The 54098-nt window shown below is 65.2% G+C and carries 59 protein-coding genes and 1 pseudogene (2 of these 60 cut by a window edge); 28 read left to right on the top strand and 32 right to left on the bottom strand.

Annotated features, from left to right (window positions below; all coding sequences use genetic code 11):
* The 4 genes and pseudogenes from I6F16_RS02740 to I6F16_RS02725 all read right to left on the bottom strand — a co-directional run.
* Positions 1 to 569, bottom strand: the 5' portion of a protein-coding gene (locus I6F16_RS02740) for an amino acid ABC transporter permease (protein WP_225112252.1). It extends 100 nt beyond the left edge of the window; 569 of the gene's 669 nt are visible here — the first part of the coding sequence; it begins with the start codon at positions 567 to 569; its stop codon lies beyond the left edge, outside the window.
* Positions 570 to 576: 7 nt separating this feature from the next.
* Positions 577 to 1260 carry an amino acid ABC transporter permease gene (locus I6F16_RS02735; protein ID WP_036034066.1) on the bottom strand — a complete coding sequence of 228 codons (684 nt, stop codon included), beginning with the start codon at positions 1258 to 1260 and terminating at the stop codon, positions 577 to 579.
* Between the two features lie 10 nt (positions 1261 to 1270).
* Positions 1271 to 2176: pseudogene (locus tag I6F16_RS02730) on the bottom strand (NAD(P)-dependent oxidoreductase); the annotation flags it as partial.
* 48 nt (positions 2177 to 2224) lie between these two features.
* A complete protein-coding gene (locus tag I6F16_RS02725) occupies positions 2225 to 2965 on the bottom strand; it encodes a FadR/GntR family transcriptional regulator (protein ID WP_036000760.1) in 741 nt (246 codons plus the stop codon).
* Positions 2966 to 3467: 502 nt separating this feature from the next.
* On the opposite strand from I6F16_RS02725, the gene I6F16_RS02720 reads away from it, so the two are divergent.
* Complete coding sequence (locus I6F16_RS02720) at positions 3468 to 4244, top strand: potassium channel family protein (protein WP_036000861.1); 777 nt, start codon at positions 3468 to 3470, stop codon at positions 4242 to 4244.
* Positions 4245 to 4419: 175 nt separating this feature from the next.
* Here I6F16_RS02720 and I6F16_RS02715 read toward each other — a convergent pair whose 3' ends face one another.
* Positions 4420 to 5190, bottom strand: coding sequence for an exodeoxyribonuclease III (locus tag I6F16_RS02715; RefSeq protein WP_057028956.1), 771 nt, complete (start codon positions 5188 to 5190; stop codon positions 4420 to 4422).
* 39 nt (positions 5191 to 5229) lie between these two features.
* On the opposite strand from I6F16_RS02715, the gene I6F16_RS02710 reads away from it, so the two are divergent.
* Positions 5230 to 5445, top strand: a complete 216-nt coding sequence (locus tag I6F16_RS02710) for a cysteine rich repeat-containing protein (protein ID WP_225112254.1) — start codon at positions 5230 to 5232, stop codon at positions 5443 to 5445.
* 11 nt (positions 5446 to 5456) lie between these two features.
* On the opposite strand, the gene alr is transcribed toward I6F16_RS02710, so the two are convergent.
* Together alr and I6F16_RS02700 are read right to left on the bottom strand one after the other, a co-directional pair.
* Positions 5457 to 6734, bottom strand: coding sequence for an alanine racemase (alr, locus tag I6F16_RS02705; RefSeq protein WP_036034052.1), 1278 nt, complete (start codon positions 6732 to 6734; stop codon positions 5457 to 5459).
* Between the two features lie 54 nt (positions 6735 to 6788).
* Positions 6789 to 8294, bottom strand: coding sequence for a replicative DNA helicase (locus I6F16_RS02700; RefSeq protein WP_036000744.1), 1506 nt, complete (start codon positions 8292 to 8294; stop codon positions 6789 to 6791).
* 445 nt (positions 8295 to 8739) lie between these two features.
* Between I6F16_RS02700 and I6F16_RS02695 the strand changes: the two genes are divergently transcribed.
* On the top strand, positions 8740 to 9051 hold the full coding sequence (locus tag I6F16_RS02695; protein ID WP_225112255.1) for a hypothetical protein: 312 nt from the start codon (positions 8740 to 8742) through the stop codon (positions 9049 to 9051).
* A gap of 9 nt (positions 9052 to 9060) precedes the next feature.
* On the opposite strand, the gene I6F16_RS02690 is transcribed toward I6F16_RS02695, so the two are convergent.
* Positions 9061 to 10311 carry a cyclopropane-fatty-acyl-phospholipid synthase family protein gene (locus I6F16_RS02690; RefSeq protein ID WP_225112256.1) on the bottom strand — a complete coding sequence of 417 codons (1251 nt, stop codon included), beginning with the start codon at positions 10309 to 10311 and terminating at the stop codon, positions 9061 to 9063.
* A 274-nt stretch (positions 10312 to 10585) separates the two neighbouring features.
* Here I6F16_RS02690 and I6F16_RS02685 point away from each other — a divergent pair, with 274 nt between their 5' ends.
* From I6F16_RS02685 to I6F16_RS02675, 3 genes are all read left to right on the top strand, one after another.
* Entirely contained in the window at positions 10586 to 11434 is an 849-nt protein-coding gene (locus I6F16_RS02685) for a hypothetical protein (RefSeq protein ID WP_225112257.1), read from the top strand.
* Between the two features lie 110 nt (positions 11435 to 11544).
* Positions 11545 to 12141, top strand: coding sequence for a TetR/AcrR family transcriptional regulator (locus I6F16_RS02680; protein ID WP_225112258.1), 597 nt, complete (start codon positions 11545 to 11547; stop codon positions 12139 to 12141).
* 11 nt (positions 12142 to 12152) lie between these two features.
* Positions 12153 to 12620 (top strand): PaaI family thioesterase, encoded by a 468-nt coding sequence (locus I6F16_RS02675; protein WP_225112259.1) that lies wholly within the window; start codon positions 12153 to 12155, stop codon positions 12618 to 12620.
* Between the two features lie 75 nt (positions 12621 to 12695).
* On the opposite strand, the gene rplI is transcribed toward I6F16_RS02675, so the two are convergent.
* The 4 genes from rplI to rpsF all read right to left on the bottom strand — a co-directional run bounded on the left by rplI (position 12696) and on the right by rpsF (position 15171).
* Positions 12696 to 13295 carry a 50S ribosomal protein L9 gene (gene rplI, locus I6F16_RS02670; RefSeq protein WP_036000730.1) on the bottom strand — a complete coding sequence of 200 codons (600 nt, stop codon included), beginning with the start codon at positions 13293 to 13295 and terminating at the stop codon, positions 12696 to 12698.
* A 51-nt stretch (positions 13296 to 13346) separates the two neighbouring features.
* The gene (locus tag I6F16_RS02665) at positions 13347 to 14324 is read right to left on the bottom strand and encodes a DUF2232 domain-containing protein (RefSeq protein WP_225112260.1); all 978 of its coding nucleotides are present in this window, start codon (positions 14322 to 14324) and stop codon (positions 13347 to 13349) included.
* A gap of 134 nt (positions 14325 to 14458) precedes the next feature.
* The gene (gene rpsR, locus I6F16_RS02660; RefSeq protein WP_007592020.1) at positions 14459 to 14698 is read right to left on the bottom strand and encodes a 30S ribosomal protein S18; all 240 of its coding nucleotides are present in this window, start codon (positions 14696 to 14698) and stop codon (positions 14459 to 14461) included.
* A 5-nt stretch (positions 14699 to 14703) separates the two neighbouring features.
* Positions 14704 to 15171, bottom strand: coding sequence for a 30S ribosomal protein S6 (rpsF, locus tag I6F16_RS02655; RefSeq protein WP_025035823.1), 468 nt, complete (start codon positions 15169 to 15171; stop codon positions 14704 to 14706).
* 336 nt (positions 15172 to 15507) lie between these two features.
* On the opposite strand from rpsF, the gene I6F16_RS02650 reads away from it, so the two are divergent.
* From I6F16_RS02650 to gmk, 9 genes are all read left to right on the top strand, one after another.
* The gene (locus tag I6F16_RS02650; RefSeq protein WP_225112261.1) at positions 15508 to 16212 is read left to right on the top strand and encodes a TetR/AcrR family transcriptional regulator C-terminal domain-containing protein; all 705 of its coding nucleotides are present in this window, start codon (positions 15508 to 15510) and stop codon (positions 16210 to 16212) included.
* Between the two features lie 3 nt (positions 16213 to 16215).
* Complete coding sequence (locus tag I6F16_RS02645) at positions 16216 to 17241, top strand: fatty acid desaturase family protein (protein ID WP_225112262.1); 1026 nt, start codon at positions 16216 to 16218, stop codon at positions 17239 to 17241.
* Positions 17242 to 17429: 188 nt separating this feature from the next.
* Positions 17430 to 18389 carry an ACP S-malonyltransferase gene (gene fabD / locus I6F16_RS02640; RefSeq protein WP_109144010.1) on the top strand — a complete coding sequence of 320 codons (960 nt, stop codon included), beginning with the start codon at positions 17430 to 17432 and terminating at the stop codon, positions 18387 to 18389.
* Between the two features lie 12 nt (positions 18390 to 18401).
* Entirely contained in the window at positions 18402 to 19139 is a 738-nt protein-coding gene (gene fabG / locus I6F16_RS02635; protein ID WP_025035827.1) for a 3-oxoacyl-[acyl-carrier-protein] reductase, read from the top strand.
* Positions 19140 to 19451: 312 nt separating this feature from the next.
* Positions 19452 to 19691, top strand: coding sequence for an acyl carrier protein (locus tag I6F16_RS02630; RefSeq protein ID WP_008551805.1), 240 nt, complete (start codon positions 19452 to 19454; stop codon positions 19689 to 19691).
* Between the two features lie 108 nt (positions 19692 to 19799).
* Entirely contained in the window at positions 19800 to 21065 is a 1266-nt protein-coding gene (gene fabF, locus I6F16_RS02625; RefSeq protein ID WP_109144009.1) for a beta-ketoacyl-ACP synthase II, read from the top strand.
* 127 nt (positions 21066 to 21192) lie between these two features.
* Positions 21193 to 22476: an endolytic transglycosylase MltG gene (gene mltG / locus I6F16_RS02620; RefSeq protein ID WP_036000702.1), complete on the top strand. Its 1284-nt coding sequence runs from the start codon at positions 21193 to 21195 to the stop codon at positions 22474 to 22476.
* A gap of 117 nt (positions 22477 to 22593) precedes the next feature.
* Entirely contained in the window at positions 22594 to 23481 is an 888-nt protein-coding gene (locus I6F16_RS02615; protein WP_109144007.1) for a YicC/YloC family endoribonuclease, read from the top strand.
* Between the two features lie 3 nt (positions 23482 to 23484).
* Positions 23485 to 24144: a guanylate kinase gene (gmk, locus tag I6F16_RS02610; RefSeq protein ID WP_036000695.1), complete on the top strand. Its 660-nt coding sequence runs from the start codon at positions 23485 to 23487 to the stop codon at positions 24142 to 24144.
* Here gmk and I6F16_RS02605 read toward each other — a convergent pair.
* Positions 24077 to 25279 carry a hypothetical protein gene (locus tag I6F16_RS02605; protein WP_225173421.1) on the bottom strand — a complete coding sequence of 401 codons (1203 nt, stop codon included), beginning with the start codon at positions 25277 to 25279 and terminating at the stop codon, positions 24077 to 24079. The genes gmk and I6F16_RS02605 overlap by 68 nt on opposite strands.
* 268 nt (positions 25280 to 25547) lie before the next feature.
* Here I6F16_RS02605 and I6F16_RS02600 point away from each other — a divergent pair, with 268 nt between their 5' ends.
* The 3 genes from I6F16_RS02600 (at position 25548) to I6F16_RS02590 (ending at position 27074) form a co-directional block, all read left to right on the top strand.
* Positions 25548 to 25865, top strand: coding sequence for a metalloregulator ArsR/SmtB family transcription factor (locus tag I6F16_RS02600; RefSeq protein ID WP_036000689.1), 318 nt, complete (start codon positions 25548 to 25550; stop codon positions 25863 to 25865).
* Positions 25862 to 26347, top strand: a complete 486-nt coding sequence (locus tag I6F16_RS02595) for an SRPBCC family protein (protein ID WP_036022711.1) — start codon at positions 25862 to 25864, stop codon at positions 26345 to 26347. The genes I6F16_RS02600 and I6F16_RS02595 overlap by 4 nt, the downstream gene beginning before the upstream one ends.
* A 115-nt stretch (positions 26348 to 26462) precedes the next feature.
* Positions 26463 to 27074 (top strand): cupin, encoded by a 612-nt coding sequence (locus I6F16_RS02590; RefSeq protein WP_036000681.1) that lies wholly within the window; start codon positions 26463 to 26465, stop codon positions 27072 to 27074.
* On the opposite strand, the gene I6F16_RS02585 is transcribed toward I6F16_RS02590, so the two are convergent.
* The gene (locus tag I6F16_RS02585) at positions 27062 to 27763 is read right to left on the bottom strand and encodes a Crp/Fnr family transcriptional regulator (RefSeq protein WP_225173420.1); all 702 of its coding nucleotides are present in this window, start codon (positions 27761 to 27763) and stop codon (positions 27062 to 27064) included. The genes I6F16_RS02590 and I6F16_RS02585 overlap by 13 nt on opposite strands.
* Positions 27764 to 27780: 17 nt before the next feature.
* A complete protein-coding gene (locus tag I6F16_RS02580) occupies positions 27781 to 28020 on the bottom strand; it encodes a hypothetical protein (protein ID WP_036000675.1) in 240 nt (79 codons plus the stop codon).
* A gap of 155 nt (positions 28021 to 28175) precedes the next feature.
* On the opposite strand from I6F16_RS02580, the gene I6F16_RS02575 reads away from it, so the two are divergent.
* Positions 28176 to 28913: a Crp/Fnr family transcriptional regulator gene (locus I6F16_RS02575; RefSeq protein ID WP_225173419.1), complete on the top strand. Its 738-nt coding sequence runs from the start codon at positions 28176 to 28178 to the stop codon at positions 28911 to 28913.
* 10 nt (positions 28914 to 28923) lie between these two features.
* On the opposite strand, the gene I6F16_RS02570 is transcribed toward I6F16_RS02575, so the two are convergent.
* The 9 genes from I6F16_RS02570 to lptF all read right to left on the bottom strand — a co-directional run bounded on the left by I6F16_RS02570 (position 28924) and on the right by lptF (position 38880).
* Complete coding sequence (locus I6F16_RS02570) at positions 28924 to 29643, bottom strand: Crp/Fnr family transcriptional regulator (RefSeq protein WP_225112265.1); 720 nt, start codon at positions 29641 to 29643, stop codon at positions 28924 to 28926.
* A gap of 158 nt (positions 29644 to 29801) precedes the next feature.
* Complete coding sequence (locus I6F16_RS02565; protein WP_225173418.1) at positions 29802 to 30038, bottom strand: hypothetical protein; 237 nt, start codon at positions 30036 to 30038, stop codon at positions 29802 to 29804.
* Positions 30039 to 30112: 74 nt separating this feature from the next.
* Complete coding sequence (locus tag I6F16_RS02560) at positions 30113 to 31171, bottom strand: alcohol dehydrogenase (protein WP_225173417.1); 1059 nt, start codon at positions 31169 to 31171, stop codon at positions 30113 to 30115.
* Between the two features lie 23 nt (positions 31172 to 31194).
* Positions 31195 to 32052 carry a 16S rRNA (adenine(1518)-N(6)/adenine(1519)-N(6))-dimethyltransferase RsmA gene (gene rsmA / locus I6F16_RS02555; RefSeq protein WP_036034006.1) on the bottom strand — a complete coding sequence of 286 codons (858 nt, stop codon included), beginning with the start codon at positions 32050 to 32052 and terminating at the stop codon, positions 31195 to 31197.
* Positions 32052 to 33134 carry a 4-hydroxythreonine-4-phosphate dehydrogenase PdxA gene (gene pdxA / locus I6F16_RS02550; protein ID WP_225173416.1) on the bottom strand — a complete coding sequence of 361 codons (1083 nt, stop codon included), beginning with the start codon at positions 33132 to 33134 and terminating at the stop codon, positions 32052 to 32054. Before pdxA ends, rsmA begins: the two co-directional genes overlap by 1 nt.
* Entirely contained in the window at positions 33134 to 34069 is a 936-nt protein-coding gene (locus tag I6F16_RS02545) for a SurA N-terminal domain-containing protein (protein ID WP_036000650.1), read from the bottom strand. Before I6F16_RS02545 ends, pdxA begins: the two co-directional genes overlap by 1 nt.
* 61 nt (positions 34070 to 34130) lie before the next feature.
* Positions 34131 to 36620, bottom strand: coding sequence for an LPS-assembly protein LptD (locus tag I6F16_RS02540; protein WP_225112268.1), 2490 nt, complete (start codon positions 36618 to 36620; stop codon positions 34131 to 34133).
* Positions 36620 to 37717, bottom strand: coding sequence for an LPS export ABC transporter permease LptG (gene lptG / locus I6F16_RS02535; RefSeq protein ID WP_036000645.1), 1098 nt, complete (start codon positions 37715 to 37717; stop codon positions 36620 to 36622). The genes I6F16_RS02540 and lptG overlap by 1 nt, the downstream gene beginning before the upstream one ends.
* Positions 37714 to 38880 carry an LPS export ABC transporter permease LptF gene (gene lptF / locus I6F16_RS02530; protein WP_109143997.1) on the bottom strand — a complete coding sequence of 389 codons (1167 nt, stop codon included), beginning with the start codon at positions 38878 to 38880 and terminating at the stop codon, positions 37714 to 37716. The genes lptG and lptF overlap by 4 nt, the downstream gene beginning before the upstream one ends.
* Positions 38881 to 39219: 339 nt before the next feature.
* Here lptF and I6F16_RS02525 point away from each other — a divergent pair, with 339 nt between their 5' ends.
* The 3 genes from I6F16_RS02525 to I6F16_RS02515 all read left to right on the top strand — a co-directional run bounded on the left by I6F16_RS02525 (position 39220) and on the right by I6F16_RS02515 (position 41819).
* On the top strand, positions 39220 to 40719 hold the full coding sequence (locus I6F16_RS02525; RefSeq protein WP_057028975.1) for a leucyl aminopeptidase: 1500 nt from the start codon (positions 39220 to 39222) through the stop codon (positions 40717 to 40719).
* Between the two features lie 6 nt (positions 40720 to 40725).
* Entirely contained in the window at positions 40726 to 41178 is a 453-nt protein-coding gene (locus I6F16_RS02520; RefSeq protein WP_036000609.1) for a DNA polymerase III subunit chi, read from the top strand.
* Between the two features lie 158 nt (positions 41179 to 41336).
* Positions 41337 to 41819 carry a hypothetical protein gene (locus I6F16_RS02515; RefSeq protein WP_081494469.1) on the top strand — a complete coding sequence of 161 codons (483 nt, stop codon included), beginning with the start codon at positions 41337 to 41339 and terminating at the stop codon, positions 41817 to 41819.
* Between the two features lie 39 nt (positions 41820 to 41858).
* On the opposite strand, the gene I6F16_RS02510 is transcribed toward I6F16_RS02515, so the two are convergent.
* Together I6F16_RS02510 and I6F16_RS02505 are read right to left on the bottom strand one after the other, a co-directional pair.
* Positions 41859 to 42332 carry a hypothetical protein gene (locus I6F16_RS02510; RefSeq protein WP_036022723.1) on the bottom strand — a complete coding sequence of 158 codons (474 nt, stop codon included), beginning with the start codon at positions 42330 to 42332 and terminating at the stop codon, positions 41859 to 41861.
* A gap of 23 nt (positions 42333 to 42355) precedes the next feature.
* Positions 42356 to 42724, bottom strand: a complete 369-nt coding sequence (locus I6F16_RS02505; RefSeq protein WP_036000602.1) for an antibiotic biosynthesis monooxygenase family protein — start codon at positions 42722 to 42724, stop codon at positions 42356 to 42358.
* A 97-nt stretch (positions 42725 to 42821) separates the two neighbouring features.
* On the opposite strand from I6F16_RS02505, the gene I6F16_RS02500 reads away from it, so the two are divergent.
* Entirely contained in the window at positions 42822 to 43292 is a 471-nt protein-coding gene (locus I6F16_RS02500) for a MarR family winged helix-turn-helix transcriptional regulator (RefSeq protein ID WP_225112269.1), read from the top strand.
* Positions 43293 to 43408: 116 nt separating this feature from the next.
* Here the strand turns inward: I6F16_RS02500 and I6F16_RS02495 are convergent, their stop codons facing one another.
* Complete coding sequence (locus tag I6F16_RS02495) at positions 43409 to 43570, bottom strand: hypothetical protein (RefSeq protein ID WP_225112270.1); 162 nt, start codon at positions 43568 to 43570, stop codon at positions 43409 to 43411.
* Positions 43567 to 44385 (bottom strand): hypothetical protein, encoded by an 819-nt coding sequence (locus I6F16_RS02490; protein ID WP_225112271.1) that lies wholly within the window; start codon positions 44383 to 44385, stop codon positions 43567 to 43569. The genes I6F16_RS02495 and I6F16_RS02490 overlap by 4 nt, the downstream gene beginning before the upstream one ends.
* A 325-nt stretch (positions 44386 to 44710) precedes the next feature.
* Between I6F16_RS02490 and I6F16_RS02485 the strand changes: the two genes are divergently transcribed.
* Complete coding sequence (locus I6F16_RS02485) at positions 44711 to 45676, top strand: tripartite tricarboxylate transporter substrate-binding protein (protein WP_057028977.1); 966 nt, start codon at positions 44711 to 44713, stop codon at positions 45674 to 45676.
* Between the two features lie 134 nt (positions 45677 to 45810).
* Here the strand turns inward: I6F16_RS02485 and I6F16_RS02480 are convergent, their stop codons facing one another.
* The 3 genes from I6F16_RS02480 to I6F16_RS02470 all read right to left on the bottom strand — a co-directional run bounded on the left by I6F16_RS02480 (position 45811) and on the right by I6F16_RS02470 (position 48384).
* Positions 45811 to 47670 (bottom strand): ABC-F family ATP-binding cassette domain-containing protein, encoded by a 1860-nt coding sequence (locus tag I6F16_RS02480; protein WP_225112272.1) that lies wholly within the window; start codon positions 47668 to 47670, stop codon positions 45811 to 45813.
* A 46-nt stretch (positions 47671 to 47716) separates the two neighbouring features.
* A complete protein-coding gene (locus tag I6F16_RS02475) occupies positions 47717 to 47890 on the bottom strand; it encodes a hypothetical protein (RefSeq protein ID WP_225112273.1) in 174 nt (57 codons plus the stop codon).
* Positions 47891 to 48102: 212 nt separating this feature from the next.
* Positions 48103 to 48384: a sulfur globule protein precursor gene (locus I6F16_RS02470; protein WP_074447892.1), complete on the bottom strand. Its 282-nt coding sequence runs from the start codon at positions 48382 to 48384 to the stop codon at positions 48103 to 48105.
* Between the two features lie 305 nt (positions 48385 to 48689).
* Here I6F16_RS02470 and ndk point away from each other — a divergent pair, with 305 nt between their 5' ends.
* The 4 genes from ndk to I6F16_RS02450 all read left to right on the top strand — a co-directional run bounded on the left by ndk (position 48690) and on the right by I6F16_RS02450 (position 53935).
* Positions 48690 to 49112, top strand: coding sequence for a nucleoside-diphosphate kinase (gene ndk, locus I6F16_RS02465; protein WP_036000620.1), 423 nt, complete (start codon positions 48690 to 48692; stop codon positions 49110 to 49112).
* 41 nt (positions 49113 to 49153) lie between these two features.
* Complete coding sequence (locus tag I6F16_RS02460) at positions 49154 to 50014, top strand: TerC family protein (RefSeq protein ID WP_225114156.1); 861 nt, start codon at positions 49154 to 49156, stop codon at positions 50012 to 50014.
* A 750-nt stretch (positions 50015 to 50764) separates the two neighbouring features.
* Positions 50765 to 52696, top strand: coding sequence for a TonB-dependent siderophore receptor (locus I6F16_RS02455; protein ID WP_225114161.1), 1932 nt, complete (start codon positions 50765 to 50767; stop codon positions 52694 to 52696).
* Between the two features lie 117 nt (positions 52697 to 52813).
* On the top strand, positions 52814 to 53935 hold the full coding sequence (locus I6F16_RS02450; RefSeq protein WP_225114155.1) for a PepSY-associated TM helix domain-containing protein: 1122 nt from the start codon (positions 52814 to 52816) through the stop codon (positions 53933 to 53935).
* Positions 53936 to 53939: 4 nt separating this feature from the next.
* Here I6F16_RS02450 and ppx read toward each other — a convergent pair whose 3' ends face one another.
* A protein-coding gene (ppx, locus tag I6F16_RS02445) for an exopolyphosphatase (RefSeq protein ID WP_225114154.1) crosses the window boundary here: on the bottom strand, positions 53940 to 54098 show its final stretch. It continues 1344 nt past the right edge of the window; only the last 159 of its 1503 coding nucleotides appear in the window; its start codon lies beyond the right edge, outside the window; it ends in the stop codon at positions 53940 to 53942.

Below are 54098 nucleotides of genomic sequence, written 5' to 3'. Positions count from 1 at the left end.
ATGATGGCGTAGATGGCGAACGGTTCGAACAGCGAGTTGTTGACGATCTGGCCCGAGCGCATCAGCTCGACGAAGCCGACCACGGACGCGAGCGAGGTGTTCTTGATGATCTGCACCATGAAGCCGACGGTCGGCGGCGTCGCGATGCGGATCGCCTGCGGCAGGATCACCTTGACCATGCGCTGGGTGCGGCTCAGCGCCAGGCCTTCGGCGGCCTCCCATTGCGGCTTCGGCACAGACTGGATGCACCCGCGCCAGATCTCGCCGAGATAGGCGGCGACGTAGAGCGTCAGCGAGGCACCGGCCGCGACCAGCGGCGAGACCTTCAGGCCGATCGCGGCAAGACCGAAATAGCCGAGGAACAGGATGACGAGCAGCGGCGTGCCCTGGATCAACTGGACATAGATCGCACTGGCGAGCCGCACCGATTTCAGCGGCGAGATGCGCGCCAGTGCGATCACGAAGCCGACGATGCCGCCGCCGATCAGCGCGATCAGCGACAGACCAATGGTCCACAGCGCGCCCTGGCCGAGGAACATCAGGTGATTGACGTTGAGATGTCCGCCCATGGTCATCTCACAACGGCGTGCCGAGCCGGCGCCGGCGCGGAAACAGGAGGAGGCCGAGGCCCCAGAAGCCGGCACGCATCACCAGCGACAGGATGACGTAGAGCACGGCGACGATGATGTAGGTCTCGAACGCGCGATAGGTGTCCGACTGGATGTAGTTGGCGATCGCGGTGAGCTCCTCGGCCGAGATCTGCGAGCAGACCGAGGAGGCCAGCATCAGGAGCACGAACTGGCTCGTGAGCGCAGGATAGACCTTCTCGACCGCCGGCAGCAGGATGATGTGCCAGTAGATCTGGAAGCGCGACAGCGCCAGCCCCTCGGCGGCCTCGATCTGCCCGCGCGGGATCGCCTCGAAGCCGGCCCGCATGATCTCAGCGGTATAGGCGCCGACATTGATGGTCAGCGCCGCCACCGCCACCGTGAAGGCGGAGTATTTCAAGCCGAGGCTGGCGAGGCCGAAATAGACCAGGAAGATCTGCACCAGCAGCGGGGTGTTGCGGATGGTCTCGACATAGACTTTGCAGGCACCTGCAATCAGCGAATTGTGTGTGCCGCGTCCGACCGCCGCGAGCGTGCCGAGCAAAGCGCCTAGCACGGTCGCGAAGAATGCCAACTCGAGCGTGAGGACGGCGCCGGCCAGAAAGCTCGGCCAACGCTCCAGCACTGCGGGAAAGTCGAGTTGGAGGCTCATCGTTCCAGGGTCAGCCGGTGGTCTGGTTGGTCATGCGGTCATAGACGCGGAACAGCGCCTGGTTGCCGTTGCTGCCTTCGCCATGGGCGCGCGCATCGACATATTGGCTGGTGACGAGCGCGGTGCCGGCTAGGGGCACGTTCAGGGCCTGTGCGTGCTCCTGCACCAGGCGAAGGTCTTTGAGCTGCAGATCGATCCGGAAGCCCGCGGAGACGTCGCCGGCGATCATCGCGGGGCCGAGCTTGTCGAGCATCCAGGAAGCGGCGGAGCCGCCGAGCAGCACCCGGCGCAGCAGGTTGAGATCGAGGCCCGAAGCGCGGCCGAGTGCGAGCGCCTCGCAGATCGCCTGGATGTTGATGCCGCAGATCAGCTGATTGCAGAGCTTGACGGTCTGGCCGGCGCCGGATGCGCCGACATGGGTGATGGTCGTGCCCATCGCGCGGAAGAACGGCTCGGCCTTGGCGAACGTGTCCGCATCGCCGCCGGCCATGATCGAGAGCGCGGCGTTCCTGGCGCCCACCGGCCCGCCGGAGACCGGCGCGTCGATGAAGCCGACGCCTGTCTTCTGCAGGTCCGAATGGATGCGGCGGACGGCAACCGGCGAGATCGTGCTCATGTCGACGATCAGCTTGCCCGGCGGCGGGAAATTCAGCAGGCCCTGCTCGCCGTAGATCGTCGCCTCGACGTGCGGCGTGTCGGGCAGCATGGTGATGACGATATCGGTGCCTTGCGCGGCATCGGCAGGGCTTTTGGCACGCGTCGCGCCTTCCTTGACGCTGTCGGCCAGCGCGGCTTCGTTCAGATCGAAGACGCGGACCGCGTGGCCCGCCGCCTGCAGGTTGCGCACCATCTCCCGCCCCATCGTGCCGATGCCGATGAAGCCGACCTTGCCCTTGTCGTTCCGTCCCATGTCGTCAGTCCGTTTCTTGTTTGATTGGCGTCTTGATTGAAGGGCTGTGCGCGATCAGCCCGAGGCACTGGTCTTGTCGATGTCGCCGACGACGGCGCGTCTGCGGTATTCGTCGCCGATGGCGAAATGCTTGCGCAGCGTCGCATCCGCGCGCTCGGGATCGCGCGCAATGAGGGCTTCGAAGATGCGGCGGTGATCGTCGACAAGGTAGGTCTTCATCGACGGGAAGGCCTGCACCAGCTCGCGGCGGCTGCGATGCGAATGTGTCAACAGGCCCGCCATGGAGGCGTGCAGCACGCTCAGCGTCTCCGAATGTGAGGCGACGACGATCGCGCGGTGGAAGTCGAAATCGGCCATGCCGCCGGCATCGGCTTCGTCGATGGTCTCGCCGATCTTCGTCAGCGCGCGCTGCAGCCGTTCGAAATCGGCGATGTTGGCGCGCTCGCAGGCGAGCCGGATCGCCTGGCATTCGATCGCGACGCGCGCCTGCATGACGTCCTCGAGCATGTCGGCCTGCTGGGCGAGGGCGAAGGTGAAGAAGTCGTTCAGCACCGAGACATCTGGCCGCGTCACGACGGTGCCGATGCGGTCGCGGATCTCGACGATCCCGAGGACGGTGAGGGCGCGCAGCGCCTCGCGGACGATTGGCCGGCTGACGCCGAGCAGAGTGGCGAGCTCGCGCTCCGAAATCAGGCGGTCGCCCGGCCTGAGCGAGCCGGTAAGCAGGCGCTCGCGCAGGAAGGCAAACACCTTCTCGAACCCCTTTTCGCCGTCGGCGGCTCGCTTGAACTCCATCCCCGTCTCTTGGTCTGATCGTGGTCAGACCAGTATGCTTACCAGGCCGCGGAGGTCAAGAGGCTTCCCTCCGAGGGATCAGCGGGGCGAACTCGATCGCGGGGCACCGCAATGAGGAGGTTTCATGGCGCCGCCGCCGGCTCGGTTTGCATCTTTCGTCTGACGGCTCAGCCTTGAACGTTCCGACCGGCTCTCCTCGCGTGCTCCTGATGTTCGACGCAAGGAGCTCCAGTTGGCTCGCCAGAGCGAGATAGGCGTTGGAAACGCTCATAAGCACATTGGCGAGGCGCTTCGCCGATGTGGCATCATTCGCGCGCGCTCGATATTGCTCCGCAAGCTTGCGACAATCGTCGGGTTTGAGCATTCAGCCCCCAAAGAGAGCTGAACACCGCGTCGCGGTCCGGGTTCCTAATCGCGAGGCCCACTCTAGCTATACAGACGTCGTCGGTTGCGGCATACGCTCCGAGTTGCCATCATCCGTGCAAACCGCGATCATGGTGCAGTGACCCTCACGTCTCTCAAAAGCAACGTCCGACTCCTTTACGAGGGCGCAACGCCGGACGGCGTGCGCTTCCGTTATGCGCTGCTCATCTTCGATATCGTGACGGTGCTGTTCATTATTGCGACCTCGTTCCTGCCGCCCAGTGACATCGTCGAGACGCTCGACGTCCTGTTCGGCGTTATTCTGCTGGCCGACTTCTCCGCCCGGCTCCTGGTCGATCGGCATCCGTTTCAAAAATTCACCCAGCTCGCGACCTGGGCTGACATGGTCGCGATCGTATCCTTCCTGGCGCCGCTTGCCGGCGAGGCGGGCGGTTTTCTCCGGATCCTGCGAACGCTGGGGCTGCTTCGCGACTACCAGATGCTGGTGAGGCTGCGCATCGATTCCCCGTTCTTTCGTCGCAACGAAGAGGTCATCTTCGCCGTCACGAACCTCGCCGTTTTCATCTTCGTCATGACCGGGATCGTGTACGAGACCCAGAAGTTTCGCAACGACGAGATCCGGAACTATGCCGATGCCCTGTATTTCACCGTCACGGCGCTGACGACGACCGGCTTCGGCGACATCACGCTGGCGGGTACGTTCGGTCGTCTGATCACCGTCGTGATCATGATTTTCGGCGTGACGCTGTTCTTCAATCTCGCCCGCGCGCTCCTCAGTCCCCACAAGGTGCGGTTTCCATGCCCGACGTGCGGGCTCCAGAGGCACGATGCCGATGCGGTGCATTGCAAGGCTTGCGGCACCGTCCTCAACATTCCCGATGAAGGGGCGATCTGAAGAGCCCTCGGCGCCACGTGGACGCCTTCGATGGTGACATCATGCCAGTGTTTTGCCCGACGGATCAACTTTGATTTCGGTTTACCCGCAAGTCATTGAGCGGACTGGGGCCAGCTACTGTGCATGGGGTTGTTTTCAGGTTTTATCGGGCGGCCCGCTGCTGACTGCGTTTGGGTCACCGCAACACCACCCACGCCGGCGCGTGATCGCTAGCGCCGTCCTCGCCGCGGATCTTCTTGTCGACGCCGGCTTTGGCGAGGCGCGGGGCGAGGGCAGGGCTGAGCAGGAGATGGTCGAGCCGCAGGCCCGCATCGCGTGGCCAGCGGTTCCGCTTGTAGTCCCAGAACGTGTAGATGCGCTCGTCCGGATGCAGCTCGCGGATCGCGTCGCACCAGCCTTGCTCGACCAGCGCGGCAAAGGCTGCGCGGCTCTTCGGCTGGATCAGCGCATCCTTGTCCCATGAGCGCGTCGGATAGATGTCGATCTCGGTGGGCGCAACATTGTAGTCGCCGGCGAGCACCACCGGCAGGTCCTGCTTGATGAAGGTGTTGGCGTGCCGCCGCAGCCGCGCGAACCAGTCGAGCTTGTAGTCGAATTTCGGTCCCGGCTGCGGATTGCCGTTGGGCAGATAGATGCTGGTGACGATGACGCCGCGCACCGCGGCCTCGATGTAGCGCGCTTCGAGATCCGCAGGCTTTCCCGGCAAGCGGTCGCGCGTCAGCACGGGCTCGGCATTGCGGGCGAGGATGGCGACGCCGTTCCAGGTCTTTTGTCCACGCCACACCGCGCCATAGCCGGCCCTTTCGATGGCGGCCGCCGGAAATTCGCCATCACTAGCCTTCAACTCCTGAAGCGCGACGACATCGGGCTTCGCCATTCGCAGCCATGCCAACAGATTGGGCAGGCGGCGGTTGATGTTGTTGATGTTGAATGTCGCGATCTTCATCTAGAGCTACCGGCTCTGCCTTTCGTCCCCGGAGATACAATGTCCAAACTGAGCTTTGCCGCTACCGCCTTCGTCGTCGCGCTCTCCGGGGCCACGGCACAGTCAGCCGAAACGCGCGGCGCGTGCAAGGCTGACTACGACAAATTCTGCGCCGGCATCGCGCCGGGTGGCGGCATCGTCGCCTGTCTCAACGCCAAGCGCGACCAGCTCAGCGCCACCTGCAAGACGGCGCTGGACAGCAGAAAGAAGAAGTAGGTGCGGATGGTTTAACTTGGCAGCGGCGGCAACGCCGACGGCTGTTCGATCGACGGTGGGGAAGGCGGCTGCCCCGCGTTCGAGGCGGGCTCCGGCTTCGTCAGCGGCTCCTCGACATTGCCACCCTTGTAGACGCGGGCATAGCGGCGGCCGAGGCTGGTCAGCACTTCATAGCCGATCGTGCCGAAATGGTGCGCGAGCTCGTCGACGGTGATGCCTTCGCCGAGCAGCGTCACCATGTGGCCGCGCCGCACCGCGTTCGGCGGCAGATCGGTGATGTCGATCGCGATCAGGTCCATGGAGATGCGGCCCGCGACAGGGCAGCGCTTGCCGGCCACGATGACATCGGCGCCGCGGGTGCCGTCATTGGAGCTGGCGGCGCGGAAATAGCCGTCGGCATAGCCGACCGCGATGATCGCCAGTTTCGTCGGCCGCCGCGCGGTCCAGGTGCCGCCATAGCCGACGGTCTCGCCGCGCTCGATGCTGCGGATCTGCACGATGCGCGCCTTGAGGTCGACGACCTGCTGCATGGGATTGTCGGCCTCCGGCGTCGGGTTGACGCCGTAGAGCGCAGCTCCCGGGCGCACCAGGTCGAACTGGAAGGGCGCGCCGAGGAAGATGCCGGAGGAGTTGGCGAGCGCCGCCGGCACGCCTGTGAACTCGCTGGCGATGCTGCGGAAGGTCGCGAGCTGTCTGGCATTGATCGGGCTGTTGAGCTGCTCGGCCGAGACCAGATGGCTCATCACCAGCGTGATGCCGTGATCGCCGGCGTTGATGCGGGGGATGATGGCCTGCGCCTCCGAAAGCGTCAGCCCGAGCCGGTTCATGCCGGTGTCGATGTGAACAGCGGCGCCCCCGTTCCAGCCGGTGCGGCGGCAGAACACGTCCCATTCGGCGAGCTCGTTGAGATCGCCGATCACCGGACGGCAATTGATCTTGGCGTAGTGCTCGCCGGTGTTCTGGAAATAGCCGCCGAGCACGTAGATCGTGGGCTCCGGAACGGCGGCGCGCACCTTGCGGGCTTCCTCGATGGTGGCGACGAAGAAGGTCTTGCAACCGGCTTTGCTCAGGGCGCGCGACACCTGCTCGGCGCCGCAGCCATAGGCGTCGGCCTTGATCACCGCCGAACATTCGGCCGGCACCGCGGTCTTCTCGAGCTTGCGCCAATTGGCGATGATCGCATCGAGATCGACGGTCAGCACGCCGCCGAAGGCGGCGAGCGCGGCAGCCTGGTTGGCCTCCGGGGAGAGTGGGCCGGATTGCGGGATCGATTTCGGGGCGGACGCCATTGTCATGGCGTCGTTTTACGCAAGAGACGGGCCCCGTTCAACCCGGGGAACAATCTAGTAGTCGCTGCGGTCCGGCAGTTGGCCGTCATGCGCGAGGTCGCCGAAGCGCGTGACCGAGGCATCGAAGTGCAGCTCGACGGTGCCGGTCGGACCGTGGCGCTGCTTGCCGATGATGACTTCGGCGCGGCCCACGGTGCGTTCCATGTCGGCCTGCCATTTGGCATGCTCTTCGGTGCCGGGGCGCGGCTCCTTCATGGCGAGGTAATATTCCTCGCGGAACACGAACAGCACGACGTCGGCGTCCTGCTCGATCGAGCCGGATTCACGCAAGTCCGACAGCTGCGGCCGCTTGTCGTCGCGCGATTCCACCTGACGCGAGAGCTGCGACAGCGCGATCACGGGAACGTTGAGCTCCTTGGCCAGCGCCTTCAGGCTGGTCGTGATCTCCGTGATTTCCTGCACGCGGCTGTCGCTGGCGCGCTTGCCCGAGCCCGACAGCAGCTGGATGTAGTCGATCACCAGGAGATCGAGGCCCTTCTGGCGCTTGAGCCGGCGCGCGCGCGCCATCAGCTGCGCGATGGAGAGGCCGCCGGTGGCGTCGACGTAGAACGGCAGCGACTGCAGCTCGATCGAGACCTGCCGGATCTTCTCGAAATCGGCTTCCGTGATGCCGCCGCGGCGGATGTGGGAGGAGGGAATGCCGGTGCGCTCGGCCACGATACGCGTGGCGAGCTGGTCGGCCGACATTTCGCAGGAGAAGAAGCCGATCACGCCGCCATTGGCGGCCTTCATGGTGCCGTCGGCCTGAAGCTCCGGCACGTAGGCCTGCGCGACGTTGTAGGCGATGTTGGTCGCCAGCGACGTCTTGCCCATGCCGGGGCGTCCCGCGACGATGATGAGGTCGGAATGCTGCAGGCCGCCCATCTTGGTGTCGAGGTCGCGCAGGCCCGTCGAAATGCCCGACAGCTTGCCGTCGCGCTGGAATGCCTTGGCCGCGAGATCGACCGCGACCGTGAGCGCCTGCGAGAATTTCTGGAAGCCGCCGTCATAGCGGCCGGACTCGGCGAGCTCGTACAGCTTGCGCTCGGCGTCCTCGATCTGCGCCCGCGGTTGGAAGTCGACCGGGGCGTCATAGGCGACGTTGACCATGTCCTCGCCGATGCCGATCAGGTCGCGGCGCAACGACAGATCGTAGATGGTGCGGCCATAGTCCTGGGCGTTGATGATGGTGGTGGCTTCGGCCGCAAGCCGCGCCAGGTATTGTCCGATGGTCATGCCGCCGACATCGGTATCGGCCGGCAGGAACGTCTTCAGCGTGACCGGGGTGGCGATCTTGCCCATCCGGATCAGGCTGCCGGCGGTCTCGAAGATGGTCTGGTGCAGCGGCTCGAAGAAGTGCTTGGCCTCCAGGAAGTCGGAGACGCGGTAGAAGGCGTCGTTGTTGACCAGGATTGCGCCCAGAAGGCTCTGTTCCGCCTCGATATTGTGCGGTGCGCTCCGATAGGCGGGAGTTCCGGCATCGGGCGCGAGTTTGAGAACGTTCGAATCAGTCAGTGCCATGGTCGGACGTGCTTAGCAATTTTCTTGGGCGGATGCGGGGCCGGGATAAAGCGCCGCCGCAGGTCAAAGCGGAAGCAAAAGCTGACCGCTATCAACCGCTCAGTTAAAATGGTGGATGATTAGCAGTCGCAGCACGCGCCGCGCTTGACTGGATTTTGGCGGAGCTCGCTCGGCGCAGAGGGCTGTGATCGCGCCGCGGAAAAATCCTGAAACCCGTGAACCCTGGGGGCTGACGCGCAGACCTACCGAGAGGCGCGCAAAATGACGCACGCTGACCGATTCGGCTCGGCTTCAGACCAGCAGGAGGTAGACCAGCGCAACCAGAGCCGCCCCAACGCCGGTGACGATCAGGGCGTAATCGGTGCGGAGGTCGTCCTGCACGTCGAATGAGGTTTGGGTCTCTTTGCTCATGGCGACGGTCTAAGCCAGGCCCGACCAGACTTCTGTGAACCAGATCACATCTCCCCGGATTCTTTCGGGTGTCATGTCGGAACAGGCGGATGGGCAGGGGATTATCTCATTCCCCGCCAACAGGGATACGAGGCGAGCGATGCAGCCAGAACGGCAGCACCAGAACTGGCGAAGCGAGGCAGGCAGCCGGCTTTGGCTGTCGGGGCTGATCGCGGCTATGAAGCACGCGGAGCGGCCCGAGGTACGTCGCCAGCCGGTCGCCCCCGAAATCCTGCTGGAATTGCGGGCGCAATTGGCGTTAACGGCGTCTTTCCGGACGTCCGGGATTTCGACCCTGCGTCACTAGGATCCGGACCTATTCACCAGCCAGCTTGAGCTTCGGCATGGCCGCGCCCTCCCGGGCCCGCAGCCGGGCTTCTTCCTGCGGGATATAGTCGCGGGTCATCGGCACCACGCCCTGGCGACGGGTGATCTGGATCTGGAAGTTCATCATGGCTTGCTTGCGGAACGTCATCTCGCAGGCCGCGAGGTAAAATTCCCACATCAAGGCGAAGCGCTCGTCGTAGAGCTGCACGGCTTCCTCGCGCCGCGCCATGAACCGCTCGCGCCAGGCCTTCAGCGTCTCGGCGTAGTGCAGGCGCAGAATCTCGATGTCGCAGACCAGCAGGCCCGCGCGCTCGATCGCCGGCAGCACCTCCGAGAGCGCGGGAATGTAGCCGCCGGGGAAGATGTATTTGGCGATCCACGGATTGGTCGAATCCGGGCCCTGCGAACGGCCGATCGAATGCAGCAGCATGACGCCGTCTTCCTTCAGCAGCTCGGCGCAGCGCTGGAAGTAGGCGTCGTAGAACCTCGCCCCGACATGCTCGAACATGCCGACGGAGACGATGCGGTCGAACGTACCTTCGACGTCGCGATAATCCTGGAGCTGGAATCTGGCCGAGCCCGTCAGGCCCTTTTCGGCGGCGCGCGCATTGGCGACCTCCAGCTGCTCGGTCGACAGCGTGATGCCGGTGACGTCGGCGCCCGCGATCTCGGCGAGATAGAGCCCGAGGCCACCCCAGCCGGAGCCGATGTCGAGCACGCGCTGGCCATTGCTGACGAGAAGCTTCGCCGCGATGTGCCGCTTCTTGGCAAGCTGCGCGTCGTCCAGCGACATCTCGGGCGTCTCGAAATAGGCGCAGCTATATTGCTTGTCGGCATCGAGAAACAGCGAATAGAGCCGGCCGTCGAGATCGTAATGATGAGCGACGTTTTGACGGGAGCGCGGGCGGGGATTGAACTGCTTGAGGTGCCGCGTCAGGTAGCGCAGGTGCCACCACGGCTTTGCCCACTGCGGCAATGGGTCGGGTTGATCGAGCAGGATCGCGAGGGCATCAGCTATGGTGCCGCGCTCGACCACGAACTCGCCGTTCATGTAGGCCTCGCCCAGCCCCAGCTCGGGATTGACGAGGACCCTCCGCTCGGAGTCGGCGGTGACGAAGCGGACCGCGACCGGCTCGCCGGAGCCGTCGCCGACGGTGAACTTCGACCCGCTCGCGCTGGTCACCGTCAACGACCCGCGGCGGATGAATTGGGACAGAAATCGACGCAACAATCGGTCCATCGGCAATCCTCTCGAGCGAACCCGAAAGATGCGACTACCCGGCCTTTATAACTGACGCCCAGGCGCCGCAGCGGTTCCTATGCGTTTGCATTCAAATCTAGCGAGCCGGTTCCGGCTGCGCTATTGCACTGTGTTCAAAGTAGATATTCGAAAACCGCTTAATCACATCCTTGCGCGCGGACCTGCTTCCATTCGCGGCTCAATCGGTTAAAAGGTGACCGCCGCCGCGCCGGATGCCGGCTGCATTTGCGGAAATTCAACGGAGATGATGGGAATGTCGAGCCGAGCGCTCAGCCTCGCGACGGTGTTGCTTCTGATTGGCTTCGGTGCGGCTAATTCCGTTCTTGCGCAGGCGACGAACCTCGAGGCTGGCAAGACCCCGTCGCAGCTGTTCTCGCAGACCTGCAATGTCTGCCACAAGAGCCCGCGCGGGCTGCTGAAGTCCGTGTCGCCCGGCTCGCTGCCGGGATTCCTGCGCCAGCACTACACGACGAGTTCGGATATGGCGGGCGTCCTCTCCGCCTATCTGATCTCGAACGGTGCCACCGACACGCGCTATCAGGCCAAGGACGCCAAGAAGGACGGCGCCGCGCCTGAACAACAGGGTCGACGCCAGCGCGCGCAGGATGCCGCGAGGCCGGAAGGCGAGGGCGCTGCTCCTGCCGCCGAGGGTACGCGCCAGAAGCGTGCGGCGCGGCCGGCCGAGGAGGGTGCCAAGCCGGAGGGAGAGGCTGCGCCCGAGGCACGCAAAGGCAAGCGGCGCGCCAAGCCCGGCACGGAGGAAGCCCCGAAGGTCGATGCCGCGGCGCCGGCGACCGACGACAAGAAGAGCGAGCCGAAGCCGGAGTCCGTCAAGCCTGACAGCGCCAAGGTCGAGCCGCGCAGCGAGACGCCGGCGCTGCGGCCCGATCCGGTCCCGCAGGTGACGCCGGCCGCTCCAGCCGCCGCCAAGCCCGCTGAGCCGGCCGCGCCCAAGCCGGTGGAAGAGGCTGCTCCGAAACCTGCCGAGCCGGCTCCCGCGGCCAAGCCGCAGGAACAGGCGCCGCCCGCGACCGCTGCAGCCCCGCCGCCGCCGGCGGCGCCTGCGTCCTCCGGTCCGCCGGTGCCGCCGATCTCGCGCTAAGTCACCCGGATCTTTCGATCGACGATGCGAAGGCCGCGCCCATCCGCGGCCTTCGCATCGACTTGACCGCCATTAGAGTAGTACTCTAGAGTATTGCTCTAGGAGGCGCCATGACGGCGAGCGTACGAGACGATCTGTTGGCGGCCGGCCTTGCCGTGTTCGACCGCGTCGGCTTCGAAGCCGCGACGGTGGCCGCGATCCGCACCCGCGCGCGGGCTTCCAACGGCAGCTTCTTCCACGTCTTCGGTTCGAAGAAAGAACTTGCCGGTGCGTTGTTTCTGGAGGTCCTGCGGCACTATCACGCCGCGATACTGGCCGCGCTCGATCCCGGCCCCGATGCCGAGCAGGGCATCGATCGCCTGATCCGGGCGCATCTCGACTGGGTCGTCACCAGCCGGCGCGAGGCGCGCTACCTCTTCGAGATCTCGCGCAGCGAGTGGGGCGAAGACGTGCGCGACGCCCAGCGGGCGCAGAATGCGCGGCTTGCCGAAGGCATTGAGCGCTGGCGCGCGCCGCTGGTGGCAAGCGGCGAACTTCTGCCGATGACGCCGGTGATGTTCGTCAGCCAGCTGATCGGTCCGGCGCAGATCTTCTGCCGCGCCTTCCTGTCGGGTCGCGAGCGCACCGATCCGCGCATCGAGGCGGACACGCTGATCGCCTGCGCCAATCGTGCGCTGAGGCCGTTCGATCGCATCAACAAGCAATAAGGGGAGATCGCATGCGGGCCGAAGCTGATCCGGAATTTGCGCCGATTGCCGAGCGCATCCACGCCAATATCGGCCGGCAGGGTTTCATGAACCTGGTCGGCGCCGAGCTCTCCGAATTGTCGCGCGGCACCTGCACCATCGCCGTGGAGCGCCGGCCGGAGCTGTTACAGCAGCACGGCTTCTTCCATGGCGGCGTCACCGCCTTCCTGGTCGACAACGCCACTACGATCGCAGCCGCCACGTCGCGCGGCCAGCCGGCGCTGACGGCGGAATACAAGCTCAATCTGTTGTCGCCCGCGGTCGGCGAGAAGCTGATCTGCCGCGCCCGGGTGATCAAGCCGGGCCGCCAGGTCGCGGTGGTCGCCGCCGACGTGTTCTGCGTCAGCGATGGCGTCGAGAAGCATACGGCCACCGCGCTGGCCTCGATCGCGATGCTGAGCGAGGACGTCGCTGCCAATACGAAAAGCCCGGCCGCGTGAGGCAGCCGGGCTTTGATCGGGATCGTCATCCGGGTCTGGTCTTGCGGACCGTCCCGGAATGACGAGTTGAGCTGCTTACTTCTCTTCCGCAGCCGGCGCCGGCGCGACCTCGTCGTGCTGGGCTTCCGGATCGAAGAACTCGCCGGCGGCGGCGATCGCCTCGGCGGCCGCATCGCGATCCTCATTGCGGGTCGAGATGTCCTCGCCGCGGTTGATGCGCTCGGCCTCGTCCTGGCTGCGGGCAACCGTGACGGTGATCTCGACCTCGACTTCGGGATGAACGGCAACGGTGATCGAGTGCTTGCCGATGGTCTTGATCGGCGCGTCGAGCTGGATCTGCGGACGGGCGAGCGAAACGCCGTCGGCTTCGAACGCGAGCACGATGTCACGCACGTTGACCGAGCCGAACAGCTGGCCGGCTTCCGAGGCCTGGCGGATCACGATGATGTTCTTGCCCTCGATCTTCTCGGCGACCTTGGACGCCTCGGCCTTCGAGGCGAGGTTGCGCGCTTCGAGCTCGGCCTTCATGCCGTCATACTTGGCCCGGTTGTCGGCGGTGGCGCGCAGCGCCTTGCCGCGCTTGAGCAGGAAATTGCGAGCGTAGCCGTCGCGAACCTTCACGACTTCGCCCATCTGGCCGAGCTTGTTGACGCGTTCCAGCAAAATGACTTCCATATTCGTTCTCCTTTTGAAGTGCTCTCGAAGGTTTCAGTTTCGGGGTTGAACTCAAGGTGTAGGCAGTGGCGGCGGCTGCCGGCTGCGCAGGAAGCGTTCGCGCAAGCCAAACAAGGCATCCGCAAGCCCAAGGATTACCATCGCGACCACGGGCCATCCGAACACGACCACGGCGGCGTAGGTCGAGCCGAGCCAGAACGTGCGGCCGTTCAGCGCGAGCGTCAGCGTATGCAATACGGCGAAACCGGCCAGCGCATAACTCATCATCAGCGCGGCGGTGGCGATCTGCGCCACGATGCCAAGCAGCCCCCCGGTGAAGCAGAAGGCGAGGGAGATGCACAGCACCACCAGCGTCATCTGCGGCAGCTCGGTGGTCTTGAGGTCCGGCCAGGGACGGCGCAGCCGGCCCGACGTCGCGGTCACCTTGGCGCTGAGCCAGAGGTTGAGAGTGAGCGTCATCGTCGCGGCAATCGTGGCGGCGGCGGGTGCGATGCGCACCAGCGCGTCGACGAACTGGCTGGCTTCGCCCGAAGTTTGCGGGTCGGTGGCGCGCAGGAGGCGCGTCAGGCCACGGCGCAACGTGCCGGTGATGGTCTCCGCGTCGGTCCCGAGAGTGAGCAACGCGGCCATCGTGGTCAGCGTCGCGAAGCCTGCAATCCAGAGCAGGATGCGGCCGACCGGGTACCACTCGACGTCCGGCTCCGCGGAGGGCGCTGTGCCGGTGGCAGGCGCGGCGCTTCCCACCTGACGTCCGAGCAGGACGAGATGGCCGAGCCACCACGCCGGCAACGCGACGGTGACGGCGAAGGCGATGCAGTAGGGCAGGCCGAACAGGGCGCCGAGGCCGATCGCGGCGGCGATGCCACCAATGCTCGCGCAAAGCGGGCCCCAGCCGATCGCGGCGACCATCAGGGGGAGCGGAGCGAGATAGAACAGGACAAGCGCGATCAGCGCCCCCGAGATGATCGAGGCGAACATCAGGGCCGACGCAGCGCCGGCGATCAGGGCTATCAGTCCAAAGGCCATCATCAGCTGTCCCGCTCCCTTCGAGCGGTTAGAGGCGTCGCTTGCCCCAACCATCGGCGACCGGACGACCCGGAAGCCTTATGAGTTCGAAAAGTCGCGACCGGCGGCGCTAGCCGCCGCCGGTCGAATTGGTCGTATCAGCGAATGACGTAGGGCAGGAGGCCCAGGAAGCGCGCGCGCTTGATGGCGCGGGCGAGCTCACGCTGCTTCTTCGCGGACACCGCGGTGATGCGGCTCGGCACGATCTTGCCGCGCTCGGAGACGTAACGCATCAGCAGCTTGGAGTCCTTGTAGTCGATCTTCGGAGCATTGGCGCCCGTGAACGGGCAGCTCTTGCGACGACGGAAAAACGGGCGGCGTGCACCAGCTTCAGCCATGATTCTTACTCCCCATCCGTGGTTTCAGCTTCATCGCGCGGACGGCGCGGACCGCGATCACCGCGGAAACCGCCCTCGCGGTCGCCACGGAAGCCGCCTTCGCGCTCGCCGCGGAAGCCACCGCCGCGATCGTCACGCTCGCGATCACGGTCGGCCTTGCGCATCATCGCGGACGGGCCTTCCTCGAGCTCCTCGACGCGGACGCTGAGATAGCGGATCACGTCCTCGCTGATGCGCTCCTGGCGCTCGATCTCGGCGATCGCCGCGGACGGCGCGTCGATGTTGAGCAGCACGAAGTGCGCCTTGCGGTTCTTGTTCATCCGGTAGGTGAGGGAGCGCACGCCCCAATTCTCGGTCTTGGTGATCTTGCCGCCGAGACCTTCGACGATACCGGTCATCTGCGCAGTCAGCTCTTCGACCTGCTGCGGGCTCGCGTCCTGACGCGCGAGAAAAACATGCTCGTAAAGAGGCATGGTCGTCCTTTCCTCATGTTGGCGCATCGCCCGGCGTCAAACCCTTAAGAGGCCTTCGGAAAGGACTCTGGGATCAAGCTCAGAAGGCGGAAACACGGGACGACGGGCCGACTGGCCCTGCCACACCAAAATCACGAATGATTTGCTGAGACCGTCCGTTCAGCTCCCGGCCGGGGTCTGCGGATGGGCGCCTTATACGGATTTTGGCCGGCTTTGCAAGGCGGAGGGGCATTTTCAAGCCGTCCAACGGGAACAAGAACCCCATCCTCCAATATCAAGATTCGGCTTGATCTGTTTGTTTGTATAACATACAAATAAATCGACGAAGAGGATCCCATGGCAGAAGCGTCGGCCGATGCGCCGCTCGAAGCGGCAGGCGACCCCAAGCACGCCGCGCGCGCGACGCGCTCGGCCGGCCGCAAGATGCGGTCACTGCTCCTGGATGCTGCGAGCCCGCTGTTTCGGGAGCGGGGGCTGTCAGGCACGTCGATTACCGACATCGCGGCCGCCGCGGACGCGTTCCCGAGCCAGATCACCTATTACTTCCGCACCAAGGAGGCGCTGTTTGTCGAATGCGCCTGCCGCGATCTGTTGTATCTGGCGCGGGCCACCGAGCAGGCGGCGCTGAAGGCGCGGACTCCCGGGGAATACACCCATGCGCTGGCCGAGACCGTGACGGCGAGCGATTCGGTCGCCTTCTTCGCCGAGGCGCTGACGCTGACGCGGCGTCGCCAGGATCTCGCGCCACTGGTGGAGCGTACCATCGAGCGCCTGCACAGCGAGGGTACGCGCGCTTATGCAGGGCAGGTCGCGCGGCACGGCTGGCGCTCGCTGCGCGCGCCCGACGAAAGCTCGCGGCGGTTCTGGGCCGTCGCCATCGGCGTCATTCTCGAGGGCTACGCGATGGGCCGCTCGCCCGAGGCGCTCTGCGCCGAGATGCTGCGCGTGCTGGGCGAGCAGGCGAAATCCACTGAAGACACCGCCCGCCTGCGTCTCGTCGAGGTGCGCGAGGCATCCGACAATTCGAATGGAAAGGGTTAGGCCATGACCGCGCTTCGCATGCGTGCCCGCGATTTCCTGACCGACGATCAATTGGCCGAGGTGCGCCAGCGCGCGACGTGGAAAGGCGCTGCGCTGATCGCGCACGCCTGGACGCTGATCATTGCAGCCATCGCGCTGGTCGCGTGGTGGCCCAATCCGCTCACCTATATCTTCGCCGTCGCCATCATCGGCTCGCGCCAGCTCGGCCTTGCGATCCTGATGCATGACGGCGCACATGGTTGCCTGTCCGCCGACGAGAAAACCAACCTGACGCTGAGCCAGTGGTTCTGCGCCTATCCGCTGTTTGCGGAGACGCGCAGCTACCGGCGCTATCACCTTCAGCACCATGCGCGCACCCAGCAGGAGGACGACCCCGACCTCGTGCTGTCGGCGCCGTTTCCGATCACCAAGTTGAGCTATCGCCGCAAGTTCATCCGCGACGTCACCGGGCAGACCGGCTACCAGCAGCGCAAGGCGCAGTTGCTCAACGCGCTCGGGCCAAAGGACTGGTCATGGCGGCAGCGCGCAGCGCATTTCTGGGAGATGCTCGGCCCGCAATGTGTGGTCAACGGGATCATGTTTGCCGCGCTCGCCGCGGCCGGCGTGTGGTGGGCCTATCCGCTGCTCTGGCTGGTGCCGCTCTTGACGTGGATGATGGTCATCACCCGCATCCGCAATATCGCCGAGCACGCCGTCGTCCCCGATAGCAGCGACCCCTTGCGCAACACGCGCACGACGCATGCCAATTTTCTCGAGCGCCTGTTCATCGCGCCGTATTACGTGAACTATCACCTTGAGCATCATCTGTTGTTCTACGTGCCCTGCTACAATCTGCCGAAGGTGCACCGGCTGCTGAGTGCGAGCCGGTACGCCGATCGCATGGAAGTGCAGCCGAACTACGCTTCGGTGCTGCGGCTGGCCACGGCAAAGCCGAACCGCGAGGATCGGCCGGGGCAACTGGTGAACAGTGCGCGCCGAGCGCGGGCAGGAGCGGACGTCGATGCCAACCAGACCGCCGGCGGGTTTTGAGGGGCTTATTCCCCGTTGAATGCTGCTCCAAGTTCCCGTCTCGGCTTGACAGTGCGGCCCCGGACGGTGTCTACGGCCCCCTTTGGAGCATGATCCGGAACCATGGCCCAAGGAACCACGGCCTAAGGCCGGGCGTAAATCGGCTGCCGGTTCAGAACAGGGATCATGCCTGACAGCAGGGAGCGCCGATGACGGCTGCATTCACATTTCCTGGGCAGGGTTCCCAGGCTGTCGGCATGGGCAAGGCCCTGGCCGACGCCTTTCCGGTGGCGCGCGCCGTATTCGACGAGGTCGATGCCGCGCTCGGGGAGAAGCTGACGGCCATCATCTGGGAAGGTCCGGCCGAAACTCTCCAACTCACCGAGAACGCCCAGCCGGCGCTGATGGCCGTGTCTATCGCGACCTTGCGCGTGCTCGAGGCCGAGGCTGGTTTTTCCGTGGGACGAGACGCGGCCTTCGTCGCCGGCCACTCGCTCGGTGAATATTCGGCGCTCGCGGCGGCCGGCAGCCTGACGGTTTCGGATACCGCGCGTCTGCTTCGCACCCGCGGTCTCGCAATGCAAAAGGCGGTCCCGGTCGGCGCCGGCGCGATGGCCGCGCTGCTCGGTCTCGACTACGAGGCCGCCATGGAGGTCGCGGGCGAGGCGGCGCAGGGGCAGGTCTGCCAGGCCGCCAACGACAATGGCGGCGGCCAGGTCGTCGTCTCCGGCGACAAGGCTGCGGTCGATCGCGCCGTCGAGATCGCCAAGGCCAAGGGCGCCAAGCGCGCGATGCTGCTGCCGGTGTCCGCCCCGTTCCATTGCAAGTTGATGCAGCCGGCTGCGGATGCCATGGCGGAAGCGCTGTCGAAGGTCACGATCAAGGCGCCGGCCGCCCCGCTGGTGTCGAACGTGCTGGCGAGCGCCATCACCGATCCCGACGAGATCCGCCGCCGCCTGGTCGAGCAGGTCACCGGCACGGTGCGCTGGCGCGAGTCGGTGGCTTACATGGCCGGGCAGGGCGTCACCCGCTTCTTCGAGATCGGCGCCGGCAAGGTGCTGACCGGTCTCGTCAAGCGTATCGCGGACGGTGCCGTCGGCATTGCGGTCGGCGGCCCGAACGATATTGCCGCCGCCAAGGATGCATTGGCCGCTGCGAAGCAGGCTTAAAGGAGTCCATCAATGTTCGATCTGACTGGCCGAAAGGCGCTCGTCACCGGCGCGACCGGCGGCATTGGCGGCGCGATCGCGCAGGCGCTGCACGCGCAGGGCGCCACCGTCGCCATTTCAGGGACGCGCAAGGAGGTGCTGGACGAGCTTGCCGGCAAGCTCGGCGAGCGCGCCCACGTGCTGCCCTGCAATCTCTCCAAGGCCGATGAGGTCGAGGCGCTGGTGCCCGCTGCGGAAGCGGCGATGGGCCAGGTCGACATTCTCATCGCCAATGCCGGCATCACGCGCGACAATCTCTTCGTGCAGCTTCGCGACGAGGACTGGGACGAGGTTATCAACGTCAATCTGACCGCGACCTTCCGCCTGGCGCGCGCCGCGACCAAGCTGATGATGCGCAAGCGCTTCGGCCGCATCGTCGCCATCACCTCGGTGGTCGGCGTCACCGGCAATCCCGGGCAGGGCAATTATACGGCGTCGAAAGCCGGCCTGATCGGCATGATCAAGACGTTAGGGGCCGAATACGCCAAGCGTGGCGTGACCGCGAACTGCATCGCGCCGGGCTTCATCAAGACGCCGATGACCGATGCGCTCAACGACAAGCAGCGCGAAACGATTCTCACCAAGGTTCCGGCCGCCCGCCTGGGGACGCCCGAGGACATCGCAGCGGCCGCCGTCTATCTGAGCTCGAACGAAGCAGCCTACGTCACCGGGCAGACCATCCACGTCAACGGCGGCATGGCCATGATCTGACATCTCGTGCCGCGTCGCCTGTCACGGCGGTGCGGCATGCGGCAAACGGCCGTTTCCGGAGCGAAATGAGGCTTGTAGTCAAGGCAATTGAAGTATGATAACCGGACCTCCAACGGATGGGCAAAGAACGCCATTGCAGGTTTTTGAAACCCTGTATATTGGCGATGCGGAGCCTTTGGCCGTCGTTCGCCGGGGCCTCCATCGGTTAGGATGGGCCAAATCAAAGTTCGTAAGCGAAGGCAGTCAAACGACCACGACGGCTCGTATCGTCCCGGGGGGTCGGGTCTACAGGGAACAACACGAGGTTAAGCAATGAGTGACATTGGCGAGCGGGTTAAGAAGATCGTGGTCGAACACCTTGGTGTTGAACCCGAGAAGGTTGTCGACAACGCGAGCTTCATCGACGACCTCGGCGCCGACAGTCTGGATACCGTCGAGCTGGTGATGGCGTTCGAAGAGGAATTCGGTTGCGAGATTCCGGACGACGCTGCGGAAACGATTCTCACCGTCGGCGACGCTACGAAGTTTCTCGAGAAGAACGCGAAGAGCTAAGGCTCTTCAATTTCGCGGGGACAACATTGAAACCGGACGGGCCGCTTCGCAGCGGTCAGCCGGTTTCTTGTTATTGGCCGTGAATCTTTCGATGCGGAGTTTTCGGATATGAGGCGGGTTGTCGTCACGGGTCTCGGCATGGTCTCGCCACTCGGCTGTGGCGTCGAGCCGACCTGGAAGCGCATCCTCAACGGCGAAAGCGGTGCGCGCAGGATCGAGAGCTTCGATGTCTCCGATCTGCAGACCAAGATCGCCTGCACGGTCGTGCGCGGCGACGGCTCGAACGACAGCTTCAATCCGGACAAGTGGATGGAGCCGAAGGACCAGCGCAAGGTCGACGACTTCATCATCTTCGGCATGGCCGCGGCCGGTCAGGCGCTCGACGACGCCAACTGGCATCCCGAGACCGAAGAGGACAAATGCGCGACCGGCACCATGATCGGCTCCGGCATCGGCGGCCTCAACGGCATCGCCGATACCGCGATCCTGCTGAAGGAGCGCGGGCCGCGCCGGGTGTCGCCGTTCTTCATTCCCGGCCGCTTGATCAATCTCGCCTCCGGCTACGTCTCGATCGCGCACGGGCTGAAGGGGCCGAACCATTCGGTGGTCACGGCATGCTCGACCGGCGCGCATGCGGTTGGCGATGCCGCCCGCCTGATCGCGCTGGGCGATGCCGACGTGATGGTCGCGGGCGGCGCCGAGTCGCCGATCAGCCGCATCGGCATTGCCGGCTTCAACGCCGCGCGCGCGCTGTCGACCGGTTTCAACGAGACTCCCGAAAAGGCCTCGCGTCCCTACGATAAAGACCGCGACGGCTTCGTGATGGGCGAGGGCGCCGGCGTCCTCGTGCTGGAGGAGCTGGAGCACGCCAGGCGGCGCGGCGCGAAGATCTATGCCGAGGTGATCGGCTATGGTCTGTCGGGTGATGCCTATCACATCACGTCGCCGTCGCCCGACGGCGATGGCGGCTTCCGCAGCATGTCGGCCGCGCTCAAGCGTGCCGGGCTGACGCCGTCCGATCTCGATTACATCAACGCGCACGGGACCTCGACGCCGCTCGGCGACGAGATCGAGCTCGGCGCGGTCGAGCGTCTGCTCGGCAACGCCGCCTCCAAGGTCGCGATGTCCTCGACCAAGTCGTCGACCGGCCATCTGCTCGGCGCGGCCGGTGCGATCGAAGCGATTTTCGCGATTCTGGCGATTCGCGATAATGTCGTGCCGCCGACGATCAATCTCGACAATCCGTCGGTCGAGACCGCGATCGATCTCGTGCCGCACAAGTCGAAGCAGCGTGAGGTCAACGTCGCGTTGTCGAACTCTTTTGGTTTTGGCGGTACCAATGCGTCGGTGATCGTCCGGCGCCTAGTCAGTTAGTTTGTGTTTGAGACGAATCCACCGTTTTGCCGTATTCGGCGATAGTCATGGACGTGGGCGCGTGCGTTTTTGGCAGGGCAAGCGATTGTCGGGCCGCTATTGAACCGGCAGGATTCAGGTTGTTTCGATGAGTGAAAGGCCGCCCATTTCACCCCGGAGTCCGCGGGCCGCGCTCGAGCCCGAGCAACTTCCGCCGCCGCCCAAGCGGTCGGACCGCGCGCGCAATCCGTTCGTCGTCGTCGGCAACGCCATCATCACGCTTCTGCTGATCGCCATGCTCGGCGCCGGCGGCGTCTATTATTACGGCCGCCAGGTGCTCGAGGCGCCCGGACCGCTGAAGGAGGACAAGATCGTCAACATCCCGCAGCGTGCGGGCAAGCGCGACATCGCCGAGACGCTGAACCGGGAAGGCGTGACCGACGTCAATCCCTGGGTGTTCATCGCCAGCGTCGCCGCGTTGAAGGCGAGCTCGGACCTCAAGCCGGGTGAGTATTCCTTCCAGAAGAACGCCTCGCTGCGCGACGTCATCGGCACCATCGTCGAGGGCAAGGTGGTGCAGCACGCCGTGACGATTCCCGAAGGCCTGACCTCCGAGCAGATCGTGGCGCGGCTGTCCGACAACGACATCTTCACCGGCAGCGTGCGCGAGCTGCCGCGCGAAGGCACGCTGCTCCCGGAGACCTACAAATTCCCGCGCGGCACCCCGCGCGAGCAGGTGGTCCAGCGCATGCAGCAGGCGCACAAGCGTGTGCTGTCGGAGATCTGGGAGCGCCGCAATCAGGACATTCCAGTCAAGACGCCGGAGCAGCTGGTCACGCTGGCGTCCATCATCGAGAAGGAAACCGGCAAGGCGGACGAGCGCAGCCGCGTCGCCGCGGTGTTCGTCAACCGGCTGAAGCAGCGGATCAAGCTGCAGTCCGATCCGACCATCATCTACGGCCTCGTCGGCGGCAAGGGAACGCTGGGCCGGCCGATCAAACGCAGCGAGATCACGCAGCCCTCGCCCTACAACACCTATGTGATCGACGGCCTGCCGCCGGGCCCGATCTCCAATCCGGGCCGCGCCTCACTCGAAGCTGCCGCCAACCCGGCCCGCACCCGCGACCTCTATTTCGTCGCCGACGGCACCGGCGGGCATGCCTTCACCGAAACCTACGACGCGCACCAGAAGAACGTCGCCAAGCTCCGCGCGATGGAGAAGCAGATCCAGAACGACACGGTCGAGCCGCCCGAGGACGCGCAGCCGCCGGCCGTTGCCGCGCCTGGCGCTGCCGACGCGCCGACCGCGGCCACGCCGGCACGGCCCAATCAGCAGAAGAGGCCGCCGGCAGCACGCCCGGCTGCTCCAGCCAATCCCCCACCGGCCCGGCAGGGCGCGGTGCAGGGCTCGCCGCCGGTGGTTCAGCGCTGAGCCTTGCGCGCAGACCGGCTTGCGGACATTGCCGATTCCACTTTCCGGCAAAATAGTCTTAAGATTCGCGTGGCTTGATAGCCTCGCGAATCCCGTGTTCCTGGAGAATTTGAACTGATGGCGCTGTCGTCCATGACCGGCTTTGCGAGATGCCACGGCGCAAGCGGGCCGTATACGTTCGAATGGGAGTTGAAGTCGGTCAATGCCAAGGGCTTCGACTTGCGCGTGCGGCTGCCGCAGGGGTTTGATGAGCTCGAGGCCCATGCCAAGAAGCGCGCGGGCGAGCTGCTCTCGCGCGGCACCGTCTATGCCAATCTCACCGTCAAGCGCACCAATGCCGCAGCCACCGTCCGCATCAACGAGGACGTGCTCAACGCGGTGCTGAAGGCCGCCGCGCTGATCTCGGGGAAGGTCGACGCGGTGGCGCCGAGCATCGACGGCCTGCTCGCCATCAAGGGCGTCGTCGAGGTCGCCGAGCCCGAGGGCGACGAGGAGGAGGACAAGGCAGCGCGCACTGCTGCCGCCGAGGCCTTCGACAAGGCGCTCGACGAGCTCGTTGCGATGCGCAAGCGCGAGGGCACTTCGCTTGGGCAGATCCTGACCCAGCGCGTCGACGAGATCGAGCAGCTGGCGAAGAGAGCGGAGGCCGCGCCCGGCCGCAAGCCGGAGGCGATCAAGGCGAAGCTCGCTGAGCAGATCGCAGCGCTGCTCGACACCTCCGACCGTTTCGACTCCGACCGCCTGATGCAGGAGGCGATCCTGATCGCGACCAAGGCCGACATCCGCGAGGAGCTCGACCGCATCGCCTCCCACATCGCGCAGGCGCGCGAGCTGATCGGCAAGGGCGGCCCGATCGGGCGCAAGCTGGATTTCCTGGCGCAGGAGTTTCACCGCGAGGTCAACACCTGCTGCTCGAAGTCGAATGACATCGAGTTGACCAACACGGGCCTCGCCATGAAGAACGTGGTCGAGCAGTTCCGCGAGCAGGTGCAGAATCTGGAGTGATCGATGACGACGGGCGGTCACGGAACTGACGGTGTCGAGCGGCGCGGATTGATGTTCGTGCTGTCCTCGCCATCAGGCGCGGGCAAGACGACGCTGTCGCGCATGCTGATCGACCGGATGCCGGGCTTGAAAATGTCGGTATCTGCGACCACGCGCGCGATGCGGCCGGGCGAGGTCAACGGCAAGGACTATACGTTTGTCGACAAGGCGACGTTCGATGCCATGGTGAAGGCCGACGAACTGCTGGAATGGGCGACGGTGTTCGACAACAGCTACGGCACGCCGCGCGGTCCCGTGGATGCGGCGTTGTCGGCCGGCCAGGATGTGCTGTTCGACATCGACTGGCAGGGCACCCAGCAATTGAAGCAGAAGGCGCGCGCCGATGTCGTCAGCGTCTTCATCCTGCCGCCCTCGGCGGCCGACCTCGAGAAGCGCCTGCATTCGCGCGCGCAGGATTCCGACGAGGTGATCCGCAAGCGCATGAGCCGCGCCAGCGACGAGATGAGTCACTGGGCCGAGTACGACTACATCGTGATCAACCACGCGGTCGACGAAGCCTTCGCCGAGGTTCAGTCGATCCTGAAGGCCGAGCGCCTCAAACGCGAGCGGCGGATTGGCCTCGTAGGCTTCGTGCGAAGTTTGCAAGGTCAGCTTCAAGGTTAGGCCGCGACAGGCGCGGCCCTTCCTTCGCCAGCTGCTCCAGCATAGTCGTGATCGCGTCGACATCGACGGCATCGGTATCCCGACCTGCCGGCGCGTCATCGCGATCCGCCTCAATTTCGTTGGCGGCAAGCTTGGGTGCAGCAGCCCGATCGAACAACTTGGTCTCGACCTTGTCGCTTCTGGACTCGACCGGTTTTGCGGCCGGAGCGACGGCACGTTGCCTGCGCGCGTCGATCAGCTCGATCTCGCGGCCGATCGCGGCGAGTTTCGTCACTTGTCTTGTCGGTTGCGGACGTGCCGCATCGAAGTCGATCGGGCGCGGCGGCTGGGCGGCGGCCGGCGGTGAATCCCGCCAGGGCGCGTGGTTTCCGTCATGGTCCTGCGGCGCCCAATCGTCCCAATGCCCGCGGCGGTCGGCGGCCTGGGCGCGGACCCGTCCGCCGGCGAAGCGGTAGATGACGCTGGCGAGGATGCCGGCGAGCGCCAGCGCACCGCCGATCACAAGCATCAGCATCTGCAGCGAACCGCCGGACTTGTCAGTCGTGCCATCGGCCACGGGCGGGAGCGGAGCAGGGGATTTTGACGGCTTCGCGTTTGGCTGCGCGGCTGCTGCAAGCGTGGTTGGCGCCGGCTGAGGCGCTGGGGCGGTGGACGCTGTGGAGGCCTCGGGCCAGCGCGCGGTCACGGCCGGCTGCTGCGCGTTGGTTTCGGCGACGCTGCTCGGCGGCTGCGGCGCGACCGCGGGTGCATTCGCTGCAGCCGGCGCGGGCGCGGCCATGTTCGGCGTGCCCGCTGCGGCACTCGTCTGCGGCGCGATATATTCCGCGCGCGCGTTCTGCACGGCCTGCGGCGGTGCTGCATCCGGCTCGGATGTATCGGTCGTCGCCTGCGCGGTCTGTGCGGCTTTGCCGCCTGCGGCGCGCAGATACCAGCACTTGCGCTTCGTCGTGCGATCGAGGCGGTAGTACCAGTGCTGGCCCTGCGGCGCGGCATCCTTCGGCGAAGCCAGGCAGTCGGGCGCCGCTGCGGCCGTGCTCGATGGCGTCGGCGCGTTCTGCGATACCGCGGCCAATGGCGCGCCCGCGAGGATGCTGGCGACGAGGGTCGAAATGAACTTTGCGGTGCGGTTGCCCATCCTGGTCTCCCGGTTACGCATGACGCAACTCTTAACCATCCCTTTGTCATCAAAGACTTGGGTGGCAATGAGCCGCAAATCCGGAGAGGATGTGGCTTGAATCGGGCCTGCGCGGCGTTCGTTCCGCCCCCGGATGAGACTCTCCGAACTTCACGATCAGAGTTCCACGCCACGACCTGAGCCGGTTGACACGATTATAAGTCCGTACTAATCATTAGTAGTAACTTATGACAGGTCGAACAAGCGTGGCATGGGGCGGTGAGTGTCTATGGCTAAAGACAGCGCACAACTGGCCGCACTCGGCGATCCCACCCGCAGGCGGATATTCGAGCTTGTCGGTGCACGGCCACGCACGGTCGCCGAGATCACGCGACAGCTGCCCGTGTCCCAGTCGGCCGTCTCACAGCATCTCAAGGTGCTGCGCGAATCCCGCTTGGTTCGTGCAGAGCCGAAGGGCGCCAGCAACGTCTATTACGTCGATCCGGCGGGACTCGGCCAGATGCGAGCCTGGCTCGACCGGTTCTGGAGCGACACGTTGGCCGCTTACAAACTAGCCGTCGAAAAACCATCGGAGGGATCCAGATGAACACACGTGTATCGATTGCGCCCGTCAAACATTCCATCGTCGTCGAGGCGCCGATCGAGCGCGCGTTCAAGGTCTTCACCGAAGACTTCGGCAGCTTCAAGCCGCGCGAGCACAATCTGCTCGCCGTTCCCATCGCAGAGACCGTATTCGAACCTCGGGTGGGCGGAAGCATTTATGATCGGGGGATCGACGGCAGCGAATGCCGCTGGGCGCGCGTGTTGGCGTTCGAACCACCCAATCGAGTCCTCTTGAGCTGGGACATCAGCCCGCGCTGGCAAATCGAGACCGATCCCGCCAAGACGAGTGAATGGGAGGTCCGGTTCATTGCGGAGACACCAAGCCGGACCCGCTTGGAGCTGGAGCACCGTCGCCTCGATCGGCATGGCGAGGGCTGGGAAGGCGTCCGCAGCGGCGTTGACAGCGATCAGGGTTGGCCGCTCTATCTGCGGCAGTTTGCCGAACTGATTGCCGCCAAGCGTTGACGCGCTTCCTTCCGACGCCGCGTCATGACGAGGAGAGGCCCTGTCGGGCCTTGCTCCGATCGGGCCCGGAAACTTCTCACCTCCGCAGCCGTTATTTCGCGGCTGAGGAGACGTCATGCCGGTCAAGGATCAGATCAAGAACTTCGCCAAGAAGCTGGTAGAGGAGCAGCCCGATGCAGCGACGCTGCGGGGGCTGGTACGGGCCCGCAAGCCCACGGCCATGCACTTTCGCGATGACGGCATCGTGCCGAACCATCCGCGCTTCCCGGCGCTGCTCTATCGCGGCGCGGTGAAGCTGAACGGTCGGCGCTTTCCGCCCGAGGTCGTCATCGATACGCTGTTCGACACCAATGGCTGGGGCCGGTCGTGGCGCGACACCGTGTACGACTTCGTCCACTATCATTCGCAGATCCATGAAGTGATGGGCGTGGCGCGCGGCACGGCGAGGATCGAGTGCGGCGGGATCAAGGGCCGCATCCTGAAACTGAAAGCCGGGGACGTGCTGGTCCTGCCCGCGGGCACCGGCCACCGGCTGATCGAATCCAGCCGGGACTTTATGGTCGTCGGCGCCTACCCGCAGGACGGCACCTATGACGAGTGCACCGACACACGCCAGCGTCCCGACGCGGTCAAGCGCATCGCCAAGGTCCGCAAGCCGAAGACGGATCCCGTGCTGGGGAGCGGCGGACCGCTGCTCGCCGCGTGGCGGTCCGCTCAGCTTAGATAATCAGGCGAGAAATCCGCAAGTCTGCGCAGCTCGTCGGGCTGGAGCAGTTCGATCTCGCTGCCCTCCCAGGCGATCAACCCGCGATGCCTCAGCTCCTGGATGGTGCGGTTGACGTGGACGATCGACAGTCCGCAGGCGTCCGCGACGTGACGCTGCGTCATCGGCATCTGGAAGCAGTTGCGCTTGACGAGGCCGACGATCTCCAGCCTTGCCGCGAGCTCGCAGATGAGGTGCGCGACCTTGGGCAGCGCCGCCTGCGCGCCGAGGCGGGCGATCCATTGCCGCGAGATGGCCGCGTCGATCAGCGTCTCGCGCCAGAAGGCGCGGGTCAGGTGGATCGAGCTGTCGAGCAGCTGGCGGAGCTGGCTGTGGGCGACGGTGCCGACGATGGTCGGGCCGAGCCCCACGAGATCCGCGTCCATCGGCGAGACCAGCAGCGTGTGCAGGCATGGCATGTCGCCGGGAACATGGAAGGCGAGGGTCTGGCTGCGATCGCCGACGATGCGCGACTGGTAGAGGAAGCCGCTGACGACGAAGACGCAGCGGCTCGCGGCCTCGCCTTGGCGCAGCACGATCTCGCCATCCGCGACCTGGCGCAGCGTGGACGGCAAGCCCGCGATCTGGCGGCGCTCGTCCTCGGACAGGCCTTCGATCGTCTGCAGACGGACGATGAATTTCGGATGTGGCATGGGCCTCGCGTGCAGCTTCAGCCGTCCCGCGGCACGGACGCCTCGGCCAGGCGACGCGACAGTTTCGCAAGCGTCCAGTCGGAAACCGGCACGGAGCGGAACTCGCGGATGGCGCGAGCGAGCTCCTGATCCGACATCGGCCGGACCGGCTCCCTCAGCGTTCCCTTCAGCAAGGCGTCGCTGATGCTGTCCAGATGCTCGCCGGCATCGGATGCGAACAGGCGCCGGATGCGCTCCAGGAGAGTGGTGCTTTTCATGTTAAGGCCGGCTGGTCCGAATGGGGGGAATGGGGTGGCTGCGATCGATGCGTCGCAAGCCGGTTAGCAACCTGTGCTTCCGATCTGCGTTCTAGTCCGCTGAACGCAAGCCGGACGTATCATTTGATAGAACCGGCGCGATTTTTGGCGGCTCCATGGAAAAGGCTCACGACGTGCTGATACGGAACCTCGGCGAGCACACCGCGCTCGCAGAGGAGGATATTGGCGAGATTCGCGCGTTGACCTTCATGCTGCGCGATTTCGCAACCAATGAGGATTTCATCCGTCAAGGCGATGAGCCCGAGCATTCCGCTTTGGTCGTCTCCGGCATGGTTGCCCGCTATCACCTGCTCGGCAGCGGGCGGCGGCAATATCTGGCGTTCCATCTCACCGGCGATCTTCCGGATGCGCAGGGGTTGTTCATCGACCAGATGGATCACGGGCTCAGTGCGCTCGGGCCGGCGTCGGTGGCGTTCATCCCGCACCGCGAACTGTTCATCGCGTTCCGGCGGCGGCCGACCTTCGCCCTCGCGGTCTGGCGCGAGACGCTGCTCGATGCCGCGATCTTTCGCGAGGCCATCACCAACAACAGCGCCCGGCCGATGCAGACGCGCATGGCGCACTTGTTTTGCGAGCTGTTCTACCGCGCCCGCGCTGCGCAGCTGGTGCGCGGCAATCGTTGCCGCATGCCGATCAGTCTCGCGCAACTCGGCGAGACGCTCGGCATGGCGATCGCGACGGTGAACCGGACGCTCGCCGATCTCAGGCGCAGCGGCGCGATGGATCTTCGTGATGGCGAGCTGGTCGTGCTGAAATGGCGCGAGCTGCAGCGGCTCGGCGATTTCAGTCCGACCTATCTGCATCTGAAGCGGCAGTCGCCGCCGCATGCGTGAGGCGGAGGCATCAACCCTCCGCGGGTGCCGCTCCACCGCGCACCTCGTGGAAATGCTTCTTCACCCAATCGTTACAGCAGCAGGCTCTCGCTTCGAGCGCTGCTGCGTCGAGGATCAGGATGGCGCCGCGGCGGGTCGCGAGGATGCGCCGCGCCTTGAACATCTGGATGACGCGGCTGGCATAGCTGCGGGAGACGCCCAGCATGCCGGCGAGCTGCTCGTGGGTGAGAGGAATCTCGGCTCCGCCGATATGTTCCTGCGCGGACATGATCCACTTGGCGGCCCGCTGCTCGATCGAATGCGCAGCGTTGCAGGCCGCAGTCTGCAAGAGCTGCGCGAACTGGCAGTCGGCATAGCGCGCGAAGGCCTCCTGGAGCGTCGCCGATCTCTGCTGCGCCTGCTCGAGCGCGCGCAACGGCAGCCGCACCAGGGTGCCGCCAAACTTCACGACCATGCGCGAATAGGCGAGCGAAGGGCTGGGGCCGGCGGCGATGCCGACCGCGCCCTCGCGCCCCACCAGCAGGCTTTCGACCTCGCGATCGTCCTCGACCGGCACGGCGAACGACACCAGCGCGGGACCGCATGGAAAATGGACCGCGGCGACGTCGTCGCCGGCATGATGCAGGACGTAGCTCGCCTCGACGTCGATCGGCTGGAGGTGAGGCGCGAGCAGTTCGAAATCCTGATGATTGAGCTGCCGGAGCAGATCGTTCTGGGGCCGACCGGTCACATTGTGTTCTCTTGGGCGGGCCGGGAATCGGCGCCAGCGGCAAACCTACGTTTCCGCGGCGGAACCGACGGTTCCAAAGTGCACACAACGGACGTTCGAACGTTGAAAACCAGAGCACGGCGTCGCGGCTTCAGCGGGCTGGACGGCAGCGAGGATCGTCAGCCGCAGCGGACTTCGCGATCCCCCGTCAGTCGGCCCTGTGACGCAGCGGCGCGGTAAGCGTCGATCGCCCGGTTGGCGAGCATCAATTGCCGGCGCTCACCGGTTCGAAGCTGGGCCTCGATGGCGTCGAGCAGGAAGTTCGCGCTCGCGTCCGGCGGCCCGAGCTCGCCGCTCTTCTCCAGGCAGCTCCAGGCGATGAAGAATGCGGTTTCGACGGTGCAACGGATCGACATGCGCAGCCAACGCGGCGCGGCCGCAGGCGTTCCGTGCGGCGGGCGAGACTTGAGTCGGACCCGCCGCGCCGCGGTCAGTTCTTCAGGACGATGCGGCCGACGACCTTGCCGGCACGCAATTCGTCGATCCATTTCTGCACGTCGCCCATCGGCTCCTCGCGCATCGGCGTCGGCTTGATCTTGCCGGCGCGGGCGAGCGCCATCAGCTCGTGAGCCTCCGCGAGCGTGCCCACCATGAAACCTTCGATGGTCATGCGCTTGTAGACCCATTGCACCATCGGCAGCGTGAACTGGCCGCCCATCAGGCCGGAGACCACGATCTTGCCGCCGCGCGCGGCAACGGCGACGGCAAAGGCCATCGACTTCTCGTTGCCGGCGAAATCGACGATCTCGTCGAAGCCGCCCTCGGTCTCCTTCAGGATGCGTCTGATCACGTCGGGCTCGGCCGGATCGTAGGCCACCGCGGCGCCGTTCTTGAGTGCGGTCTCGCGCGCGGCCGGCGAGAGGTCGGCGACCGTGATTGGCTGCTTGAACATCGCCTGCGCGAACGACAGGCCCATCATGCCGACGCCGCCGAGGCCGATCAGCAACAGATTGCGCTGGCGCGGACGGTCGACCAGGCGCTTGAGCGCGCCATAGGCGGTGACGCCGGAGCACATCAGGGTCGCGGCCTGGTTGACGGGGAGGGGATCGTAGTCGAGCAGATATTTGGCGTCGGGGACCAGAACGTGGGTGGCGAAGCCGCCGTCGATGGAGACGCCGAGGAAGCGTTGCTTCACACAAAGGTTCTCGTCGCCATTGGCGCAGTCGCGGCACTGGCCGCAGCCGATCCACGGAAACACCGCCTTCTTGGCGCCGACGAGGCCTGCCGGAACGTCGGGGCCGACCTCGTCGACGACGCCCGCGATCTCGTGGCCGAGCGTGAAGGGCAGCGTCATGCCGCGCGTGGTGTCGAGTTTCTTGCCGCCGCCGAGATCGGCATAGCCGTCCTGGATGTGGAGATCGGAATGGCAGAGACCGCAGCGCTCGATGCGGACCAGGACCTCACGGCCTTGCGGCTTGGGCGTCTCGACGATGGTCTCGCACAGCGGCGCATCGAACTTGACCAGGGACTGCCGACGCATCAACCCCATTTTCTTTCCTCCGGAATTCTTGGTTACTCGGTTTCGCTGCGTATATCCGCCAATTCGCGCGCCATGGCAACAAAGCCGGAGATGGGAATGGTCTCGGCGCGCCGTGTCGCGTCGACGCCGGCGGCTCGTGCAAGCCGTGCGGGATCGACACCGAGCGATTTGAGGCTTTGCCGCAGCATTTTCCGGCGCTGGCCGAAGGCGGCGGCGGCGACCTGCTCGAGCAGCCTGCGATCGCAGGCAAGCGGCTCTGCGCGCGGCTTGAGGCGCACGACGGAGGAGGTGACCTTCGGCGGCGGCACGAAGGCGGATGGCGCAATGTCGAACAGGATCTTGGTCTCGCAGCGCCAATTGGCGAGCACGCCGAGCCGGCCATAGGCCTCCTCGTCCTCGCGCGCGACGATGCGCTCGCCGACCTCGCGCTGGAACATCAGCACCATCATCTCGTACCAGGGCGGCCAGGGCTCGGTAACGAGCCAGTTGATGAGAAGCTGGGTCGCGATGTTGTAGGGCAGGTTGGCGACGATCTTGGCGCGTTCGCCCGCGAGCAGCGGGCGTGGATCGAAGGTCATGGCATCGCCATGCACGATCTCGAGTCTGCCCGGGTAGCGCGCGGAAATATCCTGCAAGGCGGGGATCGCGCGCTCGTCGTGCTCGATGGCGATGACGCGGCGGGCGCCGAGCGCGAGCAGCGCCCGCGTCAGCCCGCCCGGGCCGGGGCCGATCTCGACGATGGTGGAATCCTCGAGCGGTGCGGCCGCACGCGCGATGCGCGCGGTGAGATTGAGGTCCAGCAGGAAGTTCTGGCCGAGCGATTTGCGCGCCGACAGCGCGTGCTGGCGAATGACCTCGCGCAGCGGCGGGAGGTCGTCGATCGCGCTCATCAGCTTTGCGAGGCGGCCATGCGGCTCGCAAGCTTGAGCGCGGCGATCAGGCTCGCCGGATTGGCCTTGCCCGTGCCGGCGATGTCGAAGGCGGTGCCGTGATCGGGCGATGTGCGGATGAAGGGCAGTCCGAGTGTGACGTTGACGGCGTCGTCAAAGGCGACGGTCTTGATCGGGATCAGCGCCTGGTCGTGATACATGCAGACCGCGCAATCATAGGTCCGTCGCGCCGCCTCGTGGAACATGGTGTCGGCGGGCAGCGGCCCTCTGGCCTCGATGCCGTCGTTGCGCAGCGCTTTCAGCGCCGGGACGATGACGGTCTGCTCCTCGTGGCCGAGCGAGCCGTCCTCGCCGGCATGGGGATTGAGACCGGAGACCGCGATGCGCGGCCTTGCGATGCCGAAGCGGGACTTCAGCTCGGTGGCGACGATGCGGACGGTCGAGACGATCAGCTCGCTGGTGAGCTCGCCCAGCGCATCGCGCAGCGAGACGTGGATGGTCACGGGCACGACGGCGAGCTGGGGCGACCACAGCATCATCACCGGCTGCGGCACGCGGCCGTTCTCCGCGGCGAGCTCGGCGAGGAATTCGGTATGGCCGGGATGACGGAAGCCGGCGCGGTAGAGCACGCTCTTGGCGATCGGGTTGGTGACGACGGCGCCGGCACGGCCCGCGCGCACGTCGAGGACCGCCTGCCGGATCGAGGCGAGCGCGGCCGGCGCGCTGGATGAATCGGGCTTGCCGGGCTCGGCGGTGGCGCGCTCGCCGGTCGCGACCACGGGCAAGGTGTCCGTGAACGCGGAACCCGCTTCACTGGGGCCCACCGCGGCGATCCTGATATCGGCGCCGAGCGCCTTGGCGCGGCGCGCGATCAGGGCCTCGTCGCCGAGCAGATAGAAGGCGGGCAGGTTCAGCTCGCCCCGCCTGAGCCAGGCCGCGATCGTGATGTCGGGGCCGATGCCGGCGGGCTCTCCCAGGGTGAGGGCAAGGGGCTTGGCTGCAAGGGGCTTGGCTGCAAGGGGCTTGGTTGCAAGAGGCTTGGCTGCGGACTCGGTGGAGGGCTCTGAGAAGGGCTTAGCCATCAGCGGTTGCGATATTCGATCATCGCCGCCTTGCGCAGCTCGTCGAGATAGGCCTTCTGCGTCTTCTCGTACTTCTCCTGATACATCTTCTCGCGGACCTCACGCTTCTTCGGCGTGTCGATCATGGTCGGCTTGCGCGAGCACAGCACCACCATCTCGATGCCGTTCTTGGTCATCTCGGGCGCGGTCAGGCGGCCGATCGGGGTGTCGTCGAGCACCTTGCGCAGCGGCTCCGGCAGCTCGGCGGTGGTCTTGGTGACGGTGTCGCGGATGGTCGCGTTCGGGGTCGAGCGGAACAGCGAATTGGCCTCCTCGCAGCTCCCGACGCGGGCCCGATAGGACTCGGCTTCTTTCTTCCGGGTTTCCAGGAACGCCGCCGACGAGCCGCGCGGCACGATCAGCACGATCGGCTGCATCTTGTACTCGGTGCCCTCGATCTGAAGCTTTTCGCCGGTCTGCGCTTGCACGGCCTGCGCGACGTCGCGCTCGCCGACCAGCAGCTTCTCCTTGAAGCGGCCGCGCACGAGGCTGCCCCAGACCATCTCGGCCCTCATGCGGCTCTTCAGCGTCTCCGGGCGGACTCCCTTGGATTCGAGCGACTTGGTGAGCTGATCCGGCGTGATGCGCATGCGCTGCGCCATGCCGTCATAGGACTGGTTGATGTCGGAGACGCTGGGATCGACGCCGTATTTCTTGCCTTCCTTGATCTTGACCTTGTCGTCGATCAGCACGTTGATGACCTCCTGCCGGCTGGGGGTCTTCTGTGTCGACAGCTGGTCGAGCTTGATGCGCTGCTCGATGTCGAAATCGGTGATGGGATCGCCGTTGACCATCACGGCGATGTTCTGCGCGCGCGACGGCGAGGGCAGGGCGGCCAAGATCAGCCCGGCACCGATGGCGAGAAGGAGGCGGAAGACAGGCAATGGCGTCGTCATGATGTCGCTCGCATGTCGGCCGCGTCGAGATAGGGCAAACGCGGCCGGCACTTCAAACCATTTACTGGAGGCCGGCGGAACTGCTGGACGTCGTTGAGTTCGCCAGCGTGCGCAGGCCGATTTGGAACATGAACGCGTGGCTCAGCGTGGGCGGTGCGGTGCCCGCCGAATAGCTATACGAAGTTACGTAATTCGCCGCCAGCACGAAGCAATCGTCGACATAGCCGGCACCGAGCACATATTGGTTGATCTTGTTGGTCTCGAGGTCCCAGCGCGCCGAGCCCGACACCACCCAGTTGGTCGCGACCTTCAGCGAGCCCGTCGTCAGGATGCCTTCGCGGCGGGTCAGATAGCCCAGCTCCGGCTGCTCTGCGTAATTGCCGTACAACACGCTGACCGACCAGCGATTGAAGTTGGCGCGGCCTTCCGCCTCGAAGCGCTGCACGTTCCAGGTCTGCTCGTCCATGCGGGAGCGGACGCTGAACGTGTAGGTGCTGTTCGGCGAGTAGTTGGCGCTCGCAACGTAATCCGACCGCGGCTTGTCGAGGCCGGAGTTGAGGCCGGTATTGATGGCATCCTGCACCGTGAAGGAGTTCAGGCCGAACAGGTGGTAGGACTGGCCGAACAGCACCTTAACGGCGCCGCCCCTGTCGAACTGCGTGGTGGACTGCACGCCGACATTGGCGCGGCCGCCGCCCTCGACGCGGTCGTAGCCGGAGAACTTGTCGACGCTGAACAGGTTCGAGGCGTCGAACACCAGGCTCTGGGCGTCCTCGTTCGGCAGCCTGCCGGCATAGGTCTCGTTCGGCCGGATGATGATCTGCGCGATCGGCTCGAGGGTGGTCGAGCCCCAGGGCTGAACGTTGATGAAGGGATAGCGGTACTCCAGGCCCAGGGTCGGCATCAGGCGGAACGCCTCGGTGTCGCCGACGGGCAGGTAGTTCGACACGCCGGGCTGGTTGGAGACCGAGGACCTGATCGCGTCGGCACGCAGGCTCGCGAACGGCGTCCAGATCTGGCCGAACGGGTCGGTGAAGGACTTGCGCCACTGCGCTTCCGCGGTGAGGCGGGTGTAGGTGCCGGGGAAGCCGCGCAGCAGGCACTGCGAGGGCATCCGCGCCAGCGGATCGGCCGATGCCGTGGTGCACAGGCTGTTGGTGTTGGCGAGCGTCGTGATCGGGTCGAACACCGCATCGTCGCGCGACAGGTTCACGAAATTGGTCTTGTAGCTGACCTCGCCGCCGAAGACGGGATAGTTGAGCACGTTGGAATAGTCGATCACCGGGTAGACGATCGGCACCTGGCTCTGGTTGCCCGAATAGCTCAGCCAGTACATCGTGCGCGCATCGAAGAAGCTGCGGTTGCCGACGCCGGTCAGATAGAGCTGCGACAGCGCTTCCGTCGGCAGCAACAGGAACGAGCCGAGCGGATCGCGGTACTGATAGAGCCGGTAGTCCGAGAAGAAGTAGTAGTCGGACATCAGCACGCCGTCCCAGCCCCAGACCCATTTGTCGTTGAGGGCGAACTGACCCTTGGTGTCGATGGCGCCGCGGAACTCGCGGTCGCCGGGCAGCCCGGCGAATGCTCCGGGATCGAGCTGGTAGATGCCGTAGGCACGGATCTGGTAGGCGCCGTCGATCAGGCGCTGGCGGAATTCGCCCTGCAGCAGCGCGCCTTGCCGCGACAAGAAGCGCGGGGTGATGGTTGCGTCCATGTCGGGCGCGATCGCCCAGTAATAGGGGACCTCGACGCCATAGCCCGTTCTGTCCGTGCCCGAAATATAGCCCGGCATCAGGAAGCCGGATTTACGCTTCACGGTCGGGTCGGGCGTCGAGAAATAGGGCATGTAGGCGAGCGGCACGCCGAAGAACTCGATCTGTGCCGTCTCGAAGTACAGCATCTTCTCCTGCTGGTCGTGGATGATGCGGGCACCCTTGACCTGCCACAGCGGCGGCTTCTTCGGATCGTCCTTACACGGCGCGCAGGCCGTGTAGACGCCATTCTCGAACACCGTGTAATTGCCGCTGGAGCGGTCGGCGCGGCTCGCGGCCATGCGGGTCTGGTCCGCCGTGTCCACGCGCAGCGAATCGACGAAACCGTCGCGGTAATCGTCGGAGAGATCCAGGATCTCGGCATAGGTGATCTTGCCGTCGGCATCTGTCATGCGGATGTTGCCCTCGGCATGCAGCCGCTTGGTCTTCTGGTCGTAGATGACCCGGTCGGCCTCGACGCTGGTGCCGTTGTAGAACAGCTGCACGTTACCGACCGCGGAGACGCGCGAGTTGTTGTAGTCGTAGTTCACCTCGGTGGCCTGAACCAGCATCTGGTTGTCGTTGGGGGCCTTTGGCGGCTTCGCACGCGGCGGCAGCGGATTGTAGGTGAAGCTCTGGGCCTTCGCCGGCGCCACGGCGGCAGCGTCGATCAAGCCGCCGAGCGAGGCAGCCGCGACGACGGCAATCAGGAGCCTGCGGACGGACAAGTCGCGCCCGTTCGCGCGCACCCATGTGCGCCGCGTCAAACGAGACACGAGCCCTCGGCGGACGGCAGTCACTATCCGTCCTCCTGATAGAGCAAGGCCAAAAAGCCGGTGAGGCCGCCCACCACAACGGGCAACCACGCCGCAGCGATCGGATGCATCAACTCAGCCTTGCTCAAGTCCTCAGTTACTTTCGACAGAACGTAGAGCAGAAAGCCTGCGCCCACGCCACTCAAAACCATCTTCTGCACGCCGCCCATCCGGAAGAAGCGCAACGACACGGAGGCCGCGAGCATCACCATGGCTGCGAGCAAAAACGGCTGTGCCAGAAGCTTCTGATACTGGAGTCGGTATCCCGCTGTCGCGAAGCCCGAGCTTTCGGAGGAGCGGATGTAGCTCGGTAGTTGCCAAAAGGACACAGTCTCGGGGGTGGAAAAGCTGTTGCGGACCTGCGCCTCGGTCAGCGTGGTCGGAATTTCCAGGGTGGCCTGGTCGATCGGCGGTCCGTCCAGCGAGAAGCGGCGGACGCCCTTGAATAGCCAGCGGCCGGCATCCAGCGTCGCCTCGCGCGCCTCGACCCGCTCCTTGAAGTGCTGGTCCTGGTCGAACCGGAACAGCGTCAGCCCGGTCAGCCGGATGCCCTGCTGCTCGCTGCGCGCCGCATTGATGATGGTCTGCCCGTCGCTGGTCATCTGGTTGAGCCAGAAGCCGGAGGCGTCCTGGATGCCGCCGCCGGGTGCGGAGCCGAACAGCTCGGCCTCCATGCGCTTGGACAGCTCGCGCAAATTGGCCGACATCGGATTGTAGGCGACGGTGGCGATCACGCCGATCAGGAGCGCACTGCCGAGCGCGGGCGCGATGAACTGCCAGGCGGAGATGCCCGCGGCGCGCGCCACCACGAGCTCGAGCCGGCGGGAGAGGGCGAGATAGCAGGTCATGGCGCCGATCAGCATGCAGAACGGCGTCAGCTTCTCCAGGAGCTGCGGCACCCGGAACAGCGAGGTCTCGGCCACCATGAGCGCGGAGGCGGATGCAAGGCCCGAGGTCTTGCGCACCATCTCGATGTAGTCGACCAGCACCAGCAGCAGGAAAATGCCGCCGAAGACGCCGAGCGCCGCGACCACGAAGCGGCCGGCGAAATAGCGCCCCAGTGTGTTGGTGAGCATGCTCATGCGGTGGCCGGACGTCCGAACAGCCGTGCGATCCGTGCATTCGACCGGTTGATGGCCTCCATCAGGCCGGGAGGCGGCTCGACCACGACACCGCGGATGATCATCCACAGCCCGACGCCGATGGCGCCGAAAACCATCGCATATTGAGCCAGCACCGCGCCCGGCGACTTCACCGCCATCACCGAGCAGGCGAAACCGGCCATGCGCAGGCCGAACACCGCCACGATCGAGGAGGCGATGGAGAAGTTGCGGCTCTGGCGAGTGGTGCGCGGCGCTCCGAGAAAGGCAAAGGTCAGCACCGCAAAGGCGAACGGATACATCGGCGCGAGCAGGCTGTCATGCAAGGCCGCGCGGAACTGCCCTGGAATCTGCTTGTAGACGGGATCGTTGTCGGATGGCGAGAACAGCTCCCAGAGATAGCGCTCGCGGATGCCGAGGGTGACGTCGCGGCCCTTGGCGAATTTCGACATGTCGAAGCCGTAGCGGCCGAAGGCCACGAGCGCCGGATCGCGCTTGCCCGCCTCGAAGCGCTGGAGATTGCCGGTTTCCAGCACCAGGAACGAGCCGGTCTCGTTCTTTACGACCTCGCCGTGCTCGGCGACGATCGAGACGCGCTCGTTCGGATCGCGGCGGTCGTCGATGAAGATGCCGGCGAGGATGCCGCCCGGTTGGCGTTCGCGAATCCGGATCGTGAGGTTCTCGTCGAGCCGGGCGAAGCGGCCGGGCTGCAGGATGTTGGTGAGCACGTCCGCGGTGATCTCGGCATCCCACTGCTTGATGCGCCGCATCCCGTCTGGGGCGAGATAGGCCGCGATGAAGGCGACCAGCAGCGCCACCACGCAGGTGGCATACAAGAACGGAACGAACAGCCGGATCGGCGAGAAGCCGGCGGCATTCATCACGATGATCTCGGAATCGGTCGCGAGCTTGTTCAGTGTGTGCGAGATCGCGATCATCAGCGCGATCGGCGAGATGATCAGGACCAGGGCCGGGATCACGAGGCTGGTGATGCCGAGGAAGGTGAGGATGGTCTGACCCTGGCTCGTCATCAGGTCGATGCCGCGCAACGCCTGCGTAATCCAGATCACGCCGGTGAGGCTGACCAGGACCAACGCAAACGACGCCAGCGTCGTGCGGAAGATATACCTATCGATCGACCCCATGCGCTACCGCACGAATTCCCACCAAGCCCCAATTCCGATCGGAATTCCGGCTGCCCAACCAATCCCCGATCAGGGGATCCCCAAGGTCGGCCAACAGCTCTTCCGCCAGTTCATCCTCTCACTACCATCCCTTTGATCCGTCAACAAAATGGCTGCCCCGTGGCACCCTCATCATATGGTTAATATTTCGCTGTTGTGGCGTGGGGGCCACGGCGGAGCTTGGCATCTGCCGGGCGGGTGGCCCATAGTGGGGGACGCCTCAGTGAATCGCCGTTCAGCTCCGGTTGTGGCTGGAAACGCCCGAACGACGAAAAGCCCCATCTTTTGGAGGAGTTATCCATGTCCGATGCCATCAAGGTCGGCTTTGTCCCGCTGTCTGCCGCCCCTCGTGGCATCCTGGTCGTGTTCTGCGACGACGGCCTGAAGCTCGGTCCGGCGACGGTCAAGGCCCTCGGCGGCGCTGCCGAGATTGTGAAGCGCGCGGCGGCTGCGGCCGCCTTCAAGGGCAAGAGTGGTGCTGCGCTGGACATTCTGGCGCCGGAGGGGGTGAAGGCGACCCGGCTGATCGTGATCGGCGCCGGCAAGGCGACCGGCCTCAAGGCCAACGATTTCCTCAAGTTCGGCGGTGTGGCGGCCAGCAAGCTGCCCGCCGGCACCAGCGCCATGACCATCCTGGCGGAGCTGCCGGGTGGCGCCCTGACCAGCGAGCAGGCGGTTGCGATCGCCTCGGGCCTGCGCTTACGCGCTTACAAGTTCGATCGCTACAAAACCAAGAAGAAGGACGGCGAGGAGGGCGGTGCGCGCGCCGACGTCTCGCTTGCGGTCGGCGATGCCGGTGCGGCGAAGAAAGCGTTCGCCGCGGCCGGCCATGTCGTCGACGGTGTGATCATCGCACGCGACTTCGTCAACGAGCCGCCGAACGTGCTTTTCCCGGAGGAGTTCGCCCGCAGAGCGGGTCAGCTCCGCAAGCTCGGCGTCAAGGTCGAGGTGCTCGACGTCAAGGCGATGCAGAAGCTCGGCATGGGCGCGCTGCTCGGTGTCGGCCAGGGTTCGGCGCGGCCGAGCCGCACCGTGATCATGCGCTGGGACGGCGCCAAGAAGGGCGAGGCCCCCGTCGCCTTCGTCGGCAAGGGCGTCTGCTTCGACACCGGCGGCATCTCGATCAAGCCGGCCGGCAGCATGGAGGACATGAAGGGCGACATGGGCGGCGCGGCCTGCGTCGTCGGCCTGATGCATGCGCTCGCCGCGCGCAAGGCGAAGGTCAACGCGGTCGGCGCCATCGGCCTCGTCGAGAACATGCCCGACGGCAACGCGCAGCGGCCGGGCGACATCGTCACCTCGATGTCCGGCCAGACCATCGAGATCATCAACACCGACGCCGAGGGCCGCCTCGTGCTCGCCGACGTGCTTTGGTACGTCGCCAAGAAGGTGAAGCCGAAATTCATGGTGGACCTTGCGACGCTGACCGGCGCCATCATGGTGGCGCTCGGCACCGAGCATGCCGGCATGTTCTCCAACAACGACGAACTGGCCGACCGGCTGCTCACGGCAGGCATCGAGAGCGGGGAGAAGGTCTGGCGCATGCCGCTCGGCCCGGAATACGACAAGCTGATCGATTCCCAGTTCGCCGACATGAAGAACACCGGCGGCCGCCATGGCGGCTCGATCACCGCCGCGCAGTTCTTGCAGCGCTTCGTCGACGGCGTGCCCTGGGCCCATCTCGACATCGCCGGCACCGCCATGGGCGCGCCGAAGACCGACATCAACCAGAGCTGGGGCAGCGGCTACGGCGTTCGCCTGCTGGACCGCCTGGTCGCCGACCATTACGAGCGCAAATGACCCGACATGACTGAAGTGCTGTTTTACCATCTGCAAAACATGACGGTGGAGAATGTGTTGCCGCCGCTTCTCGAGAAATCGCTCGAGCGCGGCTGGCGCGTCGTGGTGCAGTCGACCTCGGAGGAGCGCGCCGATGCGCTCGACTCGCACTTGTGGACCTATCGCGACGATTCATTCCTGCCGCACGCGACATGGCGGGTGAACGATGTGGCCGACCAGCCGATCGTGCTGGCGATCGAGGGCGGCAATCCCAATGGGGCCAATGTCCGCTTCCTGGTCGACAACGCCGCGCTGCCGGAGGACGCGCAGGGCTATGAGCGCATGGTGCTGCTGTTCAACGGCGACGATCCCGACGCGCTTGCGCTCGCCCGCACCGCCTGGACGGATTGCAAGGCGCGGGGATTTGATGTCACCTATTGGCAGGCCGACGACCGCGGCCGGTGGCAGAAGCGCAATTAGCCGCAATTAATGATAATTTGCACTTTTCGGGCGATGCTGGCTTCGGCCACCTTCATGCCGCAAAGGGATGTTGGGACAATCGCTTAGGGCTGGTCCTTCACGTGGGGAATTCGTTTATCGTGCGACATCAAAAGCTTCCCGGCTCGCTCTTGATTGCGTTGGCTGCCGTAGCACCGCTGGTCGCGGGCTGCGCGGGCGGGGCCGATTTGCTGTCGAAGGATGCCGAATGGTTCCAGAAACCCGGCCGCCTCTTCATCAAGAACATCTCGATCGAATCGCCGCCGCTGACCCCCGACAAGCCGGTGCGGGCTGAGGATCTCGTCAGCGCCGACGGCGCCTGTCCCGGCATGGCGCCGCCGCCCGGACCGGCCGATGCCAATGCCTCGACGACGCCCGCGCCGATCGGCGGCACGGTCGCGCTCGGCCACACCGAATGCGACGTGGTGCGCGGCATCGGCGCGCCCTCGACCGTCAACCTGTCCAACGACGCTGGCGGCCGCCGCGTCGCCGTCGTCACTTGGACCACTGGTCCGCGCGCCGGCATCTACACGTTCACCGCCGGACGTCTGTCCTCGATCGAAGGCAATCCGGACCCGCAGCCGGTGCCGAGGGCGGCCAAGGGGAAGAAGAAGCAGGCATAGGCGGGGATCACTTCCGCAGCAGTGAAAGAATCTTCGCACTCAGAGGATCGGCTTGGTGCTCAAGCGATCAGGCTCGCGAACGCGGAAACGGCCCTTCATCTTGAGGCCGTCACGCATGTTGAGACCGAGCAGAACGATGTTCGCTGCTCCGGCGGCCAGCTCGAGAGCCTGCACGGCGTAGAACGTGGTGTCGAACTCCGCGGCCTTCGCCTTGGAGGCAAGAAACAACGCGGCGGGAATCAGAATCAGGATGCCGTTGCCGGCAATGAACGGCATGCGTTTGATCTTCGCACCGATCAGGCCGGCGCGCCGCTGCTTTGCCAGGACGAATCCCGAGCCTCCCGTCGCCGCAAGCATCGGAATGAGCAGCAGGAAGCCCCACGGTATGGCGGTCTTCACCATGGCTATGGTCTCGTGTGACGCAAACAGCTCGGTGAGAGCCGTGGAAAGCCAGAAAGTCGCAATGGTGATCAGTGCGACCGCTCCCGCGACTGGGTGGATGATCTTGGTCATGGGTCTGCCGTTTTCGAAGCGAGCTACGCGACGCAGATGCCGGGCACCGCGACTTTCTGGAACAGGTGCGGGGAGGCGACCGCGGATGCAGGGTAAGCCGAGATCTTCGACCTGAACTCGGGGTGCGTGAACGCAGCCCGGAAGTCGGCATTCGTCTGCCAAACTGCGTAGTTCAGATACGTGGGGCTTTCGCCGATCGCCCGATGAAGCTGGGTGGAGATGAAGCCGGGCTGCCGCTTCATGAAGGCGGCATCGTCCTGCCAGACCTGGAGAAAGCTTTGTTCGTCGGCCTTGTCGAGCGTGAACAGATTCACCAGCACCAAAGGGCCGGTGTCGATGCCGAGCTGACGCTCGATGGGAAAGTCAGGGTCCAGTGGGCGTAAGCGTGCCATGACGAACTCCGTCGAGATGGTTTTATGATGTCAGTATGGTACTATGGCCAACCTAGTAATTTGACATCATGATGTCAATAACTGCCTATGGTGACGGATGCGGAAATCCCAACGGACGCCGGCCGGCGATGCCCTGACGAACCTCATGCTTGACTTGTTCCGGCTGAACAGCCTGCTCCTGACCGCAGGGGACCGTTTGGTGGCCCCGCTCGGGCTCACCAGCGCCCGCTGGCAGATTCTCGGCGCCATCGTGCAGGCAGAGCGACCGCAGCCGGTAGCCTGGCTCGCCCGCGATCTCGGCGGCAATCGCCAGAACGTGCAGCGGATCGTCAACGACCTCCATGCGGAAGGCCTCGTTGCCTTCGAGGCCAATCCGCATCACCGCCGCGCACAGCTCGTCGTCCTCACCGACAAGGGGCGGCGCGCTTTCGACGCGGCCATGGCTTTGCAGATGCCGTGGGTCAACAGCCTTTCCGAAGGGCTTGCGGTCAAGGATCTGCAAACGGTTCATCGCATCGTCGCGGCACTCCGTAACAAGCTCGAGAGCGATGCCGAGGCGCAGACGTGAGGTGGGCGATGGCGAGGCCGCGTGCAGGTCGCATGTCCTCCATCGAAGGCAATCCGGACCAGCAGCCGATGCCGAGGGCAGCCAAGTCCGAAGAGGAAGCAGACGTAAGGTAACGGCTACGGCCGTCCCTTCATTGCATCTTCGAACAACAGGATCTGACCGCTCAGTCCCCTGAATGTAGTTTTCTCGGGCCAAATTTTCTCGAGCTCGCCGAGCAGATGGCGGGTGAGCGGCTTCCAGTCCCAACCCGACCTTAGAGAATAGATGCTGAGGGTCATGCCTTCATCCGCACAGTAGGATGGATACGAGCGAGCCACGGCTCGTCGTCCACGCTGATGCTGATTCCGGCATCGTTGCACAGGCTTACGCTCCGCCATATGACGTTTCCATCCTGGCTGTGTACGTCGCGCCGAATTGATAGCGCTTGCGCTTGACCGAAGTCGGCGAAGGTTTGCTCGAGTTTTTTCCATTCTTCGGGCGGCACCCTTAGATTTGCATGGACTTGTAGTCGGACGGGCGTGCGGCTGTCCCGGAAGAGATTGTGGCAGCTTTTGTCTCTTACGACGACCGGCAGGACGAAGACGCCGCATGTCAGAAGGACGGCTGCAGAAACGACACGCCATGATCGTTCATCAGACCCGGATATTCGTATGGCGGCCCAAAAGGTGAGGCCGCCAACAAGGCCCAACGAACCCAGGAGTCCTAAGGTGCTGACGTACTCGATCCAACCAAACGGGGGTGGTGCGCCGTTGAACCAATTGATCGTTGTCGGCGTGCCGCCACCGATCATGGAAATCAATGCTAGGACGCCGAATGGCATTGCCCCGACGGCGAAACCTCCGAGAGCGCAGGCCGCAATCCCGACGTGCGATCGCTTGCGGCTGATGAGAAGATAGAGGGGAAGACCGAGCAGCACTGCGTGCGCCGTTGCGACCATGAACGTCGTCATGGTCAGGTTCAGGCCTTGCGTGATCACGACGATATTGATCGTCTCTTCGATCTGCATGAAAGATGGGATGACGAACGCAATGGTCGCAGCGAACGCCGCAAGTAGAGCCGCAGCCAATAGATGCAAATGCCGCTGAAATCGCATGTCGAGTGGTGGCCCAGATTGTCGTGATCCCACAACTGACAACTTAAAGCATGATGCGGAAAAAGAGCGAAGCGGTTTTCCGGAGAGTTCATGCGCAGCGAACAGCCAAAAGCGTGACAGCTCAGGATCTCGTCGCGCATTAGCGCACCGCCTGATCAATTGCCGGCTGCTTGCCACGGGCCCGGTCGCAGTCGCTCAGATATCCGTCTGCGTAGGTGGCCCGACCATAATCGTGATCGCAACACTCCTGCTGACGTCGCTTTCGTGATGGCCGCCCGCCCCGGAATGCGCTTTGATGGCGCAAACAACAATCCGGAGGAAACTAATGCGGTTCATAGCCCTCGTATCGGCTCTGCTCGTGTCGTCTGGCGCGGCGTTCGCCCAGGACTATCCGACCCGGCCCATCACCATGCTGGTTCCATTCGCCGCGGGCGGGCCGACCGACACCATCGCGCGCCTGACTGCGGCAGGCATGGCGAAATCGCTGGGACAGCAGGTCATCGTCGAGAACGCGACCGGCGCCGGCGGTACCATCGGCACGACCCGCGCTGCGCGCGCCCAGCCGGACGGCTACACGCTGCTGATCCATCACGTCGGCATCTCGACCGCGGCCACGCTCTACCGCAACCTCAGCTACGACACCAAGACGGCCTTTGCGCCGATCGGGCTCGTGACCAACGCGCCGATGACCATCATTGCGCGGCCCGATTTCCCGGCCAACACGCTCAAGGAGCTCGTCGCCTACGCCCAGCAGCAGGGCGACAAGCTGACCTACGCCAACGCCGGCCTGGGTGCGGCCTCCCATCTGTGCGGCATGCTGTTCATGACCGCGATCCAGAAGCAGCTCACCACGGTGCCCTACAAGGGCAACGGCCCGATCATGAACGACCTGCTCGGCAAGCAGATCGATCTCACCTGCGACCAGGCGACGAACACGACCGGGCCGATCACGGCCAAGCAGGTCAAGGCCTACGCGATCACCACCAAGGAGCGGCTGAAGAGCCTGCCCGATCTGCCGACGGCCGACGAGGCCGGCCTGAAGGGTTTCGAGCTCGGTGTCTGGCACGGCATCTATGCGCCCAAGGGCACGCCGCCGGCGGTCGTTCAGAAGCTGACGGCGGCGCTGCAGACCGCGCTCAAGGATCCCGCGCTGATCGCCCGGTTCAACGACATCAACACCGAGCCGGTCCCGCAGGACAAGGCGACACCGGAGGCGTTGGGCGCGATGCTGACCAGCGAGATCGACCGCTGGGCGCCGATCATCAAGGCCGCCGGGCAATACGCGGATTGAGCTATTGCGTCCCGCCGGGCTTGAAGGCCGAGCGGGCAAAAAGCAACTCCTTCAAAGGCTAGTTCGCCGGTGCCATAGTGCCGGTACTGTGCATGGGGTTGTTTTGCACGTTTGGTTGGAGTGCGGTGGAGACGTTAGCCCGCCGCCTCGTCGAACTGCGCGCTCGCCTCGAGCCATTGCTCCTCGGCGCGTGCCAGCGCGTCGGCGGCATTGGCACGCGCCTTGGACAGCTGCGCCGCCTGCTTGGGATCGCGCGTGAAAATGTCGGGCAGGGCCAGCGCCGTGTCGATCTTGGCGATGATCTCGCTGACGCGGGCGATCTCGGCCTCGGCTTCGGCGATGCGCTTCTTCAGCGAGCCGCGATTGTCCGCTTTCGGCCGCTGCGGCTTCTCAGGCGGCGCACTGCGCTCGCGCGGGGCTTCCGCGTTGCGCGTGGACAGCACCAGGCGGCGATACTCGTCGAGATCGCCGTCGTAATTGGTCACGGTGCGATCGGCGACTATCCAGAGCCGATCGGCGCAGGCCTCGATCAGGTAGCGGTCGTGCGAGACCATGATCACCGCGCCGGGAAATTCATTGATCGCTTCTGCAAGCGCGCCGCGGCTGTCGATGTCGAGATGGTTGGTCGGCTCGTCCAGGATGATCATGTTGGGGCCGAAGAAGGTCGCAAGGCCCAGGAGAAGGCGCGCCTTCTCGCCGCCTGACAATTTGCCGGCCTTGGTATCGGCCGCCTTGCCGGAGAAGCCGATCGCGCCGGCGCGGGCGCGCACCTTGGCTTCGGGCGCATCGCCCATCAGCTTGCGGACGTGGTCGTAGGCGGAGGCGTCCTCGTTGAGCTCGTCGAGCTGGTGCTGCGCGAAATAGGCGATCGACAGCTTGTCCGCGCGCGTCACCTTGCCCGAGAACGGCGCGAGCCGTCCGGCGAGCAGTTTTACAAGCGTCGACTTGCCGTTGCCGTTGGCGCCGAGCAGCGCGATGCGGTCGTCGTTGTCGATGCGCAAGGTGACGCGGCCCAGCACCGGGCTCGCCGGGTCATAGCCGACCGAGGCGTTGTCGACGGCGATGATCGGCGGCGACAAGATCTTCTCCGGTGCCGGGAAGCTGATCTCGCGCACGTCCTCGGTGACCAGCGCCGTGATCGGCTTCAGCCGCTCCAGCATCTTGACGCGCGACTGTGCTTGCCGGGCTTTCGAGGCCTTGGCCTTGAAGCGATCGACGAAGGACTGCAGGCGGGCGCGCTCGGCCTCCTGGCGCTTGACCGCCTTGGCATCGAGTAGCTCGCGCGCGGCGCGCTGCTCCTCGAACGAGGAGTAGCTGCCCTTGTAGAGCGTGAGCTTGCCGCGCTCCAGGTGCAGGATCTGGTCGACCGAGCTTTCCAGGAGGTCGCGGTCGTGGCTGATCACGATCACCGTGCGCGGATAATGCGCAAGGTGATCCTCCAGCCACAACGTGCCTTCGAGGTCGAGATAGTTGGTGGGCTCGTCGAGCAGCAGAAGGTCGGGCGCCGCGAACAGCGTTGCGGCGAGCGCGACGCGCATGCGCCAGCCGCCGGAGAACTCGGCGCAGGGGCGGAGCTGATCGGCGGCGGAGAAGCCGAGGCCGGAGAGGATCGCGGCCGCGCGGCTCGGCGCCGAGTGCGCGTCGATGTCGACGAGGCGGGTCTGGATCTCCGCGATGCGGTGCGGATCGGTCGCGTGCTCGGCTTCATTGAGCAGCGCGTCGCGTTCGAGGTCGGCCTTGAGCACGACCGAGATCAGGCTTTCGGGACCGTTCGGCGCTTCCTGCGCAAGGCTGCCGATGCGCCAGCGCGGCGGCAGGGTGACCGAGCCGTGCTCCGCCGCAAGTTCGCCGCGGATCACCTTGAACAGCGTCGACTTGCCGGTGCCGTTGCGTCCGACCAGGCCGACGCGCGATCCGGGCGTGATCTGCACGGAACTCTGGTCGATCAAAAGGCGTCCGGCGAGGCGGATAGAGAGGTCGGTGATGGCGAGCATGCGGCCTTGTCACCGCAAGGCGCGGCGAACGCAACTCGTTTTTGCGTTAGTGCGTCTCGCGCTCGCGCCGCCGCAGCTCGTTCAGGAGCTGCTCGAGATGGGTCGGAAGGCGCGGCTCGGGCCGGAGGCTCTGCTGCAGCCGTTCGCCCACGGCATCGCAAATCGAGCGGCTGGTGCGCCGGTCGATCTGTTCGCTGTCATTGGCAAAAAGCCCAGCCATCGCAAGGTTCCGTGTTCTCGAAGTAAAGACACGGTACCAAGTCATTGCCGGCGAAATGGTTTCGCTGGCTTTGGGGAAAGCCGGGTATTCTCGTAAAAATTGTATGAGCGGCGCTTTGTACGCTCAAGGCAAAGCCCCGGCGAGGGGGCGCCGGGGCTTCTCTTGGAAGGTACCTGGGGGGCTTAGGTAGCCTTCGGAAGGTGCTGACGGATTCAGTAGCAGCGGTTGATCAGCCGCCAGCGGGGTCCCCAGGGGGTCGGGACCAGCCGGCGCACATAGCAGCCGCCATAACCGTAGGAGACGGGACCGCCGGCGTAGAAGCGCGGTCCGCCCCAGCCATGGCCGTGGTGATGGCCGTGGTGATGGTGCGCGTGCCCGTGGTGCCGGCCACCGCCATGCCCGCCGCCTTGCCAATGAGCGGAGGCAGAGGTCGGCGCCAGCGCAGCTCCCAGCGCGACCGCGGCGACAGCGGCAAGCGAAAGTTTCCTCAACATGGTTATCTCCTGAAGACTGCCAGCGCGGGGCTATCGCGCCGATGGAAAGGCCGCCGAAACGGTCCGCCTGAGGTCAGGCTTCGGTTTCGATGGGCCCAACCTTACGCCGGGGAAGCTGAACCGGATCCTGACGGCGGTTTCAGATTGGGTTCATCTGGGTGAAATTGTCGTCATCCAGCGGATCGGGAGCCATCCCCTCGCGGAAACCGCCTGTGAGGCTGTTCCGCGGTCGCTTGCCGTCCGGCAAAGGCGCCGATATAAGCCCCGCAACCCCGAACCCCCGCTTTCTCCCCAAGGACAAGATCATGGCCATCGAACGCACTTTCTCGATCATCAAGCCCGACGCGACCGAGCGTAATCTGACCGGCGCAGTCAACGCCGTGATCGAGAAGGCGGGCCTGCGCATCGTCGCGCAGAAGCGCATCCGCATGACCAAGGAGCAGGCCGAGACTTTCTATGCCGTCCACAAGGCGCGCCCCTTCTTCGGCGAGCTCGTCGAATTCATGACCTCCGGCCCGGTCGTGGTTCAGGTCCTGGAAGGCGAGGGCGCGATCGCCAAGTACCGCGAGGTGATGGGCGCGACCGATCCGTCCAAGGCTGCCGAGGGCACCGTGCGCAAGCTCTACGCCAAGTCGATCGGCGAGAACTCGGTGCACGGTTCGGATGCGCCGGAGACCGCCGCGATCGAGATCGCGCAGTTCTTCTCGGGTAACGAGATCGTCGGCTGATCCAGTCGGCAGACTAGAGGCGACCGGCGAAGGGACTCATTGTGGACTGGCTCTGGCAGATCTTCGATCCCGCTACGATCGGGAGCTTCTTTACCCAGTTCCGCAACGAGATGGCCGCACCGACTTTCTGGATCGCGGTCGGCAAGATCATCTGGATCAACATCCTGCTCTCCGGCGACAACGCGCTGGTGATTGCGCTCGCGTGCCGCGGTCTGTCGCCGCGGCATCGGCTCTGGGGCATGATCTTCGGCGCCGGCGCAGCGGTGATGCTCCGGATCATCTTCACCGGCATCGTCGCCACCCTGATGGAGCTGCCGTACCTCAAGCTGGTCGGCGGCTTTGCGCTGATCGTGATCGCGGCAAAGCTCCTGGTGCCGGAGAACGAGGACGAGAACGACGTCGACGCTGCCGCGCATCTGTGGCACGCCATCCAGATCGTCGTGGTGGCCGACATCGTCATGAGTCTCGATAACGTCATTGCTGTCGCTGCCGCGGCCAATGGCAGCGTGCCGCTGCTGATCCTCGGCCTTACCATCAGCGTGCCGCTGATCGTCGCCGGCGCCGCGCTCATCATGGCACTGCTCACAAAGCTCCCGGTGCTGGTCTGGGCCGGTGCGGCGCTGCTCGGCTGGATCGCGGGCGAGGTGATGGCGACCGATCCCGGGGTCACGCCGCGGCTGCACGCGCTGTTCGAGGGGCCGTTCGGCGCCTCGCTCGACGCCATGCTCGGGGTCTCGCGCATCCCGCCGCAATTCGGCCATGGCGGGGCCGGCGGCGAGTATTTCTGTGCCGTGATCGGAGTCGTCGTCGTGCTGGTGGTCGGCACCATCTGGCGCCGGCGCAGTCTCACCGCGGCCGCCCTCGAATCCTCCGAACGGCACGCCAAGGCCTCCGCGGAGTGACGTTGAAGCGCTGATCGGTGCGGCCGCCCCTCCAGCGACGAGAGGCGTCCACATCACTGGGGCGCTTCCCGCGTTGGCAGGACGCGAGCGATCACCGGCCAGGGGTTCGTCCGAATCCTCCCATCATTGCATTCGTATGACCGGCGCGCATCACGCTTCGCGAGAGCTCGCGTCGCGCGCGCGTGCGCGCGGGCGTTGCGTGGAGAGTGGTCGTTCGCAACCCTCACGCGATTTAGACCTTGTCTTATTATAAACTACTGAGATTCATGGGTGCTTTCGTTGACTCGACGAGGGTTCCCACGGCACCTCGCCCCGACGTTCATGTTCATGAAATCGGAAGGTGCGATGTCGTCGAAAGTGTTTTCTCGTCCTGTTGCCGTTCTTGCCGCTCGCATCAAGACGCTTCTGACGTGCGCCAGCCCGAGAGCCTTCACGGTTTCCCTGGTCTCCATTGCCTTGTGCAGCGACGGCGTCCTGCACGGCAGCAGCGCGCAGAGCGCTGCGCCCCAGGCCGCGGGGGGAGGCACGTTGCCGGCGGTGACCGTCACCGCAGACGCGCCGAAGCCGCGCGCGCGTCCACGAGCCAATCCAGTCAGGAGGGCGGTCCGCGGCGCGCCCGCGAACGAGCAGGCTAAGTTGCAGGCGGAAGCGACCCCGACGGCTGCGAGGCCCGGTGCACTGCCGCGGACTTACGCAGGCGGGCAGGTGGCACGTGGAGGCCAGGTCGGTTTGCTCGGCAACAAGGATTTCATGGATACGCCCTTCAACATCACAAGCTACACGGCGAAGAAGATCGAAGATCAACAGGCCGTCACCGTCGCCGACGTCGTCAGCAACGATCCCTCGGTCCGTTTCACCGGCCAGACCGGCGGCATTCTCGATTCCTTCTTCATCCGCGGCTTTCCGATCGGGGAAGGCAATGTCGGGGAAATCGCCTTCCACGGCGTCTATGGCGTTGCACCGAACTACCGCGTGTTCACCGATTACGTCGAGCGCATCGAGATCGTCAAAGGCCCGACCGCGCTGCTCTACGGGATGGCGCCGAACAGCAGTGTCGGCGGCACCATCAACATCGTTCCGAAGCGTGCCGGGGACATCGATCTCACGCGCGTCACGACCGACTACGCGTCGAACACCCAGCTCGGCACACATCTCGACGTGAGCCGGCGGTTCGGTGAAAATCGCGAATTCGGTATTCGCGTCAATGGCAGCTATCACAACGGCGATACGCCGTTGGACAACCAGACGCGGGAGGCGCATGTCGGCTCTGCAGCCTTCGACTATCGCGGCGAGAAGTTCAGGGCCTCGCTCGATTTCATCGAGCAGGAGGAAAAGTTCGACGCGCCGACGAGACCGTTCCTGGTCGCAACCGGCGTGGCCGTTCCGACCGCGCCGGTCGGACGGCGCAATGTCACCCAGGCCTGGGAATTCGCCAAGGTTCACGACAATTCGCTTCTGGCGCGCGCCGAATACGATGTGACTGACGCCGTGACGGTGTTTGCAGATGTCGGAGGCGGCAGGACCCAGGTCGACCGTCTGTTCGGGACGCCAACGATCCTGAATGCGGCCGGCAACACCACGTCGACCCCGGGACGGTTCAAGTTCGACATCGACAGGAACGTGGCCGACGTCGGCGTGCGGGCCCGGATCGAGACTGGCGCGATCAGTCATGCCGTGAGCTTGCAGGGGAGCTACTACGGGGATGAGATCTCGCGGGGCTCGGTGAACGGCACGGCAGTGTCGTCCAACATCTATGCGCCGATCGCCCGTCCCCAGCAGTTCGTTGCGGCTCCCGCGACCGTGCCGCGGCTGTCGGACACCGAGCTGACCGGCATTGCGCTGGCGGACACCATGTCGGTTCTCCAGGAGCGGCTTCAGCTGACGGTCGGCGTCAGGCAGCAGGGCGTTAGGTCGAACAACTACAACACCACCACGGGCGCCGTGAGCTCGGCCTATGACCAGACGGCGTTCACACCGATGGTCGGCGTGGTCGTCAAGCCCTGGAGCAACGTTTCGCTCTACGCCAACTATATCGAAGGGCTCAGCAAGGGCGACACCGCGCCGACGACGGCCGCAAATCAGGGCGAGGTCCTTGCGCCGTATCTGAGCAAGCAGAAGGAAGCAGGCATCAAGGTCGATTTCGGCACGCTCGCGACCACGATCAGCCTGTTCGAGATCACCAAGCCGTCGGGACAGCTGGGTGCCGGCAACGTCTTCCGGGCTGATCAGGAGCAGCGCAATCGCGGCGTGGAATTCACGGTGTTCGGAGAAGTGCAACCGGGCATTCGCGTTCTTGGCGGCGTGACATTGATCGATGCGGAGCTGACGAAGACGAGCACGCTGGCCAATTTCGGCAAGACGCCGATCGGAGTGCCCGAGGTGCAGGCCAATCTGTCCGCCGAATGGGACACCCCGTTCGCACCAGGGCTGACATTGGTCGCCAACACCATCTATACCGGGCACCAATATCTGAATGGGGCAAACACGCAGGTTGTTCCGGCCTGGACGAGGCTCGATCTGGGCGCGCGCTACACCACGCGCATCAACAACCGGCCAGTGACGGTTCGGGCCCTGGTCCAGAATGTGTTCGACACCAACTACTGGGCTGGCGTCGCGAGCTTCTCTGCGCTAGCGCAAGGCTCGCCCCGAACCCTGCTCTTGTCGATGTCGACCGACTTCTGAGCTTTGGCCTCCTCGGGCCGGCTGCGGAGCTGGATCGGGCGCAGACGACGGGTGCTCTGAATGGACCAAACAATCAGGGCACCACGTCGAGGCGGCTCGGCGCCCGCCCGATCCAGGATGATGCCCGGACGCGTGCAGCACGCGCTGCTGTGGGCGCACCGTTGGTTCGGATTGATCGGCGGCATCGTCGTGGTGCTGATCGGCCTGACTGGAAGCTTCATCGTCTTCTACCGGGAGATCGATGTCGCCCTGAATCCGGCGCTCTATGCGCCCGCCGGTCCGGAGCAGAGCGTCACGTTAGCGGAGGTGATGCACGCCGCCGCAGCAGCGGATCCCGCGCCGATCGCGACGATCCTGGCGCCAGACCGGACCTGGCCGGTCTGGATCGTGATCCATTCGCACGAGACCGCGCCAGGCAGCTACCCGAACCGGTGGACGACCATGGTCGATCCTTCCAACGGCAAGGTGCTCGGGCGGCGTGACTACGCCAACGCGTTCGCGCTCAAGGTTTACCGTCTCCATTTCACGCTGCTGCTCTACGAGTTCTGGGGCAAGGAACTGGTCGGCGTGGCCGGGTTCGTGCTGCTCGGCTTGGCGGTCTCGGGTCTCTTCCTTTGGTGGCCGAAGCCGGGGCGATTTTGGCGATCGATCTCGGTGCGCAAGAACGTCTCGCTGCTTCGATTTGTTCTGGACCTTCACGGTGCGGCAGGCTTTTGGGCGCTGTCCGTGCTCTTGTTGATCTCGATCACCGGCGTCGGGATCGTTTTTCCCGACCTGGTGCGGCCCATCGTCGGCCTCGTGTCGCAGCCGACGCCTGATCGCTCGCCGCGAGTCGAAATGCCGCCTCCGGCAGGGACGCCGGTACTCTCACCTGACGCGATCATGCGACGCGCGCAAGAGGTCAAGCCCGGTGCGACGGTCGCCATGCTCAATCCGCCGACCGCAACGCGCACCACCTGGCGGGTGCAATTTCGTCCTGATAGAGCTGATCCCGCGGTGCGGTCGCGTGGAGCGATCTGGCTCGATCCGTGGAGCGGCGCTGTGGTGCACGACCGCACGCCGGGCACCATGTCGATGGGGGACCGCTATCTGGCCGAGCAGCTCTGGCTCCACAATGGCGCGACGTTCGGATTCGCAGGACGCCTGCTGGTGTTCGCGGCCGGCTTCGCACCGCTAGTCCTCTTCGTCAGCGGCGCGATGATGTGGCTCAAGAGACGGCCCGGGAAGATGAGGCCCTGAGAGGTCAGCGCCTGACGATTGAACCGGCGCGGCCAACCAGGCGGGCGAGCTGACGGAAGCGGCTGCCGACGCGGTCGGCGACGAGGTCGCCGAGCCGGTGCTCGAACACCAGCATCAATTTGCGGCCCTGGCTGCGGAAATGCGTGGCTGGCAGGACGCCGGG

The sequence above is a fragment of the Bradyrhizobium sp. IC4060 genome (assembly GCF_020193715.1).
Classification (GTDB): Bacteria; Pseudomonadota; Alphaproteobacteria; order Rhizobiales; family Xanthobacteraceae; genus Bradyrhizobium; species Bradyrhizobium yuanmingense.
The sequence above is the reverse complement of the archived record's forward strand: the minus strand, read 5'-3'. Positions and strand labels throughout refer to the sequence as shown.

What these genes read in the sequence shown, in the direction of transcription:
- I6F16_RS02575 (WP_225173419.1), top strand. Translation starts at nt 28,176, where the DNA reads ATGGAAAAGGCTCACGACGTGCTGATACGGAACCTCGGCGAGCACACC.
- I6F16_RS02715 (WP_057028956.1), bottom strand. Translation starts at nt 5,190, where the DNA reads ATGAAGATCGCGACATTCAACATCAACAACATCAACCGCCGCCTGCCC.
- I6F16_RS02490 (WP_225112271.1), bottom strand. Translation starts at nt 44,385, where the DNA reads ATGCGATTTCAGCGGCATTTGCATCTATTGGCTGCGGCTCTACTTGCG.
- pdxA (WP_225173416.1), bottom strand. Translation starts at nt 33,134, where the DNA reads ATGGCTAAGCCCTTCTCAGAGCCCTCCACCGAGTCCGCAGCCAAGCCT.
- ndk (WP_036000620.1), top strand. Translation starts at nt 48,690, where the DNA reads ATGGCCATCGAACGCACTTTCTCGATCATCAAGCCCGACGCGACCGAG.
- I6F16_RS02735 (WP_036034066.1), bottom strand. Translation starts at nt 1,260, where the DNA reads ATGAGCCTCCAACTCGACTTTCCCGCAGTGCTGGAGCGTTGGCCGAGC.
- I6F16_RS02630 (WP_008551805.1), top strand. Translation starts at nt 19,452, where the DNA reads ATGAGTGACATTGGCGAGCGGGTTAAGAAGATCGTGGTCGAACACCTT.
- I6F16_RS02545 (WP_036000650.1), bottom strand. Translation starts at nt 34,069, where the DNA reads ATGACGACGCCATTGCCTGTCTTCCGCCTCCTTCTCGCCATCGGTGCC.
- I6F16_RS02700 (WP_036000744.1), bottom strand. Translation starts at nt 8,294, where the DNA reads ATGGCACTGACTGATTCGAACGTTCTCAAACTCGCGCCCGATGCCGGA.
- I6F16_RS02710 (WP_225112254.1), top strand. Translation starts at nt 5,230, where the DNA reads ATGTCCAAACTGAGCTTTGCCGCTACCGCCTTCGTCGTCGCGCTCTCC.
- I6F16_RS02580 (WP_036000675.1), bottom strand. Translation starts at nt 28,020, where the DNA reads ATGAAAAGCACCACTCTCCTGGAGCGCATCCGGCGCCTGTTCGCATCC.
- I6F16_RS02500 (WP_225112269.1), top strand. Translation starts at nt 42,822, where the DNA reads ATGCGGAAATCCCAACGGACGCCGGCCGGCGATGCCCTGACGAACCTC.
- rpsF (WP_025035823.1), bottom strand. Translation starts at nt 15,171, where the DNA reads ATGCCTCTTTACGAGCATGTTTTTCTCGCGCGTCAGGACGCGAGCCCG.
- I6F16_RS02680 (WP_225112258.1), top strand. Translation starts at nt 11,545, where the DNA reads ATGACGGCGAGCGTACGAGACGATCTGTTGGCGGCCGGCCTTGCCGTG.
- I6F16_RS02650 (WP_225112261.1), top strand. Translation starts at nt 15,508, where the DNA reads ATGGCAGAAGCGTCGGCCGATGCGCCGCTCGAAGCGGCAGGCGACCCC.
- I6F16_RS02725 (WP_036000760.1), bottom strand. Translation starts at nt 2,965, where the DNA reads ATGGAGTTCAAGCGAGCCGCCGACGGCGAAAAGGGGTTCGAGAAGGTG.
- I6F16_RS02685 (WP_225112257.1), top strand. Translation starts at nt 10,586, where the DNA reads ATGTCGAGCCGAGCGCTCAGCCTCGCGACGGTGTTGCTTCTGATTGGC.
- rpsR (WP_007592020.1), bottom strand. Translation starts at nt 14,698, where the DNA reads ATGGCTGAAGCTGGTGCACGCCGCCCGTTTTTCCGTCGTCGCAAGAGC.
- I6F16_RS02475 (WP_225112273.1), bottom strand. Translation starts at nt 47,890, where the DNA reads ATGGCTGGGCTTTTTGCCAATGACAGCGAACAGATCGACCGGCGCACC.
- I6F16_RS02675 (WP_225112259.1), top strand. Translation starts at nt 12,153, where the DNA reads ATGCGGGCCGAAGCTGATCCGGAATTTGCGCCGATTGCCGAGCGCATC.
- I6F16_RS02665 (WP_225112260.1), bottom strand. Translation starts at nt 14,324, where the DNA reads ATGATGGCCTTTGGACTGATAGCCCTGATCGCCGGCGCTGCGTCGGCC.
- rsmA (WP_036034006.1), bottom strand. Translation starts at nt 32,052, where the DNA reads ATGAGCGCGATCGACGACCTCCCGCCGCTGCGCGAGGTCATTCGCCAG.
- rplI (WP_036000730.1), bottom strand. Translation starts at nt 13,295, where the DNA reads ATGGAAGTCATTTTGCTGGAACGCGTCAACAAGCTCGGCCAGATGGGC.
- fabF (WP_109144009.1), top strand. Translation starts at nt 19,800, where the DNA reads ATGAGGCGGGTTGTCGTCACGGGTCTCGGCATGGTCTCGCCACTCGGC.
- I6F16_RS02505 (WP_036000602.1), bottom strand. Translation starts at nt 42,724, where the DNA reads ATGGCACGCTTACGCCCACTGGACCCTGACTTTCCCATCGAGCGTCAG.
- gmk (WP_036000695.1), top strand. Translation starts at nt 23,485, where the DNA reads ATGACGACGGGCGGTCACGGAACTGACGGTGTCGAGCGGCGCGGATTG.
- I6F16_RS02455 (WP_225114161.1), top strand. Translation starts at nt 50,765, where the DNA reads ATGGATACGCCCTTCAACATCACAAGCTACACGGCGAAGAAGATCGAA.
- I6F16_RS02525 (WP_057028975.1), top strand. Translation starts at nt 39,220, where the DNA reads ATGTCCGATGCCATCAAGGTCGGCTTTGTCCCGCTGTCTGCCGCCCCT.
- alr (WP_036034052.1), bottom strand. Translation starts at nt 6,734, where the DNA reads ATGGCGTCCGCCCCGAAATCGATCCCGCAATCCGGCCCACTCTCCCCG.
- I6F16_RS02615 (WP_109144007.1), top strand. Translation starts at nt 22,594, where the DNA reads ATGGCGCTGTCGTCCATGACCGGCTTTGCGAGATGCCACGGCGCAAGC.
- I6F16_RS02510 (WP_036022723.1), bottom strand. Translation starts at nt 42,332, where the DNA reads ATGACCAAGATCATCCACCCAGTCGCGGGAGCGGTCGCACTGATCACC.
- I6F16_RS02560 (WP_225173417.1), bottom strand. Translation starts at nt 31,171, where the DNA reads ATGGGGTTGATGCGTCGGCAGTCCCTGGTCAAGTTCGATGCGCCGCTG.
- I6F16_RS02595 (WP_036022711.1), top strand. Translation starts at nt 25,862, where the DNA reads ATGAACACACGTGTATCGATTGCGCCCGTCAAACATTCCATCGTCGTC.
- fabG (WP_025035827.1), top strand. Translation starts at nt 18,402, where the DNA reads ATGTTCGATCTGACTGGCCGAAAGGCGCTCGTCACCGGCGCGACCGGC.
- lptF (WP_109143997.1), bottom strand. Translation starts at nt 38,880, where the DNA reads ATGGGGTCGATCGATAGGTATATCTTCCGCACGACGCTGGCGTCGTTT.
- I6F16_RS02645 (WP_225112262.1), top strand. Translation starts at nt 16,216, where the DNA reads ATGACCGCGCTTCGCATGCGTGCCCGCGATTTCCTGACCGACGATCAA.
- I6F16_RS02590 (WP_036000681.1), top strand. Translation starts at nt 26,463, where the DNA reads ATGCCGGTCAAGGATCAGATCAAGAACTTCGCCAAGAAGCTGGTAGAG.
- I6F16_RS02690 (WP_225112256.1), bottom strand. Translation starts at nt 10,311, where the DNA reads ATGGACCGATTGTTGCGTCGATTTCTGTCCCAATTCATCCGCCGCGGG.
- I6F16_RS02450 (WP_225114155.1), top strand. Translation starts at nt 52,814, where the DNA reads ATGATGCCCGGACGCGTGCAGCACGCGCTGCTGTGGGCGCACCGTTGG.
- I6F16_RS02585 (WP_225173420.1), bottom strand. Translation starts at nt 27,763, where the DNA reads ATGCCACATCCGAAATTCATCGTCCGTCTGCAGACGATCGAAGGCCTG.
- I6F16_RS02605 (WP_225173421.1), bottom strand. Translation starts at nt 25,279, where the DNA reads ATGGGCAACCGCACCGCAAAGTTCATTTCGACCCTCGTCGCCAGCATC.
- fabD (WP_109144010.1), top strand. Translation starts at nt 17,430, where the DNA reads ATGACGGCTGCATTCACATTTCCTGGGCAGGGTTCCCAGGCTGTCGGC.
- I6F16_RS02470 (WP_074447892.1), bottom strand. Translation starts at nt 48,384, where the DNA reads ATGTTGAGGAAACTTTCGCTTGCCGCTGTCGCCGCGGTCGCGCTGGGA.
- I6F16_RS02480 (WP_225112272.1), bottom strand. Translation starts at nt 47,670, where the DNA reads ATGCTCGCCATCACCGACCTCTCTATCCGCCTCGCCGGACGCCTTTTG.
- I6F16_RS02495 (WP_225112270.1), bottom strand. Translation starts at nt 43,570, where the DNA reads ATGACCCTCAGCATCTATTCTCTAAGGTCGGGTTGGGACTGGAAGCCG.
- I6F16_RS02485 (WP_057028977.1), top strand. Translation starts at nt 44,711, where the DNA reads ATGCGGTTCATAGCCCTCGTATCGGCTCTGCTCGTGTCGTCTGGCGCG.
- I6F16_RS02565 (WP_225173418.1), bottom strand. Translation starts at nt 30,038, where the DNA reads ATGTCGATCCGTTGCACCGTCGAAACCGCATTCTTCATCGCCTGGAGC.
- lptG (WP_036000645.1), bottom strand. Translation starts at nt 37,717, where the DNA reads ATGAGCATGCTCACCAACACACTGGGGCGCTATTTCGCCGGCCGCTTC.
- I6F16_RS02600 (WP_036000689.1), top strand. Translation starts at nt 25,548, where the DNA reads ATGGCTAAAGACAGCGCACAACTGGCCGCACTCGGCGATCCCACCCGC.
- I6F16_RS02520 (WP_036000609.1), top strand. Translation starts at nt 40,726, where the DNA reads ATGACTGAAGTGCTGTTTTACCATCTGCAAAACATGACGGTGGAGAAT.
- mltG (WP_036000702.1), top strand. Translation starts at nt 21,193, where the DNA reads ATGAGTGAAAGGCCGCCCATTTCACCCCGGAGTCCGCGGGCCGCGCTC.